48 protein-coding genes (1 of these 48 running past the window's edge) are annotated in these 57,671 nt (G+C 28.7%); 4 read left to right on the top strand and 44 right to left on the bottom strand.

Going from position 1 to position 57,671, the window contains the following annotated elements; all coding sequences use genetic code 11:
* The 9 genes from tuf to J2Z71_RS05940 all read right to left on the bottom strand — a co-directional run.
* A protein-coding gene (gene tuf, locus J2Z71_RS05980; RefSeq protein WP_210060959.1) for an elongation factor Tu crosses the window boundary here: on the bottom strand, positions 1–720 show its 5' portion. The gene continues 474 nt to the left of window position 1, outside the view; 720 of the gene's 1,194 nt are visible here — the first part of the coding sequence; it begins with the start codon at positions 718–720; its stop codon lies off the left edge, out of view.
* 66 nt (positions 721–786) lie between these two features.
* Entirely contained in the window at positions 787–1,950 is a 1,164-nt protein-coding gene (locus tag J2Z71_RS05975; RefSeq protein WP_210060958.1) for a MalY/PatB family protein, read from the bottom strand.
* Between the two features lie 23 nt (positions 1,951–1,973).
* A complete protein-coding gene (locus tag J2Z71_RS05970; protein ID WP_210060956.1) occupies positions 1,974–3,329 on the bottom strand; it encodes an MATE family efflux transporter in 1,356 nt (451 codons plus the stop codon).
* Positions 3,330–3,532: 203 nt separating this feature from the next.
* Positions 3,533–4,483 (bottom strand): 2-hydroxyacid dehydrogenase family protein, encoded by a 951-nt coding sequence (locus J2Z71_RS05965; RefSeq protein WP_210060954.1) that lies wholly within the window; start codon positions 4,481–4,483, stop codon positions 3,533–3,535.
* 166 nt (positions 4,484–4,649) lie between these two features.
* Positions 4,650–5,216 (bottom strand): cyclase family protein, encoded by a 567-nt coding sequence (locus J2Z71_RS05960; RefSeq protein ID WP_210060952.1) that lies wholly within the window; start codon positions 5,214–5,216, stop codon positions 4,650–4,652.
* Positions 5,206–5,664, bottom strand: a complete 459-nt coding sequence (locus tag J2Z71_RS05955) for a MarR family transcriptional regulator (protein WP_210060950.1) — start codon at positions 5,662–5,664, stop codon at positions 5,206–5,208. The genes J2Z71_RS05960 and J2Z71_RS05955 overlap by 11 nt, the downstream gene beginning before the upstream one ends.
* A 109-nt stretch (positions 5,665–5,773) precedes the next feature.
* Positions 5,774–7,042 carry an L-cysteine desulfidase family protein gene (locus J2Z71_RS05950; protein ID WP_210060947.1) on the bottom strand — a complete coding sequence of 423 codons (1,269 nt, stop codon included), beginning with the start codon at positions 7,040–7,042 and terminating at the stop codon, positions 5,774–5,776.
* 1 nt (position 7,043) lies between these two features.
* The gene (locus tag J2Z71_RS05945; RefSeq protein ID WP_210060945.1) at positions 7,044–8,216 is read right to left on the bottom strand and encodes a M20 metallopeptidase family protein; all 1,173 of its coding nucleotides are present in this window, start codon (positions 8,214–8,216) and stop codon (positions 7,044–7,046) included.
* 12 nt (positions 8,217–8,228) lie between these two features.
* Entirely contained in the window at positions 8,229–9,635 is a 1,407-nt protein-coding gene (locus tag J2Z71_RS05940) for a YfcC family protein (protein ID WP_210060944.1), read from the bottom strand.
* Between the two features lie 186 nt (positions 9,636–9,821).
* Between J2Z71_RS05940 and J2Z71_RS05935 the strand changes: the two genes are divergently transcribed.
* On the top strand, positions 9,822–11,612 hold the full coding sequence (locus J2Z71_RS05935; RefSeq protein ID WP_210060942.1) for a sigma-54 interaction domain-containing protein: 1,791 nt from the start codon (positions 9,822–9,824) through the stop codon (positions 11,610–11,612).
* A 42-nt stretch (positions 11,613–11,654) separates the two neighbouring features.
* On the opposite strand, the gene J2Z71_RS05930 is transcribed toward J2Z71_RS05935, so the two are convergent.
* From J2Z71_RS05930 to J2Z71_RS05870, 13 genes are all read right to left on the bottom strand, one after another.
* Positions 11,655–12,860, bottom strand: a complete 1,206-nt coding sequence (locus tag J2Z71_RS05930; RefSeq protein WP_210060940.1) for a dicarboxylate/amino acid:cation symporter — start codon at positions 12,858–12,860, stop codon at positions 11,655–11,657.
* Positions 12,861–12,984: 124 nt separating this feature from the next.
* On the bottom strand, positions 12,985–13,824 hold the full coding sequence (locus J2Z71_RS05925) for a 3-hydroxybutyryl-CoA dehydrogenase (RefSeq protein WP_210060939.1): 840 nt from the start codon (positions 13,822–13,824) through the stop codon (positions 12,985–12,987).
* Positions 13,825–13,839: 15 nt separating this feature from the next.
* Positions 13,840–14,619: an enoyl-CoA hydratase-related protein gene (locus J2Z71_RS05920; RefSeq protein WP_210060937.1), complete on the bottom strand. Its 780-nt coding sequence runs from the start codon at positions 14,617–14,619 to the stop codon at positions 13,840–13,842.
* Positions 14,620–14,657: 38 nt separating this feature from the next.
* The gene (locus J2Z71_RS05915) at positions 14,658–15,839 is read right to left on the bottom strand and encodes an acetyl-CoA C-acetyltransferase (RefSeq protein ID WP_210060935.1); all 1,182 of its coding nucleotides are present in this window, start codon (positions 15,837–15,839) and stop codon (positions 14,658–14,660) included.
* A gap of 526 nt (positions 15,840–16,365) precedes the next feature.
* The gene (gene wecB, locus J2Z71_RS05910; RefSeq protein ID WP_210060934.1) at positions 16,366–17,475 is read right to left on the bottom strand and encodes a non-hydrolyzing UDP-N-acetylglucosamine 2-epimerase; all 1,110 of its coding nucleotides are present in this window, start codon (positions 17,473–17,475) and stop codon (positions 16,366–16,368) included.
* 1 nt (position 17,476) lies between these two features.
* Entirely contained in the window at positions 17,477–18,520 is a 1,044-nt protein-coding gene (locus tag J2Z71_RS05905) for a glycosyltransferase family 4 protein (protein ID WP_210060933.1), read from the bottom strand.
* Between the two features lie 18 nt (positions 18,521–18,538).
* The gene (upp, locus tag J2Z71_RS05900; RefSeq protein WP_210060932.1) at positions 18,539–19,168 is read right to left on the bottom strand and encodes a uracil phosphoribosyltransferase; all 630 of its coding nucleotides are present in this window, start codon (positions 19,166–19,168) and stop codon (positions 18,539–18,541) included.
* Positions 19,169–19,178: 10 nt separating this feature from the next.
* Positions 19,179–20,228, bottom strand: coding sequence for an L-threonylcarbamoyladenylate synthase (locus J2Z71_RS05895; RefSeq protein WP_210060931.1), 1,050 nt, complete (start codon positions 20,226–20,228; stop codon positions 19,179–19,181).
* 133 nt (positions 20,229–20,361) lie between these two features.
* A complete protein-coding gene (locus tag J2Z71_RS05890; RefSeq protein ID WP_210060930.1) occupies positions 20,362–21,483 on the bottom strand; it encodes an ABC transporter permease subunit in 1,122 nt (373 codons plus the stop codon).
* Positions 21,483–22,550, bottom strand: coding sequence for an ABC transporter permease subunit (locus tag J2Z71_RS05885; protein WP_210060929.1), 1,068 nt, complete (start codon positions 22,548–22,550; stop codon positions 21,483–21,485). The genes J2Z71_RS05890 and J2Z71_RS05885 overlap by 1 nt, the downstream gene beginning before the upstream one ends.
* Entirely contained in the window at positions 22,543–24,141 is a 1,599-nt protein-coding gene (locus J2Z71_RS05880) for a sugar ABC transporter ATP-binding protein (protein WP_245311192.1), read from the bottom strand. The genes J2Z71_RS05885 and J2Z71_RS05880 overlap by 8 nt, the downstream gene beginning before the upstream one ends.
* 50 nt (positions 24,142–24,191) lie before the next feature.
* The gene (locus tag J2Z71_RS05875) at positions 24,192–25,463 is read right to left on the bottom strand and encodes a DUF3798 domain-containing protein (protein WP_210060928.1); all 1,272 of its coding nucleotides are present in this window, start codon (positions 25,461–25,463) and stop codon (positions 24,192–24,194) included.
* Positions 25,464–25,634: 171 nt separating this feature from the next.
* Positions 25,635–26,900: a Glu/Leu/Phe/Val family dehydrogenase gene (locus tag J2Z71_RS05870; protein ID WP_210060927.1), complete on the bottom strand. Its 1,266-nt coding sequence runs from the start codon at positions 26,898–26,900 to the stop codon at positions 25,635–25,637.
* Between the two features lie 349 nt (positions 26,901–27,249).
* Between J2Z71_RS05870 and J2Z71_RS05865 the strand changes: the two genes are divergently transcribed.
* The gene (locus tag J2Z71_RS05865; RefSeq protein ID WP_210060926.1) at positions 27,250–27,651 is read left to right on the top strand and encodes a zinc-binding metallopeptidase family protein; all 402 of its coding nucleotides are present in this window, start codon (positions 27,250–27,252) and stop codon (positions 27,649–27,651) included.
* A 44-nt stretch (positions 27,652–27,695) separates the two neighbouring features.
* Here the strand turns inward: J2Z71_RS05865 and J2Z71_RS05860 are convergent, their stop codons facing one another.
* The 20 genes from J2Z71_RS05860 to J2Z71_RS05765 all read right to left on the bottom strand — a co-directional run bounded on the left by J2Z71_RS05860 (position 27,696) and on the right by J2Z71_RS05765 (position 53,203).
* A complete protein-coding gene (locus tag J2Z71_RS05860) occupies positions 27,696–28,454 on the bottom strand; it encodes a formate/nitrite transporter family protein (protein ID WP_210060925.1) in 759 nt (252 codons plus the stop codon).
* 112 nt (positions 28,455–28,566) lie between these two features.
* Entirely contained in the window at positions 28,567–29,985 is a 1,419-nt protein-coding gene (locus tag J2Z71_RS05855; RefSeq protein ID WP_210060924.1) for an S-layer homology domain-containing protein, read from the bottom strand.
* 18 nt (positions 29,986–30,003) lie between these two features.
* Positions 30,004–32,148, bottom strand: coding sequence for an S-layer homology domain-containing protein (locus J2Z71_RS05850; RefSeq protein ID WP_210060923.1), 2,145 nt, complete (start codon positions 32,146–32,148; stop codon positions 30,004–30,006).
* A 195-nt stretch (positions 32,149–32,343) separates the two neighbouring features.
* Positions 32,344–34,233 (bottom strand): S-layer homology domain-containing protein, encoded by a 1,890-nt coding sequence (locus J2Z71_RS05845; RefSeq protein ID WP_210060922.1) that lies wholly within the window; start codon positions 34,231–34,233, stop codon positions 32,344–32,346.
* 137 nt (positions 34,234–34,370) lie between these two features.
* The gene (locus J2Z71_RS05840; protein WP_210060921.1) at positions 34,371–36,023 is read right to left on the bottom strand and encodes an S-layer homology domain-containing protein; all 1,653 of its coding nucleotides are present in this window, start codon (positions 36,021–36,023) and stop codon (positions 34,371–34,373) included.
* A 198-nt stretch (positions 36,024–36,221) separates the two neighbouring features.
* Positions 36,222–38,273 (bottom strand): S-layer homology domain-containing protein, encoded by a 2,052-nt coding sequence (locus J2Z71_RS05835; RefSeq protein ID WP_210060920.1) that lies wholly within the window; start codon positions 38,271–38,273, stop codon positions 36,222–36,224.
* Between the two features lie 171 nt (positions 38,274–38,444).
* Complete coding sequence (locus J2Z71_RS05830; RefSeq protein ID WP_210060919.1) at positions 38,445–39,674, bottom strand: S-layer homology domain-containing protein; 1,230 nt, start codon at positions 39,672–39,674, stop codon at positions 38,445–38,447.
* A gap of 90 nt (positions 39,675–39,764) precedes the next feature.
* The gene (locus tag J2Z71_RS05825) at positions 39,765–40,058 is read right to left on the bottom strand and encodes a hypothetical protein (protein ID WP_210060918.1); all 294 of its coding nucleotides are present in this window, start codon (positions 40,056–40,058) and stop codon (positions 39,765–39,767) included.
* Between the two features lie 131 nt (positions 40,059–40,189).
* Positions 40,190–40,774 (bottom strand): InlB B-repeat-containing protein, encoded by a 585-nt coding sequence (locus J2Z71_RS05820; RefSeq protein WP_210060917.1) that lies wholly within the window; start codon positions 40,772–40,774, stop codon positions 40,190–40,192.
* 88 nt (positions 40,775–40,862) lie between these two features.
* Positions 40,863–44,156, bottom strand: coding sequence for an S-layer homology domain-containing protein (locus tag J2Z71_RS05815; RefSeq protein WP_210060916.1), 3,294 nt, complete (start codon positions 44,154–44,156; stop codon positions 40,863–40,865).
* 188 nt (positions 44,157–44,344) lie between these two features.
* Positions 44,345–45,991 (bottom strand): putative manganese-dependent inorganic diphosphatase, encoded by a 1,647-nt coding sequence (locus J2Z71_RS05810; protein WP_210060915.1) that lies wholly within the window; start codon positions 45,989–45,991, stop codon positions 44,345–44,347.
* 34 nt (positions 45,992–46,025) lie between these two features.
* Positions 46,026–46,511 carry an LURP-one-related family protein gene (locus J2Z71_RS05805; RefSeq protein ID WP_210060914.1) on the bottom strand — a complete coding sequence of 162 codons (486 nt, stop codon included), beginning with the start codon at positions 46,509–46,511 and terminating at the stop codon, positions 46,026–46,028.
* 121 nt (positions 46,512–46,632) lie between these two features.
* The gene (locus J2Z71_RS05800) at positions 46,633–47,559 is read right to left on the bottom strand and encodes a hypothetical protein (protein ID WP_210060913.1); all 927 of its coding nucleotides are present in this window, start codon (positions 47,557–47,559) and stop codon (positions 46,633–46,635) included.
* 49 nt (positions 47,560–47,608) lie between these two features.
* Positions 47,609–48,475 carry a hypothetical protein gene (locus tag J2Z71_RS05795; RefSeq protein ID WP_210060912.1) on the bottom strand — a complete coding sequence of 289 codons (867 nt, stop codon included), beginning with the start codon at positions 48,473–48,475 and terminating at the stop codon, positions 47,609–47,611.
* A gap of 116 nt (positions 48,476–48,591) precedes the next feature.
* Complete coding sequence (locus J2Z71_RS05790) at positions 48,592–49,593, bottom strand: resuscitation-promoting factor (RefSeq protein ID WP_210060911.1); 1,002 nt, start codon at positions 49,591–49,593, stop codon at positions 48,592–48,594.
* 296 nt (positions 49,594–49,889) lie between these two features.
* A complete protein-coding gene (locus J2Z71_RS05785; protein ID WP_210060910.1) occupies positions 49,890–50,510 on the bottom strand; it encodes an NUDIX hydrolase in 621 nt (206 codons plus the stop codon).
* The gene (locus J2Z71_RS05780) at positions 50,497–51,660 is read right to left on the bottom strand and encodes a patatin-like phospholipase family protein (RefSeq protein WP_210060909.1); all 1,164 of its coding nucleotides are present in this window, start codon (positions 51,658–51,660) and stop codon (positions 50,497–50,499) included. Before J2Z71_RS05780 ends, J2Z71_RS05785 begins: the two co-directional genes overlap by 14 nt.
* Before the next feature lie 35 nt (positions 51,661–51,695).
* Positions 51,696–52,115 carry a large conductance mechanosensitive channel protein MscL gene (gene mscL, locus J2Z71_RS05775; RefSeq protein WP_210060908.1) on the bottom strand — a complete coding sequence of 140 codons (420 nt, stop codon included), beginning with the start codon at positions 52,113–52,115 and terminating at the stop codon, positions 51,696–51,698.
* Between the two features lie 21 nt (positions 52,116–52,136).
* Positions 52,137–52,568 (bottom strand): deoxycytidylate deaminase, encoded by a 432-nt coding sequence (locus tag J2Z71_RS05770; protein ID WP_210060907.1) that lies wholly within the window; start codon positions 52,566–52,568, stop codon positions 52,137–52,139.
* Positions 52,568–53,203: a ribonuclease H1 domain-containing protein gene (locus J2Z71_RS05765; RefSeq protein WP_210060906.1), complete on the bottom strand. Its 636-nt coding sequence runs from the start codon at positions 53,201–53,203 to the stop codon at positions 52,568–52,570. The genes J2Z71_RS05770 and J2Z71_RS05765 overlap by 1 nt, the downstream gene beginning before the upstream one ends.
* A 141-nt stretch (positions 53,204–53,344) precedes the next feature.
* Between J2Z71_RS05765 and J2Z71_RS05760 the strand changes: the two genes are divergently transcribed.
* The gene (locus tag J2Z71_RS05760) at positions 53,345–54,235 is read left to right on the top strand and encodes a fructose bisphosphate aldolase (RefSeq protein ID WP_210060905.1); all 891 of its coding nucleotides are present in this window, start codon (positions 53,345–53,347) and stop codon (positions 54,233–54,235) included.
* Between the two features lie 196 nt (positions 54,236–54,431).
* Positions 54,432–55,535: a stalk domain-containing protein gene (locus J2Z71_RS05755; protein WP_210060904.1), complete on the top strand. Its 1,104-nt coding sequence runs from the start codon at positions 54,432–54,434 to the stop codon at positions 55,533–55,535.
* 32 nt (positions 55,536–55,567) lie between these two features.
* On the opposite strand, the gene J2Z71_RS05750 is transcribed toward J2Z71_RS05755, so the two are convergent.
* Together J2Z71_RS05750 and J2Z71_RS05745 are read right to left on the bottom strand one after the other, a co-directional pair.
* Positions 55,568–56,677: a CD0519/CD1768 family membrane protein gene (locus J2Z71_RS05750; protein WP_210060903.1), complete on the bottom strand. Its 1,110-nt coding sequence runs from the start codon at positions 56,675–56,677 to the stop codon at positions 55,568–55,570.
* Positions 56,678–57,298: 621 nt separating this feature from the next.
* The gene (locus tag J2Z71_RS05745; RefSeq protein ID WP_210060902.1) at positions 57,299–57,490 is read right to left on the bottom strand and encodes a rubredoxin; all 192 of its coding nucleotides are present in this window, start codon (positions 57,488–57,490) and stop codon (positions 57,299–57,301) included.
* Positions 57,491–57,671 lie beyond the last annotated feature (181 nt).

Here is a 57,671-nt window from a genome sequence, read left to right as displayed (position 1 = left end):
TTTTACAACTCCTCTTTCAACTCTACCAGTTGCAACAGTTCCTCTTCCTGTGATTGAGAATATATCTTCTACTGGCATTAGGAATGGATGCTCTGTATCTCTTATTGGTTCTGGAATATATTCATCTACTTCTTCCATAAGTTTTACAATTTTATCTCCCCAAGGTCCATCTGGTTCTTCAAGAGCTTTAAGAGCTGAACCTACAACTATAGGAGTTCCATCTCCATCAAAGTCATATTCATCTAGTAAGTCTCTTACTTCCATTTCAACAAGTTCAATAAGTTCATCATCATCAACTTGGTCTTGTTTGTTTAGGAATACTACCATTTTTGGAACACCAACTTGTCTTGCAAGTAGGATATGCTCTCTTGTTTGTGGCATTGGTCCATCTGCAGCTGATACTACAAGTATAGCTCCGTCCATTTGAGCAGCTCCTGTGATCATGTTTTTAACGTAGTCAGCATGGCCTGGACAGTCAACGTGAGCATAATGTCTATTTGGAGTTTCATACTCAACATGAGAAGTAGAGATAGTAATTCCTCTTTCTCTTTCCTCTGGAGCCTTATCAATATTAGCGTAATCTACGAATTCTCCTCCACCATATCTCTTGTTCATTATAAGAGTTATAGCAGCTGTTAAAGTTGTCTTTCCGTGGTCAACGTGACCAATTGTTCCAATGTTAACATGCGGTTTAGTTCTTTCAAATTTTGCTTTTGCCATTATTAATTATCCTCCCTAATTTAAAATTAATAGTTAAGTTCATAATACAATAAAGCAATAAATACTTCAACTCTCTATAGCAATTTTTAGCCTATTTAAGCTGTCTTTAAGTACAGATTTTGGACAAGCTAAATTAATTCTTATAAAACCTTCCCCTTCTTCACCGAAAAAATATCCTTGATTTACATAAAATTTAGCTTTTTCAACTAAAAACTTCTCTAATTGATTTTTATCTAAACCAAGACTTCTTAGATCTACCCATGTAGCATAAGTTCCTTCTAAAGGAGATACTACTGATCCATTGATATTTTCTTCAAAGAAATTTTTGGTATATTTGTAGTTTTCTTCAACTACATTAATCATTTCTTTCATCCAGTCTTTACCATATTTATAAGCAGCCTTTGTTCCTACAAAACCAAGTGCTGGAACTGCTAAATGTGGTTTTTCTAGTTCTTTTAAAAAGGCTCTTTTTATTAATTTATTAGGAATAATAATATTTGAACATGTAAGTCCTGCAAGATTAAAAGTTTTAGATGCAGCTGTAGATACTACAACACTATCTAAATAATCTCCTGCAACTTTTAATATAGATGTAGTTTTAAATCCGCTCATTGTTATATCAGACCAAATTTCATCACTAATAATTAAAATATTATATTTCTTTGATATTTCAACTATTTTAGTTAACTCATCTTCTGTCCAAACTCTACCTACTGGGTTATGAGGGTTACAAAATATTATAGCTTTATTTTTTGGATCTGCTGCTAAATCTTCAAATTTTTCAAAATCAATTTTATAATATCCATCTTTATTTATAAGAGGACAATTTATAACATTTCTATTTGCAGCTTCTACAGAAGCAGTAAATGGATGATATACAGGTTTGAAAATTATAATTCCATCATCTTCCTTAGTTAATGTAAGTATTAAATAATATAAAGCACTTACTACTCCAGGAGTTGATACTATATATTCTTCTTTAATGTCTAAATCATGTATATCCTTTTGCCATTTTACAACTTCTTCTAGATAATCATCCATATATGTTGTATACCCAAGTATATTATTTTCTATATAATTTATTAATTCTTTTTTTATTTCTGGAGCTGTGTTAAATTCCATATCCGCAACAGAAAATGGAACTATTAATTCTTCAAAATCCTCAACAGGCATCCACTTTCTAGATCCTTTACCTCTTCTATCACAAATTGTTTCAAAATCATATTTCATAAGATGCCTCCTTAAGGCTAAAATTAATTAGTTCTTACTTTTAGTGAGTCAATTTCTTTAAATGCAAATTTCTTTAAGAAAAATGTACATGCAAATGCATCCACAACCTCAGCTATTGGATATGCCCACCAAACTAGAGATAAATCTCCCTTTAAACTTAATAAATAAGCTACTGGCAGTAATACAAGTATAAGTCTTAAAAATGTAATCATTAATGATAATACTCCATTTCCAAGCGCTTGAAACACTGAAGCAGATACTACACTTATTCCTGCAAATAAAAATGATACAGAAATAATTCTAAGTGCTTTAGATCCTATTTCAAGTAATTCATCTGATGCATTAAATACTTTTAATAATTGATTTGGGAAAATTTGGAAAATCAAAAATCCAATACACATTATTGAAACACCAGCAATTAAAGAATATTTTATAGCTTTTTTTGCTCTATCTGGTTTTGCTGCTCCAAAATTATATGCAAGTATTGGTACCATACCATTTACAAGACCAAATACAGGCATAAATACGAAAGATTGCATTTTAAAATATGCTCCATAAGCTGCAAGTGCTGTATCTGAAAATTTTGATAATATCTTGTTGAAAAAGTAAACTGTAACTCCAGTTAGAGATGTCAATATTATTGAAGGAATTCCTACAACATATATTTTTTTAATAGTTTCAAAATGTGGTTTTATTCCACTTATATGAACTTCTGTATTATATTTTCTTTCAAATATCATACCTAAAATTGCCGCTAAAATTTGTCCCATTACTGTTGCAATAGCTGCACCCTTTACTCCCATTTTTGGAAATCCTAAAAGTCCGAATATTAAAATAGGGTCCATTATAATATTAGTTACTGCTCCAACTATTTGCATAATCATAGTAAGCATAGATCTTCCCGTTGCTTGAAGAAGTCTTTCCATTGTTATTTGCATAAAAATACCAGCAGAAAACATCGTAACTACAGAAATATACTCCACTCCATAAGCTATTATTCTAGGATCTTGAGTTTGAGATCTATAAAAAGCTTCTGAACCTACAATACCAAAAATAAAAAATACTACTGTATAAATAATTGCAAGTAATACTCCATTTTCTGCAGCTAAATTTGCCTGCTTGAGATTTTTCTCTCCAAGAGAACGTGATAATAATGCATTAATACCAACTCCTGTACCTACAGCTATACCAATCATTGTATTTTGAATTGGAAAAGCAAGTGAAACAGCTGTAAAAGCTTGTTCATTTAATTGAGATACAAAAAATGAATCAACAACATTGTAGAGAGCTTGAATAAACATTGATATCATTATAGGTAACGAAACCTCTACTAAAAGTTTACCTATTGGCGTAGTGCCCATCTTGTTTTCTTTTGTCATATTTTCTTCCTTTCTACTATACGAAAATATTAAATTTTAAATATTAAATTTTCATTTATAAATATACTACTAGAATTTTTAAATTGCAAACTTTAGAATATGTATATTTATACTTACAAACATATTATTTTATAGCAATTATCTGTTTTTTTCAATATTATATGTAATTTTTTCATAAAAAAAGAATAGCTAAGCTATTCTTTTTAATTTACTTTATTTCTTGGAGTTTTACCCTCTTTATAATCTAATAAATTATAAAAAGCAGCATCTCCCATTTCTCCTCTTGCTTCATAAGTTGCATTTCCTAAATGAGGCTCTAAAATTATATTTTTAAGAGTTAAAAGTTCCTTAGAAACCTTAGGCTCAAACTCATATACATCAAGAGCAGCTCCTGCAATTTTTTCTTCTTTTAATGCTCTAATAAGCGCCTTCTCATCTACTAAAGGTCCTCTTGCTGCATTTATTAAAAAGGCACTTTTTTTCATATTATCAAACTCTTTATCAGAGATCATATGATGAAGTTCTTTAGCATAGGCTGAGTGAAGTGATATAAAATCTGCATTTTCTATTACTTCTTCCCGTGACATATATTTAGCTCCAAGAGATTCTATATCTTCTTTTCTATTTCTTGAATAGTAAATTACATTCATTTCAAAAGAAAGACATCTTTTAGCCAAATTCTTTCCTATATTTCCCATTCCAATTATTCCAACGGTTTTATTTCTAAGTTCAGAGCCTAAAAAATATGTCGGTCTCCATCCATAAAACTTATTATTTCTTACTTCCTCATCTCCTCTTACTAGATTTCTAGCAAGACATAATATAAGTCCAAAAGAAAGTTCAGCCGTTGAAACTGCTGATGATGGTGCAGGTGCATTTGTAACTATGATATTTTTTTCTTTAGCATATTCAATATCAATATTGTCAAATCCTGCGCCATAATTTGCTATAATTTTTAAATTTTTACCACTATCTATAATATCTTTATCAATCTTATCAGACAGTGGACATAAAATGGCTTCTGCATCAGATACACCATTTATTATCTCTTCTTTGCTTAAAGGTATTTCAGAATTATGATATATAATTTCAAAATTTTCATTTAACATTTCATATATCTTTTCTGGAACTCTACTTGTTACAAAAACTTTCATACAATAGCTCCTTTCAACAAAAATGCTTTTATTTTTTAATCTTCTACTAAATATTCTACATATTTATTATACATCAAAATTTTTAAATATTTAAGTATTACTTTAATATAATACCTTATGATAGATAGTTTATAAATTTAATTTACATACAAATAATATAGTAATATTAATCTCTCTTTTCCGCTATTACTCTACATCTTAGACCTGTTGCTTCTTTATCTTCAAGCCACATTGTATAAATATTCATTTCATCAAAATTAATTTTATCTAAATTAGATAAGTTTTCTATTACATATACATTTTTTTCTTCACAGTACTTATCAGCTTCTGTATGTTCACCTGCTCTTCTTATTCCTGCAGCGTCAATTCCAATAAATGCCACTTCTTTTTTAGCAAGATATTTAATTAAATCCTGTGAAAGTTCTGGATGATCTTTAAAATATTCAACTGTTCCATAAGTTTTATTTATTCTATCAGTTCTAAATAATACAAAATCACCTTTTTTTATTTCATATTTTTCAACATCTTTAATATCTATTTCTCTTTTTTCACTATAAGAAGATGCATCTATTAATACACCTCTTGTCTTAAAATATTCTAGTGGAATTTCACTTTTTAAATATGTGTCTAAATGTGTTCCAACATGACCTAGTGCAATATGCTTTTTTTCTTGTTTTGCAAGCCAAGGCTCTACAAGCTCTTCTCTTACCTTTGTAGTTAAATCAATTATCATTTTCTTCCTCCTTTATTATAGACTCCAAATAATTATTAAAGTTTTCAATAAAGTTTAATACCTTATCTAAATCTTTTTCATCTATAGTATCTAAATAACTTAAATCTCTTTCTTCCCACTTTCTATGAGCTTCTTCATGCTTATTAAATAAATCCTTACCTTTATTTGTCAGCTTATAGATTACTTCCTTTTTATTATCTTCAAGGGAAGTTATATATATAAGTTCTTTTTTTTCTAATTTTCTTGTAATCTTACTTATTGCACCACGAGTCATATTAAGTTTGTTTGCAATATTTACACCATTTGGCTTTTCAAGTTTTCCAATTGCCTCTATACAGTGCGCCTCTGTGTTTGAGTATTCATCAAATAAATCTTCATTCATTAAATTACTTAAAATTTCTTGGTTATTATATAATTTTGTAAATTCTTCTAATAAAACTTTTTTCATATTGCCTCCTTTTGTTTCCTAAGAAACAATATATTCATAATACATATTTATTGTTTCCTTGTCAACATTATTTTAAAAATAAAAAAATAGCCCCCTAAGGAGCTACATTTTACTTTTCAAATTCTTTTATATATTCTTTATTTCCAAGCATTTCATTTAATATAACTTCATCAGTAGATTTCATACCATATCTTGCAATTCTGCCAACTGACTCCATTGTTTCCTCTAGCGAATTCATTACAATTCCATCTCCTGCTTCAAAACTTTCTTTAAATTTCGCTTGATCATAAGCTAAGAAAGCATTTCTTAAACTTGATGCTATTTTCATTGCACAAGATGGTTTAGCTCCATCACAAATAAGTCCTGAATTACCAGCAAGTGAGTTTGAAAGTGTCTCTTTTATTATAGATTTTTCTTCTTTTTCTAAGAAAGCTATTCCCGCAACTGCAGCTGATGAAGCTGAAACAACACCACAATATGCAGATAATTTTCCAATTCCTTGTTTTAAATAAAGCCCTAATAAATTTGCAAATATTAATGCTCTATAAAGTTCATCATCGCTAAAGTTCTTTTCACGAGCATAAATTATAATTGGAACAGAAACAGTTATTCCTTGATTTCCTGATCCTGAATTTATTACAACTGGCTTTTCACATCCACTCATTCTAGCATCTGAACCTGCTGATGCATAAGCTACCATTTTTTCAACAAAATCATCCTTAGAAGTTTTAAGTATTATACTTCCAATATTTGAGCCCCAGCTATTTTCTATTCCCTCATTTGCAATTGCAATATTGTAATTAATTTGATCATCTAAAAGATATTTAATGTCGCTATAATCTTCATTTTTTGCAAAATCATATATTTTTTCAAAAGAAAACTCTACATTTCCATCATCTGTATTTTCTTCTTTTTTCTCAAATATAACTTCATTATTTTTAAGAATTTTCACAATATTAGTATGATCTTTTTCTAGTATTACAATTGCAGAATTATCACCTTTAATTGCCTCAACTTCAATATAAAGATTTGAAACATTTGGCATAAGTTCCATTTCAACTATTCCATCTTTAATTAATTCATCTGCCTCAGAAAGTTTTGATTTGTCCATATTCTCTAAAACTTGAAGTTCCTTAGAAGCATCACCATAAAGCGCACCTGAAACTAGAGATATTTCAATACCCTTTCTTCCATCAGTTCCTGGAACTTTTACACTATGAGCATTTTTTATTATATTTCCTGAAAGTTTTGATTTAATTTTTTCAGGTTTCTCTTCAAGTATTTCACTTGCCTTTGCAGCAGCATAAGCTAGTGCAATTGGCTCTGTACATCCAAAAGCTGGAATTAATTCTTTTTTCATATAATCTTTATAATTCATATTAGCACCTCAATATCTCTTTTTCATACTCTAATACATATTGCACAAAGTATCCAACTCCTAATTTCAAAACTCTTTCATCTATATCAAAATAAGGACTATGTTGTGGAAATCTATTTTCTTCTTTTTTAAATCCACCACCTAAAAACAATAAGCATTTGGGGTTTTTATATTTTGCAAAATCTTCTCCACCCATTTGAAGTTCATAATTTACAACCTTATCTTCTCCAAATATTTTCTTTGCAGCAATAAGTCCTGTATCTACACATTCACTATCATTTATCATTGCAGGTGGTCCTTCATGATATTCTAGTTTTATATCTGTTTTTGTAGATTGTGCAACACCTTGTGCAACTCTATTTAAGATTTCTTCATATTTAGATCTAAGCTCATTATTAAATGTTCTTGTAGTTCCCATTAAATGAGCTGTATCCGGAATTATATTTGCAGTAGTTCCAGAATGAAATGCTGTAACACTTAATACAGCAGTATCTTGTGGGTTTATCTCTCTACTTACTACTCTTTGAAGAGACATTACAAGCTCTGAACCTGCAACAACTGGATCAATTGTTTGATGAGGAAGTGCGCCATGTCCACCTTTTCCATTTATATAAAAATCAAAAGTATCAGCAGCTGCCATTACAGGTCCTGCTTGAAGTCCTGCATATCCAGCTTCCATTTGAGACCAAATGTGTAGAGCAATTAATCTATCACATTCTAAAACTTCCTTTTCATTTTTCATATAAGTTGCGCCGCTATCTTCAATAAACTCTTCTGCTGGTTGAAATAAAAGTCTAACTGTAACCTTTAAATCATCCTTCATCTCTGAAAGTATCTTAGCAGTTCCAAGTAAAATTGTAATATGTGTATCATGTCCACAAGCATGCATAAATCCATCATTTTTAGATTTATATGGACAACTTCCAAGTTCATCCATTGGCAGTGCATCAATATCTGCTCTTATTCCAATGATTTTTTCACTTGAATTTTTTCCCTTAATTGTTGCAATCACACCTGTATTATTGACCTTTATATATGGAATATTTAGTGAATCTAAATATCTCATTATTTCCTTTTGAGTATTATATTCTTCCCAAGATTTTTCTGGATTTTCATGAAAATATCTTCTAAGTTCAATTAACTCACTTTCTATTTCTTCTAATCTCTCTTTCATAAAATAACCTCCTTAGAATGGTCCATAACCTATATTTGTCGCTACAACTAAGGCAACTACACTTACTGCTGTAAGCATTAATATAAGTGGCGTAACAAATTTCCACCATTTCTTAAGTGGAATTTTTGCAATTGTTAAGAAAATTAAAAGTGTACCACTTGTAAACCACATTGAGTTTGTAAGTCCATCACCTAGTTGAAAAGCAAGAATCATAGTTTGTCTAGTCATACCAATTAAATCAGCTAATGGAATAAGAATTGGCATAAGAGCCATAGCCTTAGCAGATCCTGATGTTATTAAACCATTGAAGAGTGCTATTACAACCATTACAGCTATTGCAGTAATAGATCCAGGCAATACCATAAGTGGTTTTGAAATCGCATTAATAATAGGGTCAATTATTCCTGACTCTGTAAGTATCCATTGAATACCACGAGCAAGTCCTATAACAAGTGCAGGTCTTAAGCCATCTTTAGCTCCATCTATAATAGAATCTATGATTTCATTTGGATTTAATTTATTAATTAAACCTGCTGCTACTGCCGTAAATAAAAAGCATGCTGATAAGTCATTCATTGACCAACCAAGTTTTGAAACTCCTAAAATTGCAACAATAAAAGTAATTAAGAAAACAAGTAGAGATAAACTTTGTCTTTTAGATAATGGATCTTTTGTAATATCTGTATAGTCAATTCTAAATTCTGTATCATCGATATCCGATGTTATAGATAAACTTTTATCTCTTTTAACTTTTCTTGCATATCTAAGTACATAAGCCATTACTATTACATCAAATATAACTAGTAATACAAATCTAAATAAAAATCCTGAAAACATTGGAAGCTCTGCAATTTCATGCGAAATACCAACTGTATAAACACTAGTTGGAGAAATTGAAAAACTGATCATGTCAATAAGTGCTGAACAAGCAACACCTGTCATTAAGTCATATCCAAGTGCTATACATAGAGAAATTATTATTGGAATAAATGGAACTATTTGTTCATTCCATCCTAAAAATCCTCCAAAACAAGCAAATATAATCATAATTATAATAAGTATTTTTTCTGAACCAATAACCTCTGCCTTTGAAAGTATTTTTGAAACACCTTTGTCTAGAGTTTTAGTTCTTTTATAAACTTCAATACAACCTGCAACAAGCATTACTAAAAACATCATACCTGCTGAAGACTCAAGTCCATTTGGAATAGCTTGGAAAATTGATTGCGGTCCTAAATAAACCTTTTCAACACTATGAAATGAATTTGGAATTACAATTGTTCTACCATTTACTACTTCCCTGTCAAAAGTACCTGGACTTACAAAAAGTGATAAAATATAACATGCAACAATTACACCAAATACGATGAGAAAGGCATTTATATTTTTACTTTCTTTCTTTTGATTTTTTTTAAACATAGATTTTCCTCCTATAATAATTTTTAAACTGCTCTTTCTAATTACAAATATAACAATTAAGAAAATCCAAGTCAATGGATTTAGAGTAGATATCCTTCGCATTTTTGCAAAATAAGAAATATAATTTGCATTATTGAGAATTTTATAATATTCTTTAAATATATTTATAAATGGGATGTGTTAATTATGAATGAATTAAAAAATATAGCAGTTCATGTTCAAGAAGTAGCTGAGGCAATAAGTGCTATTCTTGAAATAGATGTTACGATTATTACTAATGATTTAATAAGAATTGCTGCAACAGGAAAATATAAAAGGTACATAGGCGAGCAACTTCCATCTGGATGCTCCTATGAATATATTTTAAAAAATAAAAGACCCGAATCTGTTATAGAAAGAAATTTAAGTGATAGATGTGTAAATTGCTCTTTTATTGAAAATTGTTCAGAGATTGCCAATATTGGATATCCAATTTTATCTAAAGAAAATGAAGTCCTTGGAGTTATTGGGCTTATTGCCTTTGATAAGGACAAAAAAGAATATATAAATGAAAATCTTTCTAATATAAATTTATTCTTAAATAAATTAAGTTCTTTACTTGCAGGAAATTTAAAATATGAAGAGACCATAAAAACTCTTTCTCTAAAAAATAAGGAGTTTTCTAATATTGCAAATTCACTTGAGTATGGAGTTATTTTAACTGATAAGGATAAGAAGATTTTAAATTATAATAAAAAGACTTTAGAGGTTTTAAATTGCAGACATATGGATTTAAATAATAAATATATTTTTGATATTTTCGAAAATATAAATAATGAAAATTTATTTGAAAATAATATTGTATCGCTAAAGGAAGATTTAAATGTAAATAATGAAGAATTTTTAGTTAAATATATGGTCAATAGCTTAAATGATGATATGAAAAGCTATATTTATCAAATTTCTAAATATTCTAATGCCATATTAAATGCCTATAATATTATAGATGCCAATGAAAATATAAATTTCCACAATATTTTAGGGCAAAGTATTTCAATCCAAAACACTATTACTCTTGCAAAACAAATTTCTTCTGGAAATTCTTTTGTAATGATTAGAGGTGAGGAAGGTACTGGAAAGGAACTTTTTGCAAGATCTATTCACAATAGTTCTAATAGAGCAGATCATCCTTTTATTAAAATAGATTGTAAAAATATTCCTGATAATTTACTTGAAGCAGAGTTTTTTGGATATACTGCAAATAATATAAATGGCACTCAAAAACAAGGAAGAATAGGTAAGTTTGAACTTGCAAATAGAGGAACTATATTTTTAGATGAAATCACAAGTATTCCACTTCATTTACAGCCAAAATTACTTAAAGTTTTAACTGAAAATTCTTTTCATAGGCTTGGCTCTAAAGAAAAGGTAAATATTGATATTAGAATTATTTCATCAACTTCTAATAATCTTGAAGAAGCTCTTGAAGATGGCTTATTTATGAAAGATTTATATTATAAATTAAATGTAATTCCAATAAATATACCACCTCTTCGTGAGAGAAGTAATGATGTTGAAATAATTGCAAACTCAAAACTAAAAGAGTATTGTCAAATATTAAATAAGGAACAAAAGGTTTTTTCTGAGGATTTAATTAATATATTTAAAAATTCAAATTGGAAGGGAAATATTAAAGAATTAGAAAAAGTAGTAGAATATCTTGTAAATATTTGTGATGAGAAAACTATTGGACCTAATTGTTTACCGAATTTTTTCAATGAATTTTATTTAGATAATAATATAGAAAATTATGAAAATGTTAATACAAATCAAAAATCTTCTCTTCAAGATTTAACTGAAAATTTTGAAAAAAAAGTTTTATCTGTTTATTTAGATAAGTATGGAAATTCTACAAAATCAAAACAAAAAATAGCTGATTTACTTGAAATAAATCTATCTACTCTATATAGAAAACTTTATAGATATGAAATCATTTAAAAAACCACCCTTAAGGGTGGTTTTTAATATACAATATATATTTTATTCGTCTGTTCCATCATATACTGGATTTCCATCTCTTCCTGGTACTTTTTTAAATATTCCTGTAACCATTAAAGCGATTGCTCCGTCTCCAGTAACATTACATGCAGTACCAAAGCTGTCTTGTAGTGCAAATATAGAAAGCATTAAAGCTGTTCCTGAGTTGTCAAAGCCAAGAACTGATATAATCAATCCAAGAGAGGCAACTACTGTTCCTCCAGGCACTCCTGGTGCTGCTATTGCAAATATTCCAAGTAGTAATATAAATACAATCATTGTAGATAATTCAGGAAGTTTTCCATAAAGAATTTGTGAAACTGTCATTACAAAAAACACTTCTGTAAGTACAGAACCACAAAGATGTGTATTTGAACAAATTGGTATTACAAAGTCTCTAATCTTTGGATCTAAAACTTTTGATTTTCTAGCACATTTTAATGCAACTGGAAGTGTTGCTGCAGATGACATTGTACCAACTGCTGTAAAATATGCTGGTGCATAGTGTTTAAATACTTCTTTAGGGTTTACTTTTGCAATTGCTCCACCTATTGAATATAAAAGTCCCATCCAAATAAAATGTCCTACAATTACAATTAAAATAATCTTTAAGAATACTGGGATTTCTGAAAGTACCGCACCCTCATATGCAAGAGTTGCAAATGTTGATGCAATATAAACTGGTAAAATTGTAATTACAACTTTATCTACTATTGCAAGAACTATATTATTTAATTCTTTAAGTAAGTTTTCCCAAGTTTCGGACTTTGTCCATAAGACTGCAAGTCCTATTAATATAGATGTTATAAGTGCTGTCATTACTGGCATTATTGGATCAATTGTTAGAGCAAAGGATGATTCCGGTATAAGGTTTCCCTCGCCTACATGAGTTGCTATATTTAAGTGTGGGATTATAATTCTACCAGCAATTAAACTCATTGTTGCAGCTCCCACTGATGAAATATAGCATATTAAAAGTGTTACTGTTAAAATTTTTCCTGCACTGTCTTTTAAACTTACAATTGCAGGTGTTATAAAACCAAGGATTATTAATGGGACAATATATCCTATTAAGTCTCCAAGTACATTTTTAATAGCATCAACTACAAGTATTAATCCTTCATTTGCAAATTTACCAATGAAAATACCTACGATAATTCCTAAAAGTAGTTTGAATATTAAACTATTAAAAAAGCTCTTCTTTTTCATAATTACACCTCACTAATTTTATATTGTATAGTTTGATTATATCACTAAAGTACTAATATGTTTTACTTTTTACAATAATTTTTTAAATATAAAAAAAGCGCTGTAAACAGCGCTTTTTCTTCTATTAATTGTAGTCGTAAAAACCTTTATTAGTTTTTCTTCCAAGTTGTCCTGCACGTACCATTTTTCTAAGTAATGTATGTGCTCTGTATTTTGGATCTCTAAATTCATCATAAAGAACATCCATTATTGCAAGAACTACATCAAGTCCAATAAGATCTCCTAATTCTAAAGGTCCCATTGGGTGATTTGCTCCAAGTTTCATAGCAGCATCAATATCTTCAACACTTGCTATTCCCTCAGCATAGATTCCAATTCCTTCATTGATCATTGGAATAAGAATTCTATTTACTACAAATCCTGGTGCTTCTGCAACTTCTACAGGAGTTTTTCCTATTTTTTTTGAAAGTTCAATTATATCTTCTTTAACTTTAAGATCAGTTAATTGTCCTGAGATAACTTCTACAAGTTTCATCATAGGTACTGGATTAAAGAAATGCATTCCAATAACTTTATCAGGTCTTCCTGTTGCTGCTCCAATATCAGTTATTGATAATGAAGAAGTATTTGATGCAAGAACTGTTTTTTCGTCACATACTTCATCTAATTCTTTAAATATAGCTTTTTTGATTTTAGGATTTTCTGTTGCTGCTTCTATTACTAAATCACAGTCTTTAATGTCTTCAATTTTATCTGAAGTTGAAAGATTTGAAAGTGCAACTTTCATTTCTTCTTCTGTCATTCTTCCTTTAGAAACATTTTTAGCATATCCTTTTTCAATTCTAGCTTTTGCTTTTTCTAAAGCTTCAGGAGCTATATCTCTTACTATAACTTCATGTTTTGGTGCTAATACTTGTGCAATTCCAGATCCCATTGTACCTGAACCTATTACAGCTATTTTCATTCTAATACCTCCAAATTATTCTCCTATAAATTTAGGAGCCCTTTTTTCAAGAAATGCCTTCATACCTTCTTTTTGGTCTTTTGTTGCAAAACAAAGTCCAAAGTTTGCCCTTTCAATGTCCATTCCACTGTCAATATCAGTTTGAATACCAGTATTAATAGCTTCTTTTGAGTATTTAACGGCTAATTTTGAGTTCTTAGCAATTTTTTCAGCTAACTCTTTTGCAGCATTTAATAATTCATCATGAATAACAACTTTTGAAACTAGTCCTATATTATATGCTTCTTCAGCTGATATAATTTCTGCAGTATAAATTAGTTCCTTTGCTCTTGAAAGTCCTATTGCACGAGAAAGTCTTTGAGTTCCACCAAATCCTGGTGTAACTCCAAGACCTACTTCAGGTTGGCCAAATTTAGCCTTTTCAGATGCAAGTCTTATATCACATGCAAGTGATAGTTCACATCCTCCACCTAGTGCAAATCCATTGATAGCTGCTATAACAGGTTTGTCAATTTTTTCAACTTTTAGGAATGCATTCATTCCTTTTCTGCCCCATTCTGCTCCTTCATTTGCATTTAATTGTGCCATTTCTCCAATATCTGCTCCTGCTACGAAGGATCTTCCTGCACCAGTTATTATAACAACACTTACCTCATCCCTATTTCTAAGTTCAGTAAAATAACTATCAATTTCAAAAAGCAATTCTCCATTTAATGCATTTAGACTTTCTTGTCTATCTATTGTAAGAATTAAAATACCATCTTCTAATTCTTCTTTTAAATATTTGTAATTCATTGTTTACTCCTTTTCTCAAAAAGAGTAGGAATTTTAAATTAGTCTCTTTCAACAATAAGAGCTGTACCTTGTCCTCCACCTATACAAAGTGTTGCAAGACCTTTTTTAGCGTCTCTTTTTTCCATTTCATATAGAAGAGTAGTTAATATTCTTGATCCACTAGCTCCAATTGGGTGACCAATTGCAATAGCTCCACCATTTACATTAACTTTGTCCATGTCAAATCCAAGTGTATTAGCTACAGCTTGAGCTTGTGCAGCAAATGCTTCATTTGCTTCGATTAAATCAAGATCTTTAACTTCAAGACCTGCTTTTTCAAGTGCTTTACTTGATGAAGGAATAGGTCCTGTTCCCATGATTGATGGGTCTACACCTGCTGATGCATAAGATACAACTGTTGCAAGAGGTTTAATTCCAAGCTCTTTAGCTTTTGATTCGCTCATAACAACAAGCATTGCTGAACCATCATTGATTCCTGAAGCATTACCTGCTGTAACAGTTCCGTCTTTCTTAAATGCTGGTCTTAATTTTCCTAAGCCGTCTTCTGTAATTCCGTCTCTAATGAATTCATCATCTTCAACTACAGTAACTCTACCTTTTCTATCAGTAATTTCTACTGGTACTATCTCATCTTTGAATCTTCCTTCAGCTCTTGCTTTAGAAGCTCTGTTTTGAGAAGCTGTTGCAAGGTGATCTTGCATTTCTCTTGTTATACCATATTGTTCTGATACGTTTTCTGCTGTAATTCCCATGTGATATTTATGAAAAGCATCAACAAGTCCATCAACAAGCATTTCATCAACGAAAGTTTTATCTCCCATTCTAGCTCCCCATCTAGCATCTCTTACTAAGAAAGGTGCTTGTGACATTGATTCAGTACCACCAGCAAGAATAACATCAGCATCTCCTGCTTTAATCATTTGAGCTGCTAATGAAACTGCTCTAAGTCCTGATCCACAAACTTTGTTAAGTGTCATTGCTGGAATTTCTTTTGGAATTCCTGCATTGATTGCTACTTGTCTTGCAACGTTTTGTCCAAGGCCTGCTTGAAGAACGTTTCCGATAACAACTTCGTCAATTATTGCAGGATCAATTCCCGCTCTTTTTATTGCTTCTTTAGTTGCTATTACACCTAGATCTACTGCTGATAATGATTTTAATGCTCCTCCAAAAGATCCTACTGGAGTTCTTACAGCACTTGCTATTACTACTTTTTCCATTATATCCTCCTTTTTTTATGGATAAATCCATATTGTGATTATCATCACCTAAAAGCTAAATAAAATAATATTTATTATTTTTGCTAAAGAATAGTAAGGTTTGCATACTAATATTTAAAAAATATATATAATAACCATACTACTTTAACTATATTATAACTTATTAATAATAAATAACACTTACTATTTCTTAAAAATAGCAAAAGTATTAAATTTAATAAATATAAAAAATGGCTTTACTTTTAATTATACCCTTATTTTACCTATCTAAAAGATTGTTAAATTTTTAATTAGCGAAGACATAACTATCCCTACTAAAAAATTTCCAAAAGATATAACCTTTATTTTCGCATTGTGAAATACGTCCCATTTCTATATATACCATTATATAAATTTAATTCACTATTTTCAAGAAGAAAGTTTCTAAAATAATTTAATTTAAGAAAAACATTTTCTTAAATACTATTCTACACCTTTTACAAAATTATTTAAAGAGAAAAAGTAGGACTTTTAGTCCTACTTTTTTCTAGTTCATTTCTTCTTCAAGAATATCTATTATTTTTTTAGCTGCAGTTCCATCACCATAAGGATTTACTGCATGAGCCATTTCATCATACTTTTTCTTATTTTCAATTAGCTCTTTAAATCCATTATAAATATTTTCATATTTTGTACCTACAAGTTTTGCAGTATTTGCAAGTACCCCTTCCATTCTTTCAGTTTCTTCTCTTACTACAAGAACAGGTTTTCCAAGAGCTGGTGCCTCTTCTTGAATTCCACCTGAATCTGTAACTACAAGATAGACTTTATTTATTAAATTTGAGAAAGGAAGATAGTCAAGGGGTTCAATCATATGAACTTTTTCTTCATTTTCAAAATATTTATTTGCGATCTCACGAACCTTTGGATTTAAATGTACTGGAAATATTACTTCCACATCATCATTTTCATGAACTACATCAAGTACTGCTTGGAAAATATTTTCCATAGGCTTACCTATATTCTCACGTCTATGAGATGTTAAAAGCACTACTTTTTTATTTTCATAGTCTATTTTATTTAAAAGTTCTTCTTCAAAATGATAATCTTCTTTTACAGAATATTTAAGAGCATCAATAACTGTATTTCCCGTTATGTAAATATTCTCATCATTATATCCTTCTTTTAATAAATTTTCTCTATTACTATTTGTTGGTGCAAAGTGAAAATTAGCAAGTACTCCTGTTAGCTTTCTATTTGCTTCTTCTGGAAAAGGTGAATATAAATTTCCAGATCTAAGACCTGCTTCTACATGTCCTATTTTTACTTTTTTATAAAAAGCTGCAATACTTGATGAAAATACTGTCGTTGTATCTCCTTGAATTAGCAATACATCTGGAGTTGTTTCATCTAATATTTTTTCAAGTCCTAACATTGCATTTACTGTAATTTCTGTTAATGTTTGACCTGGTTTAAAAATATTTAAGTCATAGTCTGGCACAATATTAAATATTTTTAAAACTTGATCTAACATTTCTCTATGTTGTCCTGTTACTGCAACAATTGATTCTATATTTTCTCTTTTTTCAAGCTCCTTAACTATTGGAGCCATTTTTATAGCCTCCGGTCTAGTACCGAACACTGTAAGAACCTTCATTTTATTCTCCCTTCGTTTTAAACATACCTGTTATAAATCCAAGAGCAATAATAGCTATAAATATTATTATAGAAACTATTAGTCCTTGATTTGTACTAAATTCTGAAATTTTATTTGCAAGTATTCCAAAAATTATAGATATTGTATATAAAACTAGCACAGTTTGTCTTTGTGACAATCCCATAGCTAAAAGTCTATGATGCAAATGTCCTTTATCTGCTTCTACCATACTTTTACCACTTAATTTACGCCTTACCATTGCAAAGGCAGTATCAAATACAGGCACTCCAAGAATTAAAACTGGAACTATAATAGTAAGAATTGCAACAGATTTCATAACTCCTTCTATAGATATATAAGAAAGCACAAAACCTAAAAATAAAGCTCCTGTATCTCCCATAAATATTTTAGCAGGATTAAAATTATAAGGTAAAAATCCAAGACATGCTCCTGCAAGTATTGCTGCTATAATAGCTACTTCTGTGTATCCAAATTTATATGCAATCATCATAAGTGATATGGCACAAATCATAGAAACCCCTGCTGCAAGTCCATCAAGACCATCTATTAAATTTATTGTATTTGTAATTCCAGTAATCCAAAATAGTGTTATTGGAATAGATAAATACTTAATATATATAAATGGATCTCCTATATTAAATGGATTATTAAAAAATTCAATTCTAACTCCACCAACTACTAAACATATTCCTGCTACAAGTTGAAAAATTATCTTTTTCTTTGGACTAAGACCTACTTTATCATCTATAAGACCTGATAGGACAATTACTGTTGAACCAGCTATTAACCCTATAACCTCACTACTTAAAGTAAGTTTTAAAACTTTCGCAAAAATAAGTATAGATACAACAAATGTAATATACATTCCAAGCCCACCCGCTAATGGTATGGGCTTTTTATGCATTCTTCTGTTGTCCTTTGGTATATCCATAAATCCAAATTTCTTAGCTAATTTAATAATTATTGGTGTCATAATAACACTTATTAAAACCGCTACAAAAAATGGTATTATTAAACTCTCCATAAGAACTCCCTTTAAAAATTATTTTGTTCCGAATAATCTATCTCCAGCATCTCCAAGTCCTGGTAAGATGTATCCTTCTTCACTTAGACATCTATCAATAGATGCTACATAAATATCAACATCTGGATGTGCTTCTTGAACTGCTTTTAATCCCTCTGGTGCTGCTAATATATTTAATGCTTTAACATTTGTAGCACCCATTCTTTTTACTTCATCAATAGCTTCTATTAAAGATCCACCTGTTGCAAGCATTGGATCTAGAATAATAAATGTTCTTTCTTCAACATCCTTAGGAAGTTTGCAATAATATGTTACTGGTTTTAAAGTTTCAGGATCTCTATACATTCCAACATGTCCTACTCTTGCAGCTGGCATTACTGATAAAACTCCATCAACCATTCCTATTCCTGCTCTTAGTATTGGAACTATACCTACTTTTTTACCACTTATTTCTTTTCCTACATAAGTTTCAAGAGGTGTTTCAATTTCAACATCAGATAATTCAAAATCTCTTGTAACCTCATATCCCATTAATGCAGATATTTCTGTTACTATTTGTCTAAAATCCTTTGATGATGTATCCTTTTTTCTTAAAATTGTTAATTTGTGTTGAATTAACGGATGATCTGTAACTATAACTTTTCCCATTTTTTCCTCCTTATAGTCCAAGCACTAACTTGCCTCCACAGGCTTTTAAAAGTCTGTTCATAATTCCAGCTCCAATTCCTCTAAAATCAAAGCCTTCTGCATATATAAGATCTACTTCCTCCTCATCACACTTTCTAAGCGCATCAAAAAGGTTATGTGCAATTTCTTGCATATTTTCTCTAGATCCTAAATCTATTACAATATATGCCCCATTATAATCATCTTTTGTTTCTGTTGTAGCTAGAACTGCAACTTTTTTATCACTATTTTCTTTTAATCTTTTGTTAACTTCTTTTACAACTCCATCTAAATTTCCAGTAAAACAATAGGCATCAGCAATTGGTGCATAATGACGATATTTTTGTCCTGGAGATTTTGGAATAGCATGATCACTTGCATCTATTGTAGTATTATCAACTGCAACATCTGGAATAATCTTTTTTAAATCTTCATATGTTATTCCACCTGGTCTTAAAATCATAGGTGGATTTGAAGTCATATCAATTACAGTAGATTCAATTCCAACATTTGTAACTCCACCATCTACTATTATATCAACTTTTCCATCTAAGTCCTCTTTTACATGTTTAAATGCAGTTGGACTTGGTCTTCCTGATAAATTTGCAGAAGGTGCTGCTATTGGTAGTTTACAATCTTTTAAAATCGCTCTTGCAATTTCATGAGATGGCATTCTAATTGCAACTGTATCAAGTCCTGCAGTTACAACATTTGGAATTTTATCTGATCTTTTAAAAATCATTGTAATAGGACCTGGCCAAAATTCATCAATACATTTTTTAGCAAGCTCTGGTATTTCACTTACTAATTCATCTAATTGAGAATTTTCTGCAATGTGTAAAATAAGTGGATTGTCAGCAGGTCTTCCCTTAGCCTTAAAAATATTTTTACAAGCCTCTTCATCTAATCCATTTGCGCCTAGTCCATATACTGTTTCCGTAGGAATTACAACAAGTTTTCCATCAGAAAAAGCTCTAGTGATTTCTTCAATCTTCTTTCTTTCAATATTATCCTTATCAATCTTTATAATCTTTGTCTTCACTTAATCAGACCTTTCATCTTCGGATATTTATAATTATTCGAATAATATTATATCAATCTTTGGCACTTCATACAACAACCTAGCTTTCTTTAATTATTAAAATTCTATTAAAAAAAGGCTGTTTACACAGCCTTTAATTTGCTTTAATTTCTTTTTGAACTTTTAATCTTGTATTTCTTCTTTGCTCTTCAAGACCTCTTTGTCTTTCATAAGCATGCATTATTAATGCAACTGTTACAACACCATAACTTAAAAATGTTCTAAAATACTCGCCAATCATTGCATCTCCAGTTAGAGCCTTACCTGCTTGAGGCATTACTATAAACATTAAGTGAAATAGTGCAGTTCCAATAATTGCATTTGGTATTGATGCATTAGATACACTTGCACCACCTACAAGAAGTGAAGCTGCAGCATATAGCGCTGCTTGATCTTGACCTGCATAGGTATTTAATGTTCCTATATTTTGTAGATATATTATTTGACCATAAGAAGCAAGTACAGTTGAAATTACAATTGATTGAATTCTAATTTTATCTGTATTAAGCCCTGCATTTGCAGCTACCTTTTGACCAAGTCCAACAGCTCTCATATCATGACCTATTTTAGTTTTCTTAAACCAAATAGTAAATACACAAAGAAGAACTATTAATATAATAGTAAATACAGGCACTTCAAAGGCGATTTTTTGAGTTCCAATTGGAATATTTACATTAAATTTTAGTAAATCATCAAATCCCTTTGCAACATCTAGCTTAAGTGCGTTTTTTACTCCATATCCTTGAGATAATATTATTTTATTATTTCTAAAAGGAATTATAGATCCACATAAATATAATAAAAACAGCATATATATTCCAAGTATGAAAAATGAAAGCATCATTGATGTAATCATCTCTCGTCCACGAGCTTTATTTAAAACCCTACCTGAAAAATGTCCTAAAAGCATTGCAATAGGAGTTGCTATTATAGCAGCTAAGAAAAGTCCCTTTACTCCAACTACTCCCCAGTCTGTTACAAAAATAAGGCCAATTTGCCCAGCCATTGCACCTAAGGGAATACCAAAGTTAATTCCCATACCAGCAAGAATTGGTATTATTAGAGCAAGTACTAAAAATGTATTTCTAACCATTCTTCTTGCAAGTTCACCAGTTAAATATGCAAGAGGAGGTCTTGCTATATAAATTCCTATTCCACAAATAACTAAAAATAGAATTGGAACCATATATTTATTTAAAAATTTAGTTTTTTTCATTATTCATTCCTCCTTGTAAGTGCATATATAATCATTCCATTAGTTACTATAATTCTTAGAACTTCTGAAATATCTATATTTAATGCTCCATTAATTACTGTAGGAGTCATTGTCAAAATTCCTTGAAATAGAATTGTTCCAACTATTACATTTACTATTGAAGCTTTATTTAAACTTGCTCCACCAATTAAAATAGCAGCTACTGATTGAAATGTAAATGCAAGAGGAGCTGTATACAGCTGAATATATCCATAACTTTGTTGATATATTATTATACCAATAGCTGCTATTGCTGTTGACATTATTACTGAGATTACTCTCATTTTATTTATATTAATTCCTGATGCCTTAGCATATTCAGGATTTGAACCTACTGCTGTAATACTTGTTCCAGTTTTTGTTTTGAAAAATCCCCAAACGATTATTGCCATTAATGCAAAAAATAAAATCATTCCCGTTGGTATTGTAACTCCAGCTATTTCAAAAGATAAAAAGTTTGAAATTATACCAACACTTCTTGTAGTTCCATCAATTGTAGAATTAACCATCCAATAATCTGCAACAGGTATTTGCTGACGAAGTCCACTTCCTCCATAACTCATTACAGAAACTGGATTTTTATAAGGTAAAACTATCCACATTATACTCATAAAAGCAACAAAGGAATATCCTACATATGTTGCAATTAGCATCTCATCACCTTTTATTCTATTTAATAAAAAACCATATAATAAACCAAATAAAATAGATACAACTACTCCAAATAAAACTGCTATAAGTATTCCTAAAAGTCCAGAAAATCCAAACTCAATACTTGTTATTGCTCCAAGTATTCCTCCAATTATTCCAACAGGAATACCAAAGTTAAGCCCACATCCTGATTGAATCATAGGAACCATTGAAAGCACTAATATAGAAAACATTCCAAATCTACTTATAACATCTTCAAAAGATTGCCTTACTCCTACTCCTACAAAGGGAGCTATAATAAAAAGAGCTATTAAAAATACTGCTATAATAATTCTTGGAAGTCCAAATTTTTTAATAAGATTTTGCTTTTCATACATTTGCATTCACCTCTTTTAAACTAACTCCACTCATTAATAATCCAAATTTTTCTGATGAATCATAAGGAGAAAGAATACCTGCAATCTTACCATCACAAATAACTGCAATTCTATCGCAAATACTTCTTAACTCTTCAAGTTCTGAAGATATCATAACTATTGATGTATCGTCCTTTGCATTTGTTTCCTTTAAAGTATTAAGAACAAGCTCTTTTGCACCAATATCAATACCACGAGTTGGCTCTGATACAAATAAAAGTTCTGGTTCCATAGCAAGAGCCTTTGCAAGACAAACTTTTTGTTGATTTCCACCAGATAGATTTTGAGCCCTTTGAGTAGGTCCCATACACTTTATAGCAAGTGAATCTATATAAAAATCTGCAAGTTCCTTCATTGCCACTTCATCTCTAAATTTAATACCAAAGCGTTTTTTTAAATATTTATTTTGGACTTGCATTGCATTAAAAGCAATATTCCAATAAATAGGTTCCTCTAGAAGAAGTCCAACTCCACGCCTATCTTCAGATACAAAGGCAATTTTTTTTCTTAAAATACTAAAAGTATCTCCAAGCTTTAAATTTTCATTATTAAAAATAACCTCTCCACCAACAGGATATGTCCCCAAAATTCCATTTGGAATACCAAGTTTTCCCTGTCCTGCAATTCCTGCAATTCCAAGTATCTCACCTCGAACTACACTTAAATTTACATCTATTACTTGTTCACCTGGCATATCCACCCATAGATTTTTTATATCTAAAATAATATCTTCTTTATTTAATTTTTTTCTTTCAATTATTTCCCCTTCTTGTTTCTTTGCATTTCTACCAACCATAAGACTTGCTATTTCTTCAATAGTATAATCACTTGATTTTCTATTTTCTACAACAAATCCATCTCTTAAAACAATTATATTGTCGCAAAGATCAATAACTTCAGATAATCTATGTGAAATAAATATAATTGAAATTCCAAGACTTGCAAGTTTCTTAAGAGATTTAATTAAAATTTCTGCCTCACTTTCAGTTAATACAGCTGTTGGCTCATCCATTATAATTAATTTTACCTTTTCTCTTGTCATCTCTCTTGCAATCTCTATAAACTGTTTATGCCCAACAGGCATCTCACTAAGATATTCCTTAGAATCTATATTTACGCCTAAAGTATTAAGAGCATTTTCTGATGTTTTAAGATTTTCTTTAGTATCTACTGTCTCATACTTTTTTCCAATTACACTAGAAACTAAATTTTTGTTGGTTTTTTCCATATTCAAAGTAATATTTTCTGAAACAGTAAATCCAGGTATTAGATTAAACTCTTGATGCACCATTCCAATACCACTATCTAGAGCTTCAATTGGAGATTTAAAATTTATTTTTTTACCATTTAATAAAACCTCTCCACTATATCCTCCCGTTTCATTAATTACTTCCATTCCAAAAATAATATTCATTAAAGTAGATTTTCCAGCACCATTTTCACCAACAAGCCCTAAAATTTCCCCTTCATTTAATGTAAAATTCACATCTTTTAAAACTGTATTTTGTTCAAAACTTTTTTCTACATTTTTAGCTTCTAATAATATTCCCATAATTCACCTCTTATTAAAAAAGGACCAACGGCCTTGCCGTTGGTACATCTTTATTTGCCTTGAGCCTCATCTACATTCATTTGTAAATATTTTTCAGGAACTTCTACTTTGTCCATTCCTAAATATCCTTTACCATAAACATAAGTGTCTTGAGAAACTAAAACGTGATTTGTCATTTCCTCTCCACTTGCTCTATCTACATAATAAGAGCCCATCCAATTTGCTCCTTCAGTATAATTTCCAATTGCTGATTTTATATCATCTATATTTGTAAGTTCTTTTTTACCATCAAGTACATCTATTACAAGATCAACTGCTCCTATAGTTGTTGAATATCCCAGTGAATATGCCCAAGTTCCCATTCTTCCTGAGCCACCTTTTTCAACTACTACATCTTCAACCTTTTTATTAATTGCTGGCCAATCTCCTGCTTCTCCTGAAAGATCTACTGAAAATGCTCCTGGATAACCCATAATTGGAGATGGTAAATCTTGTTCTACAAATATTGCTCCACCTGAAGCTATTCCACGAAGAAGTGGTTCAGTATGAGCATCATTTGTACAGAAGAAAGCTGTATCTTTTCCATATTTTTCAATCCATGTAGGAATTTTTTCAGCAATATATTGTTGTGCTCCTGGTATTCCAACATCTGATGTTGGGTCTGGTGCAGTTTCATCAATAAATTCTATTCCCAGTTCATCTGCAGCTTCTTTCATAATATTTCTTCTAAGAGCTAGAAGTTCAATACTCATATGTCTTGGAAAAGAAATATGAACAAATTTTGTAGCTCCCATTTCCTTAGCAGCTTCTATAATTCTATATCCTCTTGAAATATTATCTACATCAAGTGCAAGATCTGAAGATTCTTCTACCATTGTAGTGTCCTCTTGTGGAGTTAGTGCAAGAAGCAAAATATCTGGATTTTTTGCACGAACTTGATCAAAGGCTGCACTTGTTCCTGGTACTGATTGATTTACTATAATTGCTTTCATATCTGGATCATCTGCCATTGCAACGATTTTAGATATAGTTGTCTCTTGCTCTGCCATGAAATTATCAGGATATGTGTCATGAACAATCATTCCACCTTCATCTGCAGATCCGAATTTTTCCATTGCAGCTTCTGCTCCTCTAAGCTCGTCCTCTCCTTGTGCTACTGTTCCTGTTACAATTCCTATGTGATAATCACTTTTTGGTCCATCATCTGCTGCTGTATTATTTCCAGCATTAGATTTATTATCTGCTTTTCCACATGCTGCAAGAGTAAATGTCATAGCTAAAATAATAAGTATCGAAACAATCCTTTTTGACTTAGTTTTCATTTTTTTCCTCCCTTTGCTTAAGTTAACACTTTATCATAGTACCTTTCTAAAATTAAAAGTTATTGTACCATATAAGTATAATAAAGTCAAAATTATATTTTTATTATTTTTAAGTAATTAAAAAAAGAGATGGTTTAAACCATCTCTTTAAGTCTATTTATTTAGATTGTATTAATACCAACCTCTCATTTTCATTGCAAAATCAATACCTTTAATAGCATACATATATACTGCATCTCTTAAACTTACATCATATTCATCTGCAACTTCAAAAACACCTTCAATAGCTCTCATCATATCAGCTTCTTGTTTATCTTCTACATCAGATTCTGTCCAATAATATCCATATTGGTTTTGAACCCATTCATAATAAGAAACTAATACTCCACCTGAATTTGTTAAAATATCAGGAGTAAGATTTATTCCTCTTTCTTTAAGAGCCTTATCTCCTTGAGGAGTTGTTGGTCCATTTGCTGCCTCACAAACAAGTTTAACATTAAGTTTATTTGCAAGTTCTTCTGTTATAACATTTTCAAGAGCTGCTGGAATTAAAATATCATATTCCTTAGCCCAAAATTCTTCATCTGAGATTTTTGTAGCTCCTTCAAATCCTAAACAAGTTTTATTTTCTTCTTTATATTTAAGTAATTCTTTAAAATCAATACCATTTTCATTGTAAAGAGCATAATTTCCTTCAGATTTATCCCATTCTGCAATAGCACAAACTTTTCCACCTTGTCTTTCAATGTTTTTAACTGTGAAAGTTCCAACATTTCCAAAGCCTTGAATTGCTATTTTTGCAGACTTAATATCTATATTAAATCTTTTAGCTGCTTCTCTTACAACTACTGCTACTCCAAATCCTGTAGCTTCATTTCTTCCCTCTGATCCACCAAATCCTACTGGTTTTCCAGTGAAAGTTCCCATATCTAATCTGTCACCATTTAAAACTGCATATTCATCAATAAACCATGACATAATTTCGCCATTTGTATTTACATCAGGTGCAGGAATATCAATTCTCTCTCCAAGATATTTGTGAAGTCCTCTAATATAACCTCTACAAAGTTGTTCTAATTCTCTTTTTGAAAGTTCTGAAGGATCTACACATATTCCACCTTTTCCTCCACCATATGGAAGTCCAAGTGCTCCGCCTTTGAAAGTCATCCAAAGTGAAAGTGCTTTAACCTCATCCATATTTACATTTGGATGAAATCTAACTCCACCTTTTGCAGGTCCTACTGCATCTGAATGTGCTGATCTCCAGCCTTTGAAAGTTTTTACACTTCCATCATCCATTTTTACCGGAATAGTTATTTCAATTACCCTTTTAGGTTCTTTTAAAAGTTCATAAACTGCTGGATCGCATCCTAATTTCTCACATGCAATTCTTACTTTCTCTTGTGCTGCTACTAATGGATTTAAAGTATCTGCCATTTTAAAACACTCCCTTATATTATATTGTAAATAGATTTTTATCTATTTTCTAAGTGGCTATTCTTCCATTTCAAATAAATTATGATAACTATTTCACGATGATTTAATTATACCAAATTCATTTTTTATTATCAATTGCGATAAGCACATAATACCCAGAATTTTTTTGATATATCTAATTTTAAAAACTTTTTTTTGAATTTTTTTAATATTTTTTCAATTTTAATTATTGTATCTTTCTAAAAAAATTATAATACAATATTGCATATTTTTTTAATAAAATTTAATACTATAATGGTATATGTTTTAATATGATAAACTATATTTCTAAATAATGAAAGGAGTACTAATGGAATTATACAAAAAAGAACTTATAGCAAATAGACGTAAATACAGACAAATAGCCGAAACAGGTTGGCTTGAAATAGAAACTACAATAGAGATAATTAAATATTTAAAATCCCTTGGATACAATGTTAAATACGGAAAAGAAATTCATTCAGAAAATAGAATGGGGCTTCCTACAAAAGAAGAATACAAAGAACATATAGAAAATATAGACTTTGAAAAACTAAATGCAGATTTTGATATTTCTGAGATACTAGAAGGCTATACAGGATGTATTGCAGAGATTAAATCAAAAAATCCTGGGAAAACCATTGGCATTAGATTTAATCCAGATGAAAATGTGTTAAAATACGGAGTAGCAGCGCTTTCAAATATTGCCCTTAATTTTTTAAATATTAAATAAATATAGAAATAAAAAGACCATTTTTTTAAAATGGTCTTTTTATTTTATTTATTTTTCCCAAGGCTAAAGTATGTTAAAGAAACTATAAGCCCTCCAAGTATATTTCCAAGAGTTACAGGAATTAAATTTCTAAAAATCATTGCAAAAGTAAATTCTGAAGATACTATTTTTGCAATAGTAAAACAAGTCATATTTGCAATACTATGTTCAAAACCAAGTGCTATAAATGGAAGAATACACCAAAAAACCATTATTAATTTAGCAACTTCATTTTCCATTTTATTATATGCAAGCACTCCAAGACAAACTAAAATATTACACATAATTCCCTTAAAAAATAAAACTGAAAATGAATAACTAACCTTTGTAGTTGCAAGATTTAAAACAGTATCTACAATATTTGTCAAAGAGCCCTCTGCACCTAAAAAAAGTATAGATAAAATAATAGCACCAAATAAATTTCCTAAATAGGACAAAGAACAAATTTTAAGACAATCTTTTAAGCTTAATTTCTTATCTAAACTTCCCATAGATAAAACTAAAACATTTCCTGTAAAAAGCTCTCCCCCAACAGTCATTACAAGAGAAAGGGCAAGAGAAAAAACAAAACCATTTACAAGTTTTTCAATTGGAAAAGATACACTTTTGAAAATAAGATTACTTAAAGACATAATCAAAATTCCAATCCCAATAAAAAATCCCGCCATCATAGAAGCTAACAAATACTCTTTTTTCGATCCTTCATAAAGACTTTTCTTCTTTAGAGAACCATTACTTAATATCCCAACAATTTCGCTATACATAAACCCTCCTTTATACAATGTATTTATTATATATTAAAAATAATTTTAATTTCAATGATTTATTAATTTATCTAAATAAAATAAAAAAGAGCCGATTTCTCGACTCTTCAATTTACATATTTATAGCTTTTGCAATTTCATTATAAAACCAATCAGATTTTTTTACATCACTAAAACTTACACTTTCTATTCCATTATCTCTAATAGAAAAAGTTTCATTTAAAATCTTAACAGCCTCTGCTCTTGTAATTTCTTTATTTGGCTTAAATGTACCATCGCCATATCCCTTTACATAGCCCTTGTCTGTTACTATATGAATTGCATCTTCTGCCCAGTGATCCTTAGTATCTAAGAAGCTAGACTTTCCATCTACTTCAAGTCCTAAATAATTTGAAATCATTTGAACAAATTCTGCTCTTGTAATATTATTATTTGGTTTAAAGATATTTTGAGGATATCCATTTATTATTCCCTTATTTGAAACAAAATCAACTGCTCCTGAATACCACATATTATTTGCATCAGAAAACTTTGTAGAATTTGCTACAATATTTTCATTTCCACTTACAAGTCTTGCAATCATTGTAGCAGCTTCTGCTCTTGTTATCTTACCATTTGGTTTAAAAGTATTATTACTATAACCTTTAATATAGGATTTATTTGAAATATTTTCAGTATTTACAACACTTCCACCTGCTAAATAAAATTTAATATTTGCATGTCTTGGAAGTCTATAAGTTGTTTCAATAGTGAAAATCCCATCATTGTCAGTTAAAGACTCACCAAGAATTTTGTCACCATATATAGCTTTTATTCTTACATTTTTATTATATTTTCCACTTACGGAAAAATCAGTATTATTTACCTCAAAAGGCTCTATTTCAGAAGTAGAAGGTCTATCATATTCCACATAAAACTTCATCATTTCCTTATTTCTAATAGGTTTTTGAAGTGTTATTACAAAGTTTCCATTTTTATCTAAAGTAGAACTAGCTAAATACTTATCATCATAATATGCTTTTATATTTCTAAATTTATAATCTTCAAGATTTCCAACTATTTTATTTCCATTTTCAGTAAAATTATACTTAGGAAAAACTCTCTCATCTTTATCATCAGCATCACTTGGATCATAATCATCATCAGCGTTTTTATCATAATAATATCCATTTACAATTTCAACTTTATTCTCATCATTTAAATAAACTCTTACATCATCAGAGCCTATTTCTAAATAATGATCCTCATAGCTTAAGTCATGATATCCATCAATATCAAGAGTTGCATTTCCAATAATATCAGTACTTCCCTCTTTTAAAAGTTCATCTTTATCTGAATAAAATCTTATATTTGTATTAGATTTATTTGTATATACAATTATAGTATCTTTATATACCTTAATTTTATTTACTGCATAATTTATCTCAGAATCAGAACTTTCTATCCAATCACTTGATTTCGCATAAGTGTTAAATGGAATAGCACAAATAATAGTTCCAGCAAGAGCTAAAGATAGTAATTTTTTATTCATTATTTCTCCTCCATTTAATTATTTTACAACTGTCCAAATTTCAGTATTTCCCTTTTTAAATGACTCATGATCATTTGTAGCATCTAAAACTTCAGCATAATACCAATCAGATTTTTTCACATCATTAAAAGTAATTAACATCTCTGGATTTGAAATATTATCCATACTATTTAGTGTAGATTTTCTACCAAAAGCAGCATTTAAAACTGTAACAGCCTCTGCCCTTGTAATATTTTCCTCAGGTTTGAAAGTTCCATCAGGATAACCACTAATCATCTTATTTCCATAAAGAGCTTCAATAGCTTCCTTAGCCCAGTGATTATTTATATCCTTAAGACCAGATGCACCATTATTATTTCCCTTTACATATCTAGAAACCATAGTAGTAAACTCTGCTCTTGTAATATAACTATCTGGCTCAAAATCTCCATTTGGATATCCATTCATAAGCCCCTTATCTACAACAAAATTTATAGCTTGAGCATACCAATCATCTTCAGCATCTTCAAACTTTGTAGTATTTGGAGTATTAAAGTTTTCTGATCCATTTATAAGTCTTGCAAACATCATTACAGTTTCAGCTCTTGAAATATTAGCCCCAGCCTTAAAGTTTCCATTTGGGTATCCCTTAGCATAAGCCATTCTAGAAAGATTTCCAGACTCCATACCATCTCTTACAATATATTCAATATTAATATCATCTCTGTCTTTTTCAGAAACAGTAATTTTTAAAGTTTCATTTAATTTTAAAGCCCTATTTAAAAGAACAGTGAAATTTCCATTATAATCTGCTCTAGTTTTTCCAAGTCTTACTCCATCATCATCCTTAACTAAAATCTCTGCATAAGAATTTGAAGTACCAAGGATTTTAGTATCACTTGCACCAGCACTGATAATATTAATACCACTTGCATTATTTGCAGTATTATCCTTCTTATAAAACTTCATATCAGATAAATCAGTAAGTCTTCTTTCTGATCTTATTCTAAACTTTCCATCAGCATTAGTTCTAGCTTCGCCAATATATTTATTTCTATAATAAAATCTAACTAAAGTATCTTTTTCATATTTTCCCTCAACATAATAAGTTGAAAATTTAATATCCCAAGGTTCAATTCTAATTTCATCTTTTTCAAAATATTTTGACTTTCCTGCAAAAAACTCTAAAGAAGAATTGTCTTTTACCTCTTCAGAAACAGTTATCTCAAAATATCCATCTCCATCAGTATATCCGCCACCGACAAATCTTTCATTATAAAAGATACTTACATATTCTCTAATATGATCATCAACATTTCCTTCAACAATCCACTTAGATCTATTGTCCTCATCTCTATTTATTCTAATTCTTCTTACATGAAGCTTATCTTCCTTATCATAATCAGAATATTGAGTTTCCATATCATCTCTTAACTCTTCACGTCTGTCTGCCTTTGCCTTTACTATATCAAAATCAGACTTTAGATTATCAGGAATATAAATATCATCAAGTTCTTCAATCGAATCAGCATCTTTTATTTCATCTAAAACCTTGTCTTTATCTTTATTTTTATCATTTTGTGAAGATGAATTTCCATTTAGATAATTAATTCTATCTTGTGCCATTTTGTCAATTTGTGCACTTAAATTTTTAATCAGTGCTCCTACTTGAGCTGATGAGTTTGAAAGTTCATATACACCTGATTCTACTTTAGATTTTACACCATTTAATACAGCTAAAACTTTTGGATTTTTTTCATATTGCTTAATTAATACATCAATTTTAGCAATTAAAGTTTTTCCTTCAATCACATATTCTTTTATTTTATGAGATTTAAGTTGTGAAGAAGACATAACTAATTCTTGCATTTCTTTTTTTGCAGTTTCTGCTTGTTTTAACACAGATGCTTTATCATAGGACATATTTATTCTAGCTTGAGAAAGCTTTAAAAGTTCCTTTGAACTAGCTGCTGTTTCTTTATCATTTTCAGCCTTGAATTCTTTTAATTTTTGTCCATAATCTGTTGCCTCTGCAATAATACCTTGAACATCTTCTGGTAAACTCTTCACCTGAGCACTACTTAAAGACACACTTACCCCACTTGCAAATGTATTTACTGGAACTGCTGCAGACATTATTACAATAGCAAGAGCAGCAGATAAAACTCTTTTTAAATTGTTCATTTAATCCCCCTTTTATTCTATACGAAAATATGAATACATAAAAATATGAACTTTATTCAATATTCAGATTATACTCTAATTGTACAAAATTTCAAGACAAAAGTCACATTTAATCAATATTAAAAGCATCTCAATAAAAAAGAACCCAAATTGAGTTCTCTTTTCTTCTTAGAGTATATTATACCCCATATTATATTAATTAGAAGCATTCATAATATTTTCATAAAACCAATCTTTTTCAAAAACATCACTAAACACTACATCTTTATTATTTTTATTTTCAATATTAAAAACCTTATTTAAAATAGTAACAGCCTCTGCCCTTGTAATATCTAAATCTGGTCTAAAAGTTTTATCAGGATAACCATTTATAATACTCTTAGAATATACTTTATTTATAGAGTTCTTTGCCCAATGATTATTTATATCCTTAAGTGCAGAATTATTCACATCAATATCTCCTAGATAATTTGCAATAATAGTTGCAAACTCTGCTCTAGTAATATTTTTATTTGGTCTAAAAGTATTATCACTATAACCCTTTATTAGATTTTTTTCAGATACAAATAAAATAGCACCAGAATACCATTCATTTTCTATATCAGTAAAAAGAGTAATACCATCATTATCAAAATCCCCTGATCCCTTTATAAGTCTTCCAATCATAGTAGCAGCCTCAGCCCTTGATACAGAATTATTTGGTCTAAAAGTATCATCACTATATCCCTTAATATATGACTTCGAATCATTAGAAGGCTTAATATCTATATCCTTTATATTATTTCCACTTAAAGTTTCAAAATACTTCTTAGAATTTTCTATATCCTCTTGTTTCTTATACTCTTTTAGCAAAATAGCTTTTATTTTTTCATCAGAATTTATTTGATTTTCATCATTTAAAATACTTGCTATATTTTGATTATTTACTATAAAATTTATAACATTATTATTTAATAAAGTTAAATCAGCCCTTTGATTATTTATATCTTTTTTTATATCTACTTCTTTATTCCAAAAATCATTACTATTTATATCTAAATCTATTTTTTTTGTGGAGTTTTTCAAATTATTTATATTTTCATCATATATATTTAATATTTCTAAAACTACAGCCCTATCTGAAATCTTATTTTCATTTAATTTGATATTTAAAATCTCTCTATTTTTTAAAATAGTATTTAATAGATCCTTATTCTTATTAAATAAAACTTGAGTATCAGAATTTGATTTAGCTTCATTATAAAAATAATTTTTCTTTTCTACCTTATTATAAATATCCTTATAACCTTCATCAATTACATGACTAGTCAAATCATCTTTTCCTGCTAAAAAATACTTATCTCGTATATTTTTATTTTTAAAATCTCCCCAAGTTGCATCTATAACATACCATTTTCCATCTACTTCAACTATATTCCACATATGACCATTTATAGAATCATTATCTGTCCTACCAGTTACAATCCTATTATTAAAACCAAGTTCGTCCATAAAAAACGCCATATAATAAGAATAAGCCTCACAAACTACTTTATTCCCAGCCAAGCCTTGAATTACATTTCTTTCTAAAAGTTCAGCATTATCAACACCAGAAATAAATCCATAACTTAAATCCTCAATTACAGTTTCATAAGCAGAATGAAGTTTTTCAATATTATCCTTACCATTTAAGCCAAGAGTTTTTTGCTTTACAATACTTTTAATATTTTCAATATCTTCCTTACTATTCTTATAGACCATATCTCTTATCTTTAATTCCCTTTGATTAGAATTTGTAGATACTTCAAACCTAACTAGATTATGTGTATAAAAATCCCTAATTCCCTTTTCATTTAGATTTCTATACATATTTTTCATACTAAAAATCCCCTCTTGATCCTTACGAATCTCGGACTTTAGCTCCTCCATCTCCTCATTAGTATCTGTCCTATAAACTATATTATTTTGAGCATTTTCAATACCAAATGATAATATATTCCAAAAATCATCACTTATTGCAAATACAGTATTTTGTTTAGATAATACTAAAATAAGACAAGTCGTTGCAATTATCTTTTTAAAATTCCTTTTATTTTTCTTTTTCATAACTCCTCCAAAAAAACTTAGAAAAACCTTTACATAATTAAATATTATAATATTATCAAAACTTAATCAATATACATTTACAAAAATGTTCAAATAAAAAAGGACTCCATTAAAGAAGTCCCTTAAATTTTTAAATTTTATTTTGAAGCATCCATTACATCATTATAGAACCAGTCACTATTACTTACATCAGTGAAAGTTATCAATGACTTATTATTAGCCTTAACATCAAATACCTTATTTAAAATAGTAACAGCTTCAGCTCTTGTAATTTCATTATCTGGTTTGAAAGTCTTATCTTCATAACCTTTTATAGCTCCAATAGTATATACATTATCTATACTAGCTTCTGCCCAATGTCCCTTAATATCAGTTAGATCAGATTTATTTAATTGATCATTTCCAACATAATTTGCAATGATAGTTGCAAACTCTGCTCTTGTGATATTTTTATTTGGTTTGAAAGTTCCATCTTCATAGCCTTTGATTAAGTTTTTCTCAACAACATAATTTACAGCCTTAGAGTACCATTCATTATTTGCATCACTAAACTTAGTATCATTACCAGTACTAAAATCATCAGAAGCATTTATTATTCTTCCAATCATAGTAGCAGCCTCAGCTCTTGATACAGGATTATTTGGTTTGAAAGATCCATCACTATATCCCTTAATATAAGCCTTAACATTAGTCTTAGCTTTTTCAGTTTCTTCTTTTTCAGTGAAATCTTGTGGAACAACAAACTCAGATTTATTTATTTCTTTTCCACCAGATAAAGCAACTACTGAAAGTCTTTCACCAGCAACTAAATCTCTATTTAAACTAATTGAGAACTTTCCATCCTTATCAGTCTTACCCTCACCAAGTTTTATATCAGCTACAGCAAGTCTAACCTCAACGTCAACCTCAGCACTTGCAGTACCCTCTACAAGTTTTGTCTTAGGCATAGCCTTAGTTATAATAACAGGTTTTTCATCAACCTTGCTTTTTTCCTTAGCAACATAAAACTCAAGATCATCAATATCTTTTATTTTTTTGTCAGATTTATATTCAAAATATCCATCTTTATCAGTAGTAGCAGTTCCTAGAAGTTTGCCATCATAATAGATTTTTACATCTTCCTTAGGATAATCTTTAAGCTCTCCGGTGATAGTTTTGTCACTATTTTTAAGCTTAATATTTTTTGGACTTACTTCCTTATCGCTTTTGTTTTTATCATTGTCGCCATAGTTTTTTCCACTACCAGCATAAAAAACAAGATCATCAACATCCTTAACTTTCTTGTCTAAAGATATTTCAAACTTACCCTTTTTATCAGTAGTATCATTTCCAATTCTCTTACCATCTAGATAAACACTAATCTTAGCATTTTTGTGTTTTGAAACTTGACCAGATACAGACTTATCATTTTTTGAAAGTTCAATATCAGTAGGTCTTAATTTATCGCCATCTTTGTATTTAGAATCTTTGTCATCTTCGCCATCAAGTTCTTTTTCTTTATCTTTAATAGCATTTTTGATTTCTTTGTTATCTCTTTCTTCATCAGTTAAATGATTTTCAATCTTTCTAAGCTCTTTGTAAGAATCAGCATTTTTTATTTTCTTAACAATTTTATCAATTTGAGATTGAGATAAATCCTTTTTGTCCTTTGATTCACTTATTGCCGAAACTCTTGTTGCAGATGTCTTTACAATAGCATCCGAACTTGCAAAAACGTTATTTGCAGGAATTGCAGAACCAGCTATTAAAAGTGCCATAGCCATAGATAATACTTTTTTATTATTTTTCAAAATTATCCCTCCTAGAATATTTCCGATTTAATTTACTTCATTATAATTTTAAACAAGACAATAATCAATAGATTAAATAAAATGTAGAAAACTCTTAAGAATTGAAATCTTTCTAAAATTTTTCTAAAGAAAACTTAATCTAAACTTATTTATTAATTATAAAAAAAGAAGAGCTTAAAGCCCTTCTTCTTGAACTATTTATTTATAATTAGCTGCGTTCATTACATCATTATAGAACCAGTCAGATTTCTTTACATCAGTAAAGTATTTAGTATAGCTTCCAGTAGAAGTTACACCAAAAGTTCCATTAAGGATTTTAGAAGCTTCAGCTCTTGTAATTTCCTTATTTGGTTTAAATGATCCATCAGTATATCCATCAATAATTCCACCACTTGCTACCTTATTAATAGCAGGTTGTGCCCAATGTCCTGAAACATCATTAAAATTAATTTGTTTAGTTCCATTAGTTGTTAAATACTTAGAAATCATTTGAGTAAACTCAGCTCTTGTGATTTTTCCATTTGGATTGAAAGTTCCATTTGGATATCCATTTATTAATCCCTTAGCTACAACAAAGTTTATAGCTTCAGAATACCATTCATAATTTGCATCAGAGAAATTAGTTAACTTAGAAGTACCAAAGTTTTCACTGCCATTGATAAGTCTTGCCATCATCATTGCAGCTTCTCCCCTAGTCATATTGTTATTTGGTCTAAACTCTCCACCTGGATAACCTTTAATATATCCAGTAGCAGTAGATTCAGAAGGTCCACCAACAATTCCACCAGCAACAATAACTTTAACACTTACATCATTTTTGCCAGATTTTTTAGCGATAACATTTATAGTTTCTCCACCCTTAAGAGCTCTATTTAAACTTACAGTAAACTTACCATCTCTATCAGCAGTAGTAGAACCAAGTTTTGTTCCATTACTATCTTGAACTTCAATAGTAGCTCCATCAGTAGCATCCTTACCTTCAACCTTAGTTTCACCAGCAATAAATCTAGTTACAAAAGGTGTCTTTAAATTTTTGCTATCTTTTACATAAAACTTAAGATCATCTTCATCATAATCATCAGCATCTACATAATCATCAAGTTTGAAATCAAACTTACCATTTCTATCAGTAGTACCATATCCGATTTCATCGCCATCTAAATAAACATAAACCTTAGTATCTTCATAATCACTAAGTTTACCTTTTACTTTTCTGTATTCTCCACTTGATTTATCATAAAGTTCTACATCTTTAGGATAAACTCTAGTTAGATTATCATCATTTTTAGAATCTTTATCTACATAATATACTAAATCTTTAAATTCAGAACTACTAGGACTAAAATCTAATCTAATTCTGTATTTACCATCACTATCAGTCCAGCCACTACCTACTTCAGAATCTCCATCATCATAAGCATCTTTATCTTTATAAACATAAACTTTTGTGTTTTTATAATCTTTTTCTTTACCTTCAACATATCTTCCATCTCTTTCTTTGTCTGTTGGGTAAATTCTCTTTAGATCATTATCTTTATCGTTTTTGTCTCTATCTGTATATGCATAGATAGTTTCATTTCCATCAAATTCATATGAATCTTTTATTTTGTTTTTTTTGTTAGAATTTCTATAAAAAGCATCTACATCCGCATTGCTCTTTAGTTTGTCATCTAATTTGTTTTCAAATTTTTTTCTAACATATTTAAATTTTGCATTTTTATCAACTGTAACATCTACAGAGCTAGTACTTTTCCAACCATCACCCTTAGGTTTGATTGTAATAGTTACTTCTTTTGTAGTTTCTTTTGCTTTAATTGTTACAGTTCCATAGCCTGTCTTTTCACTTTTATCTGAAGTTGCAGTTACTTTAATTTTTGTTCCATCTTTTAAACCTTTTAATCCAGATACTGTGACAATTGCTGTTCCATTTAAATCTTTAATTTCAGTTTTACTTAGTTTTACACCACTATCTCCACCTGAAACTGTTAAATTGATTTTAGTATCTGCTCCTACACTTTCAGTGTCATATTCTTCTGTTGTAGATTTAATTTCAAATTCAGCCTTATCAGTTCCTTCTACTATTTCACTTTGTTTAGGTGTTACTGTAATGCTTTTTACTACTGTAACTTTTGAAGTAGTAGTATTATCACTCCCACCACCATCATTCTCCTCAGCAAATACATTTAATGGTAATATTCCAAGTACCATTACAAATGCAAGAAATAGAGATGTCCATTTCTTCTTATTCATATATATTCCTCCTCTTTTCTTCTAAATATTAAATGTTCACTTTTAAATAAATAGTTCTTATCTTTATGATTATACCCCCAGCCTTATTCCATAAGCAAGTGACGTGCCGTTTTTTAGAAGATTTAACACAATTGTAATAATCTTGTAAATTAATATACTTTGATTTTTTTCTTATATTTCTCTAATTTCTGTCCATATTTCCATCTCATCTCTTGATGATCTTCTATAGGAAGAGTGAGTATTCATAGCATCTATTATATCTACATAATAGCAGTCGCTACTTTTTAAATCTTTACAAATTTTTAATTTTGAAATATTTGCAGCTTTTCTTATACTATTTTTTGATGATATTCTTCCAAAGGCAATATTTAATATATGAACACTTTCTGATCTTGTAATATATTTATCTTCTATATAGTTTTTGTCTGTACTTTTTTCTAAGTCTTTTTTATATATTTCATTTAATGCCTTTTCTATTCTATTTTCTTCAATACTATTTAGATTTTCTTCATTGTTTTTGTAATTTTCTAATATTTTTGCAAAGTCTAATCTACTTATATTTTCATCTGGTCTAAATGTCCCATCTTCTCTATATCCATATATTAGCCCCTTTGATTTTGCAAAGTTTATAGCTTCACTATACCAACCTACTTTTGCATCTTTGTATTTTGTAATACTTGGCATATTAAATTTACAAGAATTATTTATTAATCTTGAAATCATCATAGTTGCCTCTGCTCTTGTAAGATATTTATTTCCCTTAAATCTTCCATCTTCATATCCCATTACATAAAAATTCCTATATAGGTCTGATTTTTTTATTTTGTCCTCTATGTAAAAGTTTAATTCTTCATTTTCAGATATATTTTCTACAAGTTCTATTTTAAATTCATTGTTTTTTATATATCCTTCGCCTAAATATTCTCCTAATAAATAAACCTTTAAAATTTCTTCATTTTGATTTTTCAAATGCCCTTTTACTATATTTTTATTTATTTTTATATCTTTTGGATACACTTCTCTTTCTTCATTTTTTATATTTATAGAGTTATCTCTATTATAATAATTATCTTGAATTTTTATATTTTCATTATCTAAGTATATATATATTTCTTCATCTCTATTTATAGCTACTATTTTTGATTTTGATTTTTCGCTATCATTATATTTATTTATATATATTGTAGCTTCTTTATTTTCTATTATTTGTCTTGTAACAAAACAGCCCTCTTCGTCATATAAATATATTTCTGTATTTGATTTATTTACTTTTACTTTTATTGCATCTTTAAATACTTCCACTCTTTCAAATTTAAGTTTTTCTTCTGCATATATATTTTCTAAATCTAAAAATCCAAGCAAAAAAACAAAGAATAATATAATTGTAATTTTTATCTTCATTTTCATCTCCCCTTGTATTTTTTTATTACCCCGAATTTTTAATATTTAATTATTTTATGCAAAAAAAAGAAGCCTTTTGGCTTCGAAAAATTATAAATTAATATTATGTTTTAAATTCTTAAGTTTAACCTTTGTATTATCAGTTAAAAACTCATCATCATAAAATGACTCAAATTTTGTTTCAAGTTCATTTTTAAGTAAATTTCTCTCATCTATAAGTTCTGCTAATCTCTCTTCAAAAATATAGATTTCTTTATAATTTTCTTCTTTAATAAATCTTTTGACTTCCTCTCCTATTATTGCTATTTCCACTTCTAACATAAATATATTGTAAACTAATTTTTCATAATACTTCTGCTCATAAGATTTCTTTATATACTCCATAGTATCACCTCTACAAACAAAAAATTTACCTTACTTAATTATTAGTCTATAACACTATACCTATTTAATCAAGTGAATAATAGTCATTTTATATACTTTTTCTATACTTTTTTACTATACTATCTATTTATCTATTTATTTTTAGGTTTTTTCCTTTTCTTTTTAAGATTTTTCATATTATTTTCTCTATCTATTTCATTTAGATCATTATTTTGATTGTCATCTGTTTCTTCATTTTCTATTTCTTCTTCATCAATAGTTCCTGAATCTATATCTACAAAAGTTGCAACTATTTTTATATTTTTATCTATCATAGTAAAATTTGTAAATTTATTTTTAGGATTTTGTATCTTAATATCTGAACTACTCCAAGATGAGAATTTTTTGTCTTGAATTTCATGAGCATATATTTCTACCTTTTCTCCTGCTGATGCAGTTTTTTTATTGCTAAATCCATATAGTATAGATATCTTATATTTATTATTTTTCTTTAAATTTTTCAGACTTAATAAAATATCCTTCTCTTCTAAATTGCTTAAAAGTTCTTTTTCTTTTATAAGTTTATTTAAAAACTTAAAATCTTTTTCATCTTTTTTTATTATTCTGTCTAACTTTTCTTTTATATTCTCACTTTCTGCAAAGGCATTAAAGGGTATAGCCATTAAAATAAGCATAATAGAAAAAAATAAAGCCCTTCTTTTTAAGTATTTTTGCATAGTATTCCCCCTTATTTTTTTATATTACCCAGCAAATAAAATTATGAAAACAAAAAAGAGCCGATTTCTCGACTCTCTTTACTAAATATTAGTTTATAGCTTTTGCTATTTCTTCATAAAACCAATCTGATTCTTTTACATCTGAAAATTCTACATTTGCTCCACTTGTACTTTTGTTGAAAACTCTATTTAACATAGCTATTGCTTCTGCTCTTGTAATAGTAGCATCAGGTTTAAATTCACCACTTGGATATCCATTGATTATTCCTGCTGATGAAACTTTTGCTATTGCATCTTCTGCCCAATGTCCTGATATATCTACAAAAGACTTTTCATTATTTCCAACATTTATATATTTTGAAATCATTGTTGCAAATTCAGCTCTTGTCATTTCATTATTTGGCTTAAATGATCCATCACTATATCCGCTCATTAGACCTTTTTCTGATATAAAGCTTATTGCATCTGCATACCAACCATCTACATCAGTGAATTTATTATTTGAACTCTTGAAATCATCTGATCCATTTATAAGTCTTGCAAACATTGATACAGCTTCTGCTCTTGTCACCTTATTATTTGGCTTAAATGATCCATCACTATATCCCTTTACATAACCCTTGTTAGAATGTTTTTTTACTATATTTTTAGCTATTTCATTTACATTTTCTTCTTTTTTAGACTCTGTTTTTTCATTATCTTTTTTGTCATCTTTGCTATCTTTTTCACCTTCAAGTTTATTTCTAACTTTTCCAGCATAAAACTTAAGATCAGATTTTGAATCTACTTCTTCATCTATTGTAATATCAAAATCTCCATCAGAATCAGTCTTAACATAATCTACATAATATCCATCATTATAAATACTGATATAAGAATTTTTGTGGCTACGAATATAACCTTTTATTCTTGTCTTTCCATTAGACTTTTCTCTAATTTCTAAATCTCGAACAGAAACCTTATCTCCTTTGTCATACTTACTGTCATCATCATCCTTTGAAGAACTATTATTTGATGAATTACCATTTGATGAATTATCGTTTGATGAATTGTTGTTTGATGAGTCTTTTTCATCATAATTTCTGTCAATTATTTCTACAATTTTCTTTTCAATATTTACATAAGCATTTTTATGTCCGAAATCTATTTCTTTTTCTAAGCTTATATTCCCACCATTTTCAGCAAACTTTTTAATATTTATTTTTGCATTTCCATTTTTATCAGTTTTACCAAGAAATAATTTTTCCCCATTATATCCTCTAACTACTATATCTGCATAAGGTTCATCAGAATCTATTAATATACAGTCATTATAAACTTTTACACTATTTATATTTATTCTTTGATAATTTGGCATATCATTTTCTTTAGTAGCTTCAATGCTTGCATCTCCATCTAATATTTCAACTAATATTTTTTCTTGTTTATATTCATTTTTATTTTCGTTTTCTCTATCCCAAACTACAGTACATTTTACAGATTCTTCCCACCTTGAAAAATCACCTTTATTTTCTACTTCAAGCTCTATAAAATCTCCATCTTTTGCTTTTATTACTTTATATTCATTCTGACCTTCCTTAATTGTTTTAATTTTTGAAGAATCTACTGACTCACCATTTATACTTAATATTTTTCCATTTTTTACTTTAAAATCATATTCTTTATAAGAATTTTTAGTTATTTCTTTTATATAAATTCCATTATCCTTTTCTTTATCTACTTCTGGAATTTCAAAATCTATTCTTGAATCATGTTCTTTATTAGTAAGTTGTTGTTCAGTTAAGCCTTCTACTCCAATAACTTCCCATCTAATAAAATCATCTTTACTAGATTTTCTATTAAGATGTATCTCTTCTTTTTCTCCAATTTTTCTAAACTCTGTTCTCATTCCTGGTTGTTTCACTTTAACATCTCTAAGCCTATATAATTTTACATTTGCTGTTACATTATTATCTTCTATATTATATGTTATATCTTCATATCTATTTTTATTAATTTTGAAATAATTTTCATCTCCACGATTATCTACATATATACTAAATACACTTTGACGATATCCATCTTTTAATATATTAATATTATAACTATGTTCAACATCATCAGCCTTTAATACATATTTACCATTATCATCTTTATCTATCATTTTATAAGAATTATCTTTTTTAATAAATACAGTATAATCTTTATCTTTTAATTCTTCATTTAATAAATTTATATTTAAAGTAATCTCTTCTAAATAAATTTCATTATCGTCATTATGACTATTATCATATTCAAACTCTGGACGAATGTCTAAATTTGCATAAGGCATAGTAAATGTTATTTCATTTTCCTTTATTCCTTTTTTTATTTCCTCTTCAATTTTTCTTTCATATATCCCTGTGACATTTCCACGCACATTAATATCCCACTCTTTAAACTTATCCTTTGAATTTTCAGGATTTGCTCTTATAGTGATTTTTTCACCACATTTAAACTCTATATATCTATTAACCTTCTCATTATTCACTAAAGTATGATTTGTGTTTAAATCGAATTTTTTATTCTTGTCTCCAAAAACTGCTTCAACTTCAAATGTTTCACTACCACCTAGATTTCTAATAGTGAGCTCCCTAGAAAATATATCTCCTTTTACAATATGATATTCTTTATCTGTGTCATATGTGAAATCCCAATACAAGAATACTTTTTCATCACTATCATCATTGGCTTTTATCTTAAATTCTCCATTTTTTGCCTGATTAAATTCTCCTTCTAATACTCCATTTCCTACATAGATTTCTTTTAATTTTTTACCTTTCAATTCTATACCTGGATTATTTCCAGTTATTTTAATTTTAACATTTTTACCATTTATACTATTTTCAACTATTTCACAATCACTAAAAATTTCATATTTTTCTATTTCATAATTATTATATTTTTCATCTAATTCTAAGGTAATTATATCTCCTATTTCCATATTTAAATAAAACATGTTCATATCAAAAGTCATTTCATATCTATTAATTTCTCTACCATTTAATTCTACTGGTTTTCCATCTAATACTTTTAAAGGCATTAATCCTATATTTTCATTAGAAAACTTAGCTAGTCTAGTTTGAGCCTTTCTAAAATTTAATTTTTCTTCAATTTTAGGACCATCTTCTTGTACTTCTTCCTTGATTTTAGGCTCTTCTTCTCTTTTTTCTTCTTTTACACTTTTTTCTAAAGTATCTTCTTTTTTATGTAATGTCTTTTCTTTTGAGTCTTCTACAATTTCTACTACTGCTTTTTCTTGTTCTTCTTGTAATTTTTCTTCATTTGCAAAAACATTATAAGGTACTAATCCATTTAGCATTGTTCCTGCAAGTAATATTGATAATATTTTCTTGTTGTTCATAATATCCTCCCATTTCATACAATTTGATAAACTTAATACTATTATATTCCTAACCTAATTTTATTTCAAACTTTATTGTAACAAAGATCCGATTCTTAGACTTTTTTCTTATATTTTAACTTTCAATGTATTTATATATTTTTTATTTATATGTTTTCGTAATAAAAAAAAGAGCCTTTCGGCTCTTATTATTCTGATTTTGCTTTTGATATTGCTTGTGTTATTCTTGGCACTACTTGTTTTTTTCTTGATAGTACTCCTGGTGCTATAAATGAATGATCTGTTACTTCTCCATCAAAGGCATCTGCTATTGCTTTTGAGTGCTTTCCACTTACTATTATTTCTGATCTCTCTTCAAATATATCTGTCAGTATAAATACAAATAGATCTTCTTGATAGTCTTTTCGCATTTCTTCCATTCTTTCAATCAATGGTTTTTTAATAAATCCAATATTATCTAAATCCATTGTAAATGCTTGACCTATTCTAACTTTTTCATCTTCTATTGTAAATAATTTTACATCTGATGTTAGTAAGTCTTCTGGTTTTTTGTTTTCAAGTGATGTTCCTGCTTTAAACATTTCCATAGCAAATTTATCTATGTCTATTCCTGCAATTTTTGACATTCTATCTAACATTCTTCTATCTGTATCTGTTGTAGTTGGAGATCTAAATAAAAGTGTATCTGATATTATTGCAGCTGATAGTATTCCTGCTATTTTTTTAGATGGTCTTATTCCATGTTCAAAGTATATTCTTGAGATTATTGTACTTGTTGATCCTACTGGTTCATTTCTAAAGTAGATTGGTCCTGTTGTTGATATATTTGCAACTCTATGGTGATCTATTATTTCTTTTATTTCTGCTACTTCTATATCTGGTATTGATTGGTTTTTTTCGTTGTGATCTACAAGTATTAATTGTTTTCTTCTATTAGATATTAAATGGTATCTTGATATTGATCCTACTACTCTATTTTTGTGATCTATTATTGGATATGCTCTATATCTTGATTTTCCCATTATAACTTTTACATATTCTACATAGTCGTCTTTATGAAAATACACTAAATCTTCTGTTGTCATTACATAGGATACTGGAACGCTTTGTGGTAGAAGTCTTGCTGTCATATAGCTATTAAATTCCGTAGAAATTATATTTACTCCATGTTTTTTTGCAAGTTCTAATGCTTCTTCGTCTGCTTTTCCTCCACCTGTTATTATTAGTACAGAAATATCTCTTTGTATTGCATCTTTTTGGGCTTCTGGTCTATTTCCTACTATAACTATATCGCCTTCGTGGATAGTTTCTTCTACATCGCCTACTTCCATTGCATAGACTGATATATTTTCAAAGTTTCTTATTTTTTCTGGTTTATATATTAATTCTGCTGATAAGACTTCTATAATATTATCTATTGTTGTTTTTGATCTTCCAAGAATACCATCGTCCCAAATATCCATATAGGATTTTGTAATATTTGATAGTGAAACTATTCCTATTAATGTTTCATTTTCATCTACTACTATTAGGCTATTTATATTATTGTTTTGAATTAAGTTTAGAGCCTTATTTAAAGATATATCCTTTGATACTGAATATGCTGTATCTATTGATAAATCTCCTACTTGAGGTTTTATTGTATCTTTATACATTGGTGGTTCTAAGCCAAAATAGTTTAATATAAATTTAGTTTCTTGATTTAGTTCTCCAAGTCTTATAGGTATAGCATTACATTCGCCTCTTTTATTTTTAAGCTCTGCATAGGCAAGAGCTGCACAAATAGAGTCTGAGTCCGGATTTCTATGACCTGTTATAAAAACTTCTTCTTTCATTATTTTTTCCTTTCTAATATTATTTTTATTTTTATTAGTTATTAGAATTTGCTGATCTTCTCATTGAAAATACTGCATCTATTGCAAGTACTACTGCAAGAGCCATTATTTCATTTTTTTCATCTTCTATATTTATTTCATAAGTATCTGTAATTTTAAGCCATTTTTTGCTTACTGTTGCAATTTCTTTTCTACCTTCATATATTGAATATTCATGAGATGTTATATCTCCTTTTATATCCCAATTTAGTCCTTTTATTTCATATATTGGACTTAATAAGCTTAGTTTTTTTTGAATTGATGCTACTTTTTTATTATTCATAAATACATTAAATCTTGGAAGTAAATTTAATATTTCTTGAGCAATATATGCAACTTCTTTTCCATTTTTATATATAGTAAATTTATGTCCTATTGATATAAGTTTACCTTCAACATTGTATTTAACATTATTATTCTCGTCAAAAACATCAAAACTTGCATTTAAAGATATTAATTTTTGTTTGATATATAATTTCATTTTATCACCTTTATTATATAGTATTTGTTATTATATCATAATAATTAATACTTATTGCATTTATTATGTATTCCTATGTATAAAAAAAGAAGAGGTTTAAACCTCCTCTTTATCTTAATAATTATTTTGCTGCTTCTTCTTTTTTGTCTTCTTCTTTAACTTCAGCTTTTTCTTCTACTTTTGAAGTAAGTACTACTGTATTTGTTTCTTTGTCATAATCAACGCCAAAGTTTAATACTGCTCCAAGATCTCTTAGACGGTAGTAGTTGTTTCCATCAATTTTGAAAGCTTTAGCTTCTAAATTTTCTCCATTAACTTTTACTTCGTCTTTTGTTTTTGTAGCTGTTGATTCAGCTTTAACTTCTTTAAGATCTGTATCTAGAACTTCGTATTCTTTTCCAGTTTCAAGAAGAATCATTGGTTTAGTAAGTTTAACTTCTTCTTTTTCACCTTTAATTGCTTCTGCAACTGCTTCTTTTACTTCTTTTTTAACTTCAGTAGCTTCTTCTTTGATTTCAACTGCTTTTTCTTCTGCTTCTTTTTTAACATCTTCTTTTTTGATGTCTTTTGTATCAACTTCAGCTTCTTTAGCTTCAGTTTCTTCTACTTCTTCTTTTACTTCTTCAGCAGCTTTGTAGTCAACTGAGAATTTAGCATCTGTATCTTTAAATACAGCAGCAAGGTCTCTTAATTTAAAGTAGTTTTCACCTTTAATATTGTATCCTGAAATTTTAATTTCTTTTCCATCAAGTGTAACTTTTTGTGGAGATACTTTTACTGCTAATTTTTCTGAAGTAACTTCTTCTACTTTTTCTTTTACTTCTTCTTTAACTTCAGCAGCTTCTTCTTTAACTTCTCCTGCAGCTTCAGTAGCTTCTTCTTTTACTTCTTTAACTTCTTCTTCTACTTTTTTAGCTGCTTCTTTTGCAACCTCTTCAATTTTTGTTGTTGGTTCTACTTTAGCACCTTCTACTCCTGTTGCAACAACTGGAGTTATCATTGATAAAGCTAGTGTTGATGTAAGTAATACTGTTGATAATCTTTTCATATTAAATCCTCCTATATAATATTATTAATTTACACTTGATTATATCACATTACTCTAAAAAAGGCCTATTTATACCCTTTTTTGCTTTAATTATCTTTATTAATGCAGATAAAACGTCCCATATTGTAGATAGCATTAAAATTATTATTGCTCTTCTCAATATATTTTTTACAATAAATGGATTTTTTAAAAGTTTAAATCCTATTATTAATGTAGTTAAATCAGTTATAATCATTAAAAAAACTACAAATTTTCTATAATAGCTTTCCGACAATTTATTTACATCTCTTAATATACTTAAGAAAAATATTGCTTGAAACATCTTATATATATAATCTTCGTTGTGTAATTTTAAAGAGATCATAGCTATAAATATCACTAGAGAATATATTATTATTAATATCTCAATAGAAGGATTTACTTTTTTGTATTTTAAATTTCTATATAAATCATCTATATTAAAATCCTTAAGTAGTGAAGAAATCATCTTTGTAGTCTTAACTTTTTCTGCAATAAAAAAAGAAATAGTTAAACTTATAAAAATATTTAGCATAAGACCTAATACTACCCTTAAAAAGCTACTTATTCCAACTTTAATGAAAGAACCCTTATAATAAGATATTAATAAGCTAGAAAGCATTACTATACTTAATATTTTTAAAAGTCTTGTATATATATCATAGTTTTTCCCACTTACTAAAACAGAAGTCTTATTGTCATAATGTGATGCAAAGTTGTAGGGATGTCCCAATTTTTTTAAGTATTTTTCTAATTTATCTTCTTCAAAGTCAGATCCTAATTCTTCTTCTATTAGTTCTTTTAAATCCTTTACTGCCATATTTGAATCTTCATAGTTTAAATATCTTGTTAGTTCATGTATGTATCTTTTAAATAATTCACTATTTTCCAAATTCATAATATCACCTACTAAGAGAATATATAATAATTAGACTTTTTTCAATATCTTTTATGATTTTACACATTAAAGTGTTTTAAATAAAAAAAAGAGAGCTTTCGCTCTCTAAATTTCAACTACTCTAATACATAAACTTTAACATTTCTTCTACCAAATCTTAATGCTTGTGAATTTGTAGAATAAAATAAGTCTATTCTATTTCCTTTAATAGCTCCACCTGTATCTTCTGCTGTTGCATATCCATAAGATGGAAAACCATCTGCTGATTCAATATAAAGTTTAGATCCTAATGGTATAACTCTTGGATCTACTGCTACTGCTCCAACTCTTGCTCTTGTTCCCATTGCTGTTCTTGATCCAGCAGTTGGGTCATATGCTGTTGCTTGCATTGTGATTACTCTTTTTACTTTTCTTTCACCTAATGCAGCTTGAGCTTGAGTTTCTTTAGTTCCAACTTTTTGAACTTCTGTTTTTGCTTCTTGCTTAATTTCTGATTTTAATACATCTACTGAAACATGTTCGTCATTTACAAAAGTATTTTGAATAGTGCTTAATTTAAGACCTTTTTCTCCTTTTTCAACTACTTGTGTTTCTCCCTTATACATATTTTTATCTTCTATTTTCTTAATTTCAAATGGAATTTCTTCTTCTTTAGTTTGTACTTCTTTTTTTACTCTCTCAATTGTAATATTCATTCCTGGAGTAGTTTCAGAGTTTAGTGCTGGTGTAACAACATCATGTTTATTTAAATCTATATTTAAATTTCCTAAAGTTTCTGCTACTGTTTCTCCAAGTGCTTCTGTAACTTGTATTTTCTTTCCGTCTTTTATATAGTAACTTTTTGGTGATGAAATAACTATGTCCATTCCAGGTTCAATTTCTGCATTTATTCCTGGTACAACTTCCTCAGTGTTTTTAACTTCTATTCCTTCTGTTTCTAAGAAGTCTTCTACATTTTTAGAATAAGTAACTACCTTTTTTGTCTCTCCATTTACAATTAAGTTTACGTCATTGCTAAGGGCTTTAGAAAATCCCATTGTGATTACTGATGATGCTACAAGTAAAATAGCAGCCCCAGTTGCAAATTTTTTCCTAAAATCATTTTTTGATAAATTCATTATATAAATAACCTCCTTAGTTACAACGTTGTAAACTTTGTAACTACTTTGTAACTGTTTAATACCTTGGCTATTGTATAAGTTATTTATTTAATTGTCAAATCTTTTGTAACTTTTTTGTTATATAATTTTTTACAACAAAAAAATGGCTATCTAAAGCCATTTGCAAAGTTTCAAGAAATGTATTTGTAATAATACACTATTCCTTATTTTTTATAAAATGGCTATTTCAAGCCATTTGTTTTCCAATTATTACAATTGTGTTACATTTTAATTATTTTGTAACTTTTTACTTTTTATTTATCTTTTTCTTTTAATTCTTTTATAAAATCTGCTGTCATTTTCGCAGTAAATCCCCATATTACCTTGTTTTTATATTTATAAAAATGTATTTTATCTATTCCTCTTTTAAATTTATAATTTTTCCCTTGAGGAACTAAGTGATATGGAAATTCAGATGTCTCTGTTACTCCCAGTTGCATTTCATAAATCTCTGGTTCATTTTCTAAAAAGTAATTTAATGGAACTGTAAATATTCTATCAACTTCATCTTCACTTGGAAAAATCTCTTTTACATCTTTTTTGATTTCTCCAACTACTGAATAGATTATTGCACTATATGGACTTACTAGACAATTGCCCTTTCCATATACTTCAATATCACTTTCTTCTAATAGAAGCTCTTCACAAGTTTCTCTTACTGCAGCCTCTATATAAGACTCTCCTTTTTCAATTCTTCCACCAGGAAAAGACACTTCTCCAGGTTGATTGCGAAGAGTCATTGATCGAACTTCATATAGTATATGAATCTCACCATCTACTTTTATAAGGGGAATAAAGACAGAAAATTTATCTTTTATTCCCACTACATCCATTTTGTGATTTTTCATAAATTCTTTAATTTCATTTATTTTCATTTTTATCTAATATCTTTCTCACTAACTCATTTAACTTCTTACCTTTAATCGTTTTTTCATCTAGTCTTATATTGTGATTTTTAATATCTTCAACTAATTCTTCTAATGAATAAATTTTTAAATAGTCAAGTTTTATATCATTTGCTTCTCTTTCTAAAAAAGCAACTAAAAAATCAACATAAGTAAATTTTGATATAAGACCAAGTTCTGAAGCTACTGTTGGGATAATTTCTTCAAATAAAACTCTATATTTAGAATTATTTTTAAAACCTGATAAATCTACTACTTCAATTTTTTCAAAAAATAAATCTTCTATTGCTTTAAAGGCTTCATCTTCATCAAATTTTTCAATATAGTATTTATCTCCAAATAGACCATTTATTTTCTTATATGTATCAAAATATCCTATTCGCATTATTTCTTCTGATTTAACAGGATTAAAATCCATTGCTGATGTATATTTTTCCTTTGGTGCAATAACTATTGCATTTTCTGGAAATTTATCTATTAAATCATTTGGATTTGTCCTTACTATTACTGGAGTAAGATTTAATCTTTGGATCATTGTATAGGGAATATTGTCATATAGTCCACCATCTAAATAGTATTTTCCATCAATTGGCTCTAATTGAAATAGAGGAAAATATGCACTTGCCACTATATAATTTTTAAGTTTTCCATAAGGAACATCTTTTAAATATAATTCCTCTCCAATTTTGTCAGATACATTTAATGTTACAAGGCCATAATTCATATTTGAATTTCTTATTTTATCTTCATCAATATATTCTTCTACTAATTGCTTTAGAGGCTCTGAGGAAATTTGTCTTTGTTTTATAAATCCTGTTGCTTTTTGTTTTAAAAGTTCCATTATATCTACTGGCTCTTTTATTGGGAAGTTTTTCAACTCATCAAAGTTATCAATTGATTCTTCTCCAGTTTCCTTTGTTGGAAAATTTTCAAAACTTAGAGTCTTCCACATTTTAGCACATTTTTCAGGCTCTCCCATTGCAATTAAAGCTCCATTTAAAGCTCCTATTGATGTTCCAACTACTGCTTCAAATTCAAATCCTAGCTCTCTTAGTGCGAAGTAAGAGCCTATTTGATAGGCTCCTTTTGCTCCGCCACCTTCTAATACTAATCCATACATTTATTTACACCTTCTTTGTGTATTGTCTTTGTATATTAGTTTAATTCACTTGTACAATTTGGACATCTAGTTGCATCTATTGCAATACTACTTTTACAAAATGGACATTCTTTTGTAGTAGGTGCTGTTTCTTCTTCTTTTACAAGCATTGCTGTTACTCTATTCATTTGCCTAATTACTGTAAATATAACAAGTGCAATAATTAAGAAATTCACTGTATTTTGTATAAAGTTACCAAGTTTTAAAACAGGTGCATTTTCTGCTGTTCCCATTTTCACAACAATATCTGTAAAATCAACAGTTCCTATTATTCTACTAATTACAGGCATTATTATATCTTCAACAAGTGAGGTTACAATTTTTCCAAAAGCTCCTCCTATAATAACACCAACTGCCATGTCTATTACATTTCCCTGCGCTATAAACGCTTTAAAATCTGATACGAATTTTCCCATATTTTAAATTCCCCCTATTACTTAGTCAAATTTTTTAAGTGTAATATTATTCCTTTTTAGAAGTTCTAAAGCGTATTCGTCTACCCTGTAAGAACTCTTATAACATATACCCACTATACCTGATTGAATAAGCGCTTTTGTACAATTTAAACATGGGAAATGTGTCACATATGCTGTACAACCTTTTACAGATATGCCCTCTTTTGCACAATATAATAAAGCATTCATCTCTGCATGAATTGTAGCTATACAATGACCATCTCTCATAGTATGACCTATTTCATCACATTGTGGATTTCCTGCAAGTGATCCATTATATCCAGTAGATACTATTCTATGATCTTCATTTACTAAGACACATCCTACAAATGCCCTGTCACAAGTTGATCTTGTAGCTACCATTTCTGTTATTTCCATAAAATACTCATCCCAACTTTTTCTTTCAATTGTCATTATTTAGCCTCCTTAGCAAGTTTATCTACAACTTCATTATACTCAACACCACTATGAGCCTTTACCTTTATAAATTTAACATCTAATTTATCCTTTATAGAGTCATAAAAGTTTTTGTACTCAATAGTTCCCTCTTTATTTGCCTTCCAATTTCCAAGAGCCCAGTTTTCTATTCCTGCATAGTCATAATGAATATATAATGTATCTTTATTAAGTTCTATTGCTCTTTTCATTGCATACATTGCACCTTTTATTTCTCCAGATACATTTCTCATACTTGCATCTTCATCATAAAATCTCTTAGAATAAGTTTCATAAATATCTTCATTAAATAACACTGCTCCATAGGAAAAAGTCTTATCAATATGTCTATAAGAACCATCTACATAGGCAATTATTTCATTGTCTAAACACTTTTCTACTTCCTTATCTAAAGAATCTTCTTTATTTAAAATATTTTTATTTGATTTTTTTTCTTCCTTTACAATCTCACCATTTACAAAAAGATTAGCCTCTTCAAGATTACTAAATTTTTTATAAATAGCTCCACTATATCCCATAACTTGTTTTTTACAATCATCCCAAGTCATATAAATACCTGGTGTTCTTCCTTTTTTTACTGCATAATAATTCATCTAATCACCTTTTAAAATTATTTATATCTATTATATAAGATTAAGTCTTAAGAATAAACAATTCTTCAAAGTTCAATTCTTTTTTAATTTATGATATACTTATCCTATATATGATACAGTTTTTTTAATATGGAGGGTTTTATGAATAAAGAGCAATTTAGTAGAATGAAAGACGGTAAAGGTTTCGTAGCAGCACTTGATCAAAGTGGTGGATCAACTCCAAAAGCTTTAGGACTTTATGGAATTAATGAAGATCAATATTCTAATGATGAAGAAATGTTTGATCTTGTTCACCAAATGAGAACTAGAATAATCAAAAGTAAATCATTTACAAGTGATAGAATTCTTGCAGCTATTCTTTTTAAAGTTACAATGAATTCAAAAATTGATGGAAAATATACAGGAGACTTCCTTTGGGAAGAAAAAGGTATAGTTCCAATTCTTAAAGTTGATGAAGGACTTGCTGAACTTAAAAACGGAGTTCAACTAATGAAAGAAATGAAAGTTTTAGATGAACTTCTTGAAAATGCTAAAGAAAGAAAAATCTTTGGTACAAAAATGAGATCAGTTGTAAAAGAACTTAATGAAGAAGGAATTATCGAAATTGTAGAACAACAATTTAGATATGCTAAGAAAATTTCAGAAGCTGGCCTTGTTCCAATTATTGAGCCAGAAGTAGATATTCATGCAGAAAACAAAGCAGAAATTGAAGAAATCTTAAAAAGAGAAGTTGTTAAACAACTTAAAGCTCTTGATAAGGAAACTTATGTAATGTTTAAATTTACTATTCCTACAAATGCAGGACTTTATGATGATCTTGTAGAATTTGACCAAGTAGTTAGAATCGTTGCTCTATCAGGTGGATATACTCGTGAAAAAGCAAATGAACTTCTTGCTCAAAACAAAAATATGATTGCTAGTTTTTCAAGAGCTCTATCAGAAGGACTAAATGCTAATCAATCAGATGATGATTTTGACAAACTTCTTGATGAATCAATTGAAGGAATTTACAAAGCATCAGTTGAAAAATAATTAAACTAAAAAGAAGGGATTACCCTTCTTTTTTTGTGCTTTTATTACATAAAAAACATAAATTAAAATATAAATTTATAATTAAATAGACAACTTCCTTCTATTATATACATTTTTTATCTATATAAAATTTATATGCTTTTAATTACTAATTCAATACTGTATAATTTAGAATTATATAGACAAAGGAGGATTTATGAAAAATAAATTAAAACACATAATATTTTTAGCACTTGTTCTTATAATTTATCCAATAAATTCCTATGCAAAGGAAGATATTAAATTATTTGTAGATGGTAATTTTGTAAAAAGCGATGTTGCACCATTTATAGAAAATAATAGGACACTTGTGCCTGTTAGAATTATATCTGAAAATCTTGGATACAATGTAACTTGGAATGGAGAAAAACAAACTGTTACAATTTCTGGAAATAATAAAGAAATACTTATGCCAATAAATTCCACAAAAGTTACAGTAGATAAGAAGAAAAAGACTCTAGATGTTCCTGCAAAAGTATCTAATAATAGGACCTTTGTTCCTGTTAGATTTATTGCAGAAAATCTTGGAACTACTGTTGATTGGGACAATAAAGACAAAGTTGTAGTAGTTGGAAAAGGATATACAAAATCTACAAATTCCTTTGAAGAAGCAAAGGTTACAAGAGTGGTAGATGGAGATACTATTATTGTAAATCTAAATGGTAAAGACGAAAAATTAAGAATGATTCTTGTAGATACTCCAGAGACAGTTCATCCAAAAAAACCTGTAGAATTTTATGGAAAAGAAGCATCTAATTTTACTAAATCAAAACTTACTAATAAAACAGTCTATCTACAAAAAGACGTATCTGATAGAGATAGATACAATAGAATCCTTAGATATGTTTGGCTAGAAAGACCAAAGTCTAATAATCCAACAAATGAAGAAATTAAAAAAAATATGTATAATGCAATACTTGTAAAAGATGGATATGGAAAAATTGCAACTTTCCCACCTGATATTAAATATGTAGAATTATTTAAAAAACTTGATAGATCAGCTCGTGAACAAAATCTTGGAATGTGGTCAGTAGAAGGAGAAAACTTCACACCTGAAAAAAACACATCAGAAAATAAAAAAGAAGAAGCTATTAAATCAAATCCAAATATAGAATCAGGCAAAATAAAAGGAAATAAAAATTCAAAAATCTATCACCTGCCAAATGGTGCAAATTACAATAAAATTAGCGAAAAAAATATAATCTACTTTAACTCTGAAGAAGAAGCTATAAATGCAGGATATAGAAAATCTAAAAATTAATAAAATTAAAAGCACCCAAGTGGGTGCTTTTTTTATACAATCATATAAATTAAATGAGCAGATATTCCCGCACATAATCCTCCAAAAGTATGAATTAAAATAGATGTCTTTACAAGACTTCTTAAATTTAAAGAATCCATCATAGCAATATGTGTAGATAAATATCCTGACCAACACATTCCCATTGCAGTAAAAACTGCTATATCATTTGGAGTTATAAGTTTGTTTTTTACAAGCTCAGGCACAAGCCCTAAAGATGCACCAACTGATCCTAGTGCAGTTAGTGGAAAAGTTATAGACTCAAGACTTGTAAAACCAAATAATTTATTAAATAAACTTAAAGTCCTCTTTCCAAAAATCCCAATTAAATTTATTCCTTCATAGGCAGAACCTGTATATTGAAGACTTCCATTTATATTAGAAGGTCCACTTACTAGAAGCATTACAAAACTACATATAATAAGTACCCCTGGAATAATTTCAATTCCAACTTCAACACCCTTTTTACCTCCATTTAAAATAGCATCTAAAAAATTAGATTCTTCTTGTTCTTTCTCTTCACTAGAAGAAAAGTCTAAGTAGTCACTATTATTTATCATTTTCTTTTTTGAAAAATAAAGCATAAGCCTAGTTGTAATAATAGATCCAATAAAAGCACCTACAAGTCCTATAGTTGCAGGTTTTAAAAATTCACCATTATTTCCTTGAGAGCCCATAAATATCCAAACAATAAATCCCATTCCAAAAGATGTTCCCAAATTGCAAAGGCAAGGCACCTCATAATATTTAAAATGTTTTATAAAACCTTTATCTTTAATTAAAGCAATCATTGCTGGATTATCACTAAAAAAAGTACTTATTATTCCAAGAGATGCAGCCCCAGGCAAACCGTATATTGGTCGCATTAAAGGCGATAAAATAAGATTTATTAAATCTATTACTCTTGTATAACTAAGTACTGCAGAAAAAGCTCCAGTTATTACAGCTATTGACATAATATATAATACTGTATTTAATAATAAATCATAAGATGTATTCATTATTGTATTAAACATATTACTAGCTCCCATAATTTTAATAATATAAGTAAAAAATATGCTTAAAATCATAAGAGTAATAATTGGTTTAATATATTTTTTCATATAAAAATCCCCTCTTTAAAAATTTGTCACTAAACAACCTTAACTTATTTAGGAAAGTTTTTCAAGTTTTCCCATTAAATATAAAAAATCTTAGCATATATAGGAAAACAACCTTGATAAACTAAAAAACAAACCACCTATATAGGTGGTTTATTTTTTTACAGAAAAAAAGCACTCTCAAGAGTGCTTTTTAATGTAAATATAGGACTTTATGTAATATTATATTTTAGTTTAAAAAATAAAATATTGTGCATAAGAATAAGTAATAAATCACTTATTGATATTATTTTAACATTATTTTTTCTTTAAGTAAAGTATTTTATTTATATAATACTTTTATACTTAATATAGTATATTTCTATTAACTTTTTTTAAATTTACTTTTTATTATCTTATATACCATTTCAATAAAGGGATATGTAATAAAATAAATTATAAAAAGAGTTAAAAAATTTTTAATATATGTACCTTTTTTATATAAATCAAAACTTATTAAAAAGTATACAATTGAAAAAAAGATTGCCTTTATTGACAAATCTTTTAATTTTTCCATTTGCCCACCTCTTCTAAAATATATTTTATCACATAAGTCAAGGTGGCATATTTAGTATCTTTTCTCTTTTATTTAATTTCTGTAAAAACTTCTTTTCCTGCTCCACATGATGGACAAGCCCAATCTTCATCTATATCTTCTAAAGATGTTCCTGCTTTTATTCCATGTAATGGATCTCCTACTTCTTCATCATATATGTAATCACAAGGATCAAAGCAACATCCAACACATACACTTGATTGACATTTGTATTTTTTCATTTCTTCCTCCAATTTAATTAAATTTCTTATTTATTATAACATATAAGTTTTTTATAATTTTAATTCTCAAATTAAAAAAGAGCCAAATGATTATAATACCTCTAGAGTACACACTAAATAAAAAGTATAATATACTTAATTTAGAAAACTTTGGAGGTGTTATTTTTTTATGGGAAAACAT

The sequence above is a fragment of the Peptoniphilus stercorisuis genome (assembly GCF_017874395.1).
Taxonomy (GTDB): domain Bacteria; phylum Bacillota; class Clostridia; order Tissierellales; family Peptoniphilaceae; genus Anaerosphaera; species Anaerosphaera stercorisuis.
This window is presented reverse-complemented; position numbering and strand designations above follow the sequence as displayed.

What these genes read in the sequence shown, in the direction of transcription:
- J2Z71_RS05975 (WP_210060958.1), bottom strand. Translation starts at nt 1,950, where the DNA reads ATGAAATATGATTTTGAAACAATTTGTGATAGAAGAGGTAAAGGATCT.
- J2Z71_RS05970 (WP_210060956.1), bottom strand. Translation starts at nt 3,329, where the DNA reads ATGACAAAAGAAAACAAGATGGGCACTACGCCAATAGGTAAACTTTTA.
- J2Z71_RS05965 (WP_210060954.1), bottom strand. Translation starts at nt 4,483, where the DNA reads ATGAAAGTTTTTGTAACAAGTAGAGTTCCAGAAAAGATATATGAAATG.
- J2Z71_RS05960 (WP_210060952.1), bottom strand. Translation starts at nt 5,216, where the DNA reads ATGATAATTGATTTAACTACAAAGGTAAGAGAAGAGCTTGTAGAGCCT.
- J2Z71_RS05955 (WP_210060950.1), bottom strand. Translation starts at nt 5,664, where the DNA reads ATGAAAAAAGTTTTATTAGAAGAATTTACAAAATTATATAATAACCAA.
- J2Z71_RS05950 (WP_210060947.1), bottom strand. Translation starts at nt 7,042, where the DNA reads ATGAATTATAAAGATTATATGAAAAAAGAATTAATTCCAGCTTTTGGA.
- J2Z71_RS05945 (WP_210060945.1), bottom strand. Translation starts at nt 8,216, where the DNA reads ATGAAAGAGAGATTAGAAGAAATAGAAAGTGAGTTAATTGAACTTAGA.
- J2Z71_RS05940 (WP_210060944.1), bottom strand. Translation starts at nt 9,635, where the DNA reads ATGTTTAAAAAAAATCAAAAGAAAGAAAGTAAAAATATAAATGCCTTT.
- J2Z71_RS05935 (WP_210060942.1), top strand. Translation starts at nt 9,822, where the DNA reads ATGAATGAATTAAAAAATATAGCAGTTCATGTTCAAGAAGTAGCTGAG.
- J2Z71_RS05930 (WP_210060940.1), bottom strand. Translation starts at nt 12,860, where the DNA reads ATGAAAAAGAAGAGCTTTTTTAATAGTTTAATATTCAAACTACTTTTA.
- J2Z71_RS05925 (WP_210060939.1), bottom strand. Translation starts at nt 13,824, where the DNA reads ATGAAAATAGCTGTAATAGGTTCAGGTACAATGGGATCTGGAATTGCA.
- J2Z71_RS05920 (WP_210060937.1), bottom strand. Translation starts at nt 14,619, where the DNA reads ATGAATTACAAATATTTAAAAGAAGAATTAGAAGATGGTATTTTAATT.
- J2Z71_RS05915 (WP_210060935.1), bottom strand. Translation starts at nt 15,839, where the DNA reads ATGGAAAAAGTAGTAATAGCAAGTGCTGTAAGAACTCCAGTAGGATCT.
- wecB (WP_210060934.1), bottom strand. Translation starts at nt 17,475, where the DNA reads ATGAAGGTTCTTACAGTGTTCGGTACTAGACCGGAGGCTATAAAAATG.
- J2Z71_RS05905 (WP_210060933.1), bottom strand. Translation starts at nt 18,520, where the DNA reads ATGGAGAGTTTAATAATACCATTTTTTGTAGCGGTTTTAATAAGTGTT.
- upp (WP_210060932.1), bottom strand. Translation starts at nt 19,168, where the DNA reads ATGGGAAAAGTTATAGTTACAGATCATCCGTTAATTCAACACAAATTA.
- J2Z71_RS05890 (WP_210060930.1), bottom strand. Translation starts at nt 21,483, where the DNA reads ATGAAAAAAACTAAATTTTTAAATAAATATATGGTTCCAATTCTATTT.
- J2Z71_RS05885 (WP_210060929.1), bottom strand. Translation starts at nt 22,550, where the DNA reads ATGTATGAAAAGCAAAATCTTATTAAAAAATTTGGACTTCCAAGAATT.
- J2Z71_RS05880 (WP_245311192.1), bottom strand. Translation starts at nt 24,141, where the DNA reads ATGGGAATATTATTAGAAGCTAAAAATGTAGAAAAAAGTTTTGAACAA.
- J2Z71_RS05875 (WP_210060928.1), bottom strand. Translation starts at nt 25,463, where the DNA reads ATGAAAACTAAGTCAAAAAGGATTGTTTCGATACTTATTATTTTAGCT.
- J2Z71_RS05870 (WP_210060927.1), bottom strand. Translation starts at nt 26,900, where the DNA reads ATGGCAGATACTTTAAATCCATTAGTAGCAGCACAAGAGAAAGTAAGA.
- J2Z71_RS05865 (WP_210060926.1), top strand. Translation starts at nt 27,250, where the DNA reads ATGGAATTATACAAAAAAGAACTTATAGCAAATAGACGTAAATACAGA.
- J2Z71_RS05860 (WP_210060925.1), bottom strand. Translation starts at nt 28,454, where the DNA reads ATGTATAGCGAAATTGTTGGGATATTAAGTAATGGTTCTCTAAAGAAG.
- J2Z71_RS05855 (WP_210060924.1), bottom strand. Translation starts at nt 29,985, where the DNA reads ATGAATAAAAAATTACTATCTTTAGCTCTTGCTGGAACTATTATTTGT.
- J2Z71_RS05850 (WP_210060923.1), bottom strand. Translation starts at nt 32,148, where the DNA reads ATGAACAATTTAAAAAGAGTTTTATCTGCTGCTCTTGCTATTGTAATA.
- J2Z71_RS05845 (WP_210060922.1), bottom strand. Translation starts at nt 34,233, where the DNA reads ATGAAAAAGAAAAATAAAAGGAATTTTAAAAAGATAATTGCAACGACT.
- J2Z71_RS05835 (WP_210060920.1), bottom strand. Translation starts at nt 38,273, where the DNA reads ATGAATAAGAAGAAATGGACATCTCTATTTCTTGCATTTGTAATGGTA.
- J2Z71_RS05830 (WP_210060919.1), bottom strand. Translation starts at nt 39,674, where the DNA reads ATGAAGATAAAAATTACAATTATATTATTCTTTGTTTTTTTGCTTGGA.
- J2Z71_RS05825 (WP_210060918.1), bottom strand. Translation starts at nt 40,058, where the DNA reads ATGGAGTATATAAAGAAATCTTATGAGCAGAAGTATTATGAAAAATTA.
- J2Z71_RS05820 (WP_210060917.1), bottom strand. Translation starts at nt 40,774, where the DNA reads ATGCAAAAATACTTAAAAAGAAGGGCTTTATTTTTTTCTATTATGCTT.
- J2Z71_RS05815 (WP_210060916.1), bottom strand. Translation starts at nt 44,156, where the DNA reads ATGAACAACAAGAAAATATTATCAATATTACTTGCAGGAACAATGCTA.
- J2Z71_RS05810 (WP_210060915.1), bottom strand. Translation starts at nt 45,991, where the DNA reads ATGAAAGAAGAAGTTTTTATAACAGGTCATAGAAATCCGGACTCAGAC.
- J2Z71_RS05805 (WP_210060914.1), bottom strand. Translation starts at nt 46,511, where the DNA reads ATGAAATTATATATCAAACAAAAATTAATATCTTTAAATGCAAGTTTT.
- J2Z71_RS05800 (WP_210060913.1), bottom strand. Translation starts at nt 47,559, where the DNA reads ATGAAAAGATTATCAACAGTATTACTTACATCAACACTAGCTTTATCA.
- J2Z71_RS05795 (WP_210060912.1), bottom strand. Translation starts at nt 48,475, where the DNA reads ATGAATTTGGAAAATAGTGAATTATTTAAAAGATACATACATGAACTA.
- J2Z71_RS05790 (WP_210060911.1), bottom strand. Translation starts at nt 49,593, where the DNA reads ATGAATTTATCAAAAAATGATTTTAGGAAAAAATTTGCAACTGGGGCT.
- J2Z71_RS05785 (WP_210060910.1), bottom strand. Translation starts at nt 50,510, where the DNA reads ATGAAAATAAATGAAATTAAAGAATTTATGAAAAATCACAAAATGGAT.
- J2Z71_RS05780 (WP_210060909.1), bottom strand. Translation starts at nt 51,660, where the DNA reads ATGTATGGATTAGTATTAGAAGGTGGCGGAGCAAAAGGAGCCTATCAA.
- mscL (WP_210060908.1), bottom strand. Translation starts at nt 52,115, where the DNA reads ATGGGAAAATTCGTATCAGATTTTAAAGCGTTTATAGCGCAGGGAAAT.
- J2Z71_RS05770 (WP_210060907.1), bottom strand. Translation starts at nt 52,568, where the DNA reads ATGACAATTGAAAGAAAAAGTTGGGATGAGTATTTTATGGAAATAACA.
- J2Z71_RS05765 (WP_210060906.1), bottom strand. Translation starts at nt 53,203, where the DNA reads ATGAATTATTATGCAGTAAAAAAAGGAAGAACACCAGGTATTTATATG.
- J2Z71_RS05760 (WP_210060905.1), top strand. Translation starts at nt 53,345, where the DNA reads ATGAATAAAGAGCAATTTAGTAGAATGAAAGACGGTAAAGGTTTCGTA.
- J2Z71_RS05755 (WP_210060904.1), top strand. Translation starts at nt 54,432, where the DNA reads ATGAAAAATAAATTAAAACACATAATATTTTTAGCACTTGTTCTTATA.
- J2Z71_RS05750 (WP_210060903.1), bottom strand. Translation starts at nt 56,677, where the DNA reads ATGAAAAAATATATTAAACCAATTATTACTCTTATGATTTTAAGCATA.
- J2Z71_RS05745 (WP_210060902.1), bottom strand. Translation starts at nt 57,490, where the DNA reads ATGAAAAAATACAAATGTCAATCAAGTGTATGTGTTGGATGTTGCTTT.